General features: G+C 67.7%; 47 protein-coding genes. 35 read left to right on the forward strand and 12 right to left on the reverse strand.

The genetic code is table 11. The features are described from left to right. Positions 1 to 561 (forward strand): hydantoinase B/oxoprolinase family protein (locus AB7U46_RS09400; RefSeq protein ID WP_428336703.1); only part of this gene is annotated, 561 nt, incomplete at its 5' end. A 64-nt stretch (positions 562 to 625) separates the two neighbouring features. Then, positions 626 to 2,116 (forward strand): NCS1 family transporter, encoded by a 1,491-nt coding sequence (locus AB7U46_RS09405; protein WP_428336704.1) that lies wholly within the window; start codon positions 626 to 628, stop codon positions 2,114 to 2,116. Positions 2,117 to 2,286: 170 nt separating this feature from the next. Here the strand turns inward: AB7U46_RS09405 and AB7U46_RS09410 are convergent, their stop codons facing one another. From AB7U46_RS09410 to AB7U46_RS09430, 5 genes are all read right to left on the reverse strand, one after another. After that, positions 2,287 to 3,489, reverse strand: coding sequence for an ABC transporter permease (locus AB7U46_RS09410; RefSeq protein ID WP_428336705.1), 1,203 nt, complete (start codon positions 3,487 to 3,489; stop codon positions 2,287 to 2,289). Between the two features lie 5 nt (positions 3,490 to 3,494). After that, complete coding sequence (locus tag AB7U46_RS09415) at positions 3,495 to 4,637, reverse strand: ABC transporter permease (protein WP_428336706.1); 1,143 nt, start codon at positions 4,635 to 4,637, stop codon at positions 3,495 to 3,497. After that, positions 4,634 to 5,344, reverse strand: a complete 711-nt coding sequence (locus AB7U46_RS09420; RefSeq protein WP_428336707.1) for an ABC transporter ATP-binding protein — start codon at positions 5,342 to 5,344, stop codon at positions 4,634 to 4,636. The genes AB7U46_RS09415 and AB7U46_RS09420 overlap by 4 nt, the downstream gene beginning before the upstream one ends. Continuing rightward, positions 5,341 to 6,561, reverse strand: coding sequence for an efflux RND transporter periplasmic adaptor subunit (locus tag AB7U46_RS09425; RefSeq protein WP_428336708.1), 1,221 nt, complete (start codon positions 6,559 to 6,561; stop codon positions 5,341 to 5,343). The genes AB7U46_RS09420 and AB7U46_RS09425 overlap by 4 nt, the downstream gene beginning before the upstream one ends. Before the next feature lie 68 nt (positions 6,562 to 6,629). Next, entirely contained in the window at positions 6,630 to 7,931 is a 1,302-nt protein-coding gene (locus AB7U46_RS09430; RefSeq protein WP_428336709.1) for a helix-turn-helix domain-containing protein, read from the reverse strand. Between the two features lie 407 nt (positions 7,932 to 8,338). Between AB7U46_RS09430 and AB7U46_RS09435 the strand changes: the two genes are divergently transcribed. The 25 genes from AB7U46_RS09435 to AB7U46_RS09555 all read left to right on the forward strand — a co-directional run bounded on the left by AB7U46_RS09435 (position 8,339) and on the right by AB7U46_RS09555 (position 34,343). After that, positions 8,339 to 9,292, forward strand: coding sequence for a 3-oxoacyl-[acyl-carrier-protein] synthase III C-terminal domain-containing protein (locus AB7U46_RS09435; protein WP_428336710.1), 954 nt, complete (start codon positions 8,339 to 8,341; stop codon positions 9,290 to 9,292). A 1-nt stretch (position 9,293) separates the two neighbouring features. Then, complete coding sequence (locus tag AB7U46_RS09440; protein ID WP_428336711.1) at positions 9,294 to 9,557, forward strand: acyl carrier protein; 264 nt, start codon at positions 9,294 to 9,296, stop codon at positions 9,555 to 9,557. Further along, positions 9,550 to 10,215, forward strand: a complete 666-nt coding sequence (locus tag AB7U46_RS09445; protein WP_428336712.1) for a hypothetical protein — start codon at positions 9,550 to 9,552, stop codon at positions 10,213 to 10,215. The genes AB7U46_RS09440 and AB7U46_RS09445 overlap by 8 nt, the downstream gene beginning before the upstream one ends. Next, a complete protein-coding gene (locus tag AB7U46_RS09450; protein WP_428336713.1) occupies positions 10,212 to 10,667 on the forward strand; it encodes a hypothetical protein in 456 nt (151 codons plus the stop codon). Before AB7U46_RS09445 ends, AB7U46_RS09450 begins: the two co-directional genes overlap by 4 nt. 4 nt (positions 10,668 to 10,671) lie before the next feature. Beyond that, complete coding sequence (locus AB7U46_RS09455; protein WP_428336714.1) at positions 10,672 to 12,051, forward strand: hypothetical protein; 1,380 nt, start codon at positions 10,672 to 10,674, stop codon at positions 12,049 to 12,051. Further along, positions 12,041 to 12,940 (forward strand): alpha/beta fold hydrolase, encoded by a 900-nt coding sequence (locus tag AB7U46_RS09460; RefSeq protein WP_428336715.1) that lies wholly within the window; start codon positions 12,041 to 12,043, stop codon positions 12,938 to 12,940. The genes AB7U46_RS09455 and AB7U46_RS09460 overlap by 11 nt, the downstream gene beginning before the upstream one ends. Further along, a complete protein-coding gene (locus AB7U46_RS09465) occupies positions 12,934 to 13,872 on the forward strand; it encodes a 3-oxoacyl-[acyl-carrier-protein] synthase III C-terminal domain-containing protein (RefSeq protein ID WP_428336716.1) in 939 nt (312 codons plus the stop codon). Before AB7U46_RS09460 ends, AB7U46_RS09465 begins: the two co-directional genes overlap by 7 nt. Positions 13,873 to 13,907: 35 nt before the next feature. Further along, positions 13,908 to 14,189: a hypothetical protein gene (locus AB7U46_RS09470; protein ID WP_428336717.1), complete on the forward strand. Its 282-nt coding sequence runs from the start codon at positions 13,908 to 13,910 to the stop codon at positions 14,187 to 14,189. A 9-nt stretch (positions 14,190 to 14,198) separates the two neighbouring features. Next, positions 14,199 to 16,670, forward strand: coding sequence for an acyl-CoA dehydrogenase family protein (locus AB7U46_RS09475; RefSeq protein ID WP_428336748.1), 2,472 nt, complete (start codon positions 14,199 to 14,201; stop codon positions 16,668 to 16,670). Beyond that, positions 16,667 to 17,536 carry a hypothetical protein gene (locus AB7U46_RS09480; protein WP_428336718.1) on the forward strand — a complete coding sequence of 290 codons (870 nt, stop codon included), beginning with the start codon at positions 16,667 to 16,669 and terminating at the stop codon, positions 17,534 to 17,536. Before AB7U46_RS09475 ends, AB7U46_RS09480 begins: the two co-directional genes overlap by 4 nt. Next, entirely contained in the window at positions 17,533 to 18,504 is a 972-nt protein-coding gene (locus tag AB7U46_RS09485; RefSeq protein ID WP_428336719.1) for a hypothetical protein, read from the forward strand. Before AB7U46_RS09480 ends, AB7U46_RS09485 begins: the two co-directional genes overlap by 4 nt. After that, a complete protein-coding gene (locus tag AB7U46_RS09490; protein WP_428336720.1) occupies positions 18,501 to 20,129 on the forward strand; it encodes a class I adenylate-forming enzyme family protein in 1,629 nt (542 codons plus the stop codon). The genes AB7U46_RS09485 and AB7U46_RS09490 overlap by 4 nt, the downstream gene beginning before the upstream one ends. A gap of 17 nt (positions 20,130 to 20,146) precedes the next feature. Beyond that, positions 20,147 to 20,410 (forward strand): acyl carrier protein, encoded by a 264-nt coding sequence (locus AB7U46_RS09495; RefSeq protein WP_428336721.1) that lies wholly within the window; start codon positions 20,147 to 20,149, stop codon positions 20,408 to 20,410. Continuing rightward, the gene (locus AB7U46_RS09500) at positions 20,407 to 22,053 is read left to right on the forward strand and encodes an AMP-binding protein (RefSeq protein ID WP_428336722.1); all 1,647 of its coding nucleotides are present in this window, start codon (positions 20,407 to 20,409) and stop codon (positions 22,051 to 22,053) included. Before AB7U46_RS09495 ends, AB7U46_RS09500 begins: the two co-directional genes overlap by 4 nt. Then, a complete protein-coding gene (locus AB7U46_RS09505) occupies positions 22,050 to 23,378 on the forward strand; it encodes a cytochrome P450 (RefSeq protein WP_428336723.1) in 1,329 nt (442 codons plus the stop codon). Before AB7U46_RS09500 ends, AB7U46_RS09505 begins: the two co-directional genes overlap by 4 nt. A 22-nt stretch (positions 23,379 to 23,400) precedes the next feature. Beyond that, a complete protein-coding gene (locus AB7U46_RS09510; protein ID WP_428336724.1) occupies positions 23,401 to 24,900 on the forward strand; it encodes an AMP-binding protein in 1,500 nt (499 codons plus the stop codon). A 38-nt stretch (positions 24,901 to 24,938) separates the two neighbouring features. Continuing rightward, positions 24,939 to 26,399, forward strand: coding sequence for an NAD(P)/FAD-dependent oxidoreductase (locus tag AB7U46_RS09515; protein WP_428336725.1), 1,461 nt, complete (start codon positions 24,939 to 24,941; stop codon positions 26,397 to 26,399). Further along, entirely contained in the window at positions 26,396 to 27,391 is a 996-nt protein-coding gene (locus AB7U46_RS09520) for an LLM class flavin-dependent oxidoreductase (RefSeq protein WP_428336726.1), read from the forward strand. The genes AB7U46_RS09515 and AB7U46_RS09520 overlap by 4 nt, the downstream gene beginning before the upstream one ends. A gap of 6 nt (positions 27,392 to 27,397) precedes the next feature. Beyond that, entirely contained in the window at positions 27,398 to 28,594 is a 1,197-nt protein-coding gene (locus AB7U46_RS09525; protein WP_428336727.1) for an acyl-CoA dehydrogenase family protein, read from the forward strand. Further along, a complete protein-coding gene (locus AB7U46_RS09530; RefSeq protein ID WP_428336728.1) occupies positions 28,591 to 29,391 on the forward strand; it encodes a 4'-phosphopantetheinyl transferase family protein in 801 nt (266 codons plus the stop codon). The genes AB7U46_RS09525 and AB7U46_RS09530 overlap by 4 nt, the downstream gene beginning before the upstream one ends. 31 nt (positions 29,392 to 29,422) lie before the next feature. Then, positions 29,423 to 30,082, forward strand: a complete 660-nt coding sequence (locus AB7U46_RS09535) for a TetR/AcrR family transcriptional regulator (protein ID WP_428336729.1) — start codon at positions 29,423 to 29,425, stop codon at positions 30,080 to 30,082. A gap of 15 nt (positions 30,083 to 30,097) precedes the next feature. Then, positions 30,098 to 31,078 (forward strand): MDR family oxidoreductase, encoded by a 981-nt coding sequence (locus AB7U46_RS09540; RefSeq protein WP_428336730.1) that lies wholly within the window; start codon positions 30,098 to 30,100, stop codon positions 31,076 to 31,078. Positions 31,079 to 31,097: 19 nt separating this feature from the next. Further along, positions 31,098 to 31,796: a dimethylsulfonioproprionate lyase family protein gene (locus tag AB7U46_RS09545; RefSeq protein ID WP_428336731.1), complete on the forward strand. Its 699-nt coding sequence runs from the start codon at positions 31,098 to 31,100 to the stop codon at positions 31,794 to 31,796. A gap of 228 nt (positions 31,797 to 32,024) precedes the next feature. Continuing rightward, positions 32,025 to 33,038 (forward strand): AraC family transcriptional regulator, encoded by a 1,014-nt coding sequence (locus tag AB7U46_RS09550; RefSeq protein ID WP_428336732.1) that lies wholly within the window; start codon positions 32,025 to 32,027, stop codon positions 33,036 to 33,038. A 105-nt stretch (positions 33,039 to 33,143) separates the two neighbouring features. Continuing rightward, the gene (locus tag AB7U46_RS09555) at positions 33,144 to 34,343 is read left to right on the forward strand and encodes a serine hydrolase domain-containing protein (protein ID WP_428336733.1); all 1,200 of its coding nucleotides are present in this window, start codon (positions 33,144 to 33,146) and stop codon (positions 34,341 to 34,343) included. A gap of 156 nt (positions 34,344 to 34,499) precedes the next feature. Here the strand turns inward: AB7U46_RS09555 and AB7U46_RS09560 are convergent, their stop codons facing one another. Beyond that, a complete protein-coding gene (locus AB7U46_RS09560) occupies positions 34,500 to 35,387 on the reverse strand; it encodes a LysR family transcriptional regulator (protein ID WP_428336734.1) in 888 nt (295 codons plus the stop codon). A 111-nt stretch (positions 35,388 to 35,498) separates the two neighbouring features. Here AB7U46_RS09560 and AB7U46_RS09565 point away from each other — a divergent pair, with 111 nt between their 5' ends. From AB7U46_RS09565 to AB7U46_RS09575, 3 genes are all read left to right on the forward strand, one after another. Next, positions 35,499 to 35,894: a (R)-mandelonitrile lyase gene (locus AB7U46_RS09565; RefSeq protein ID WP_428336735.1), complete on the forward strand. Its 396-nt coding sequence runs from the start codon at positions 35,499 to 35,501 to the stop codon at positions 35,892 to 35,894. A gap of 91 nt (positions 35,895 to 35,985) precedes the next feature. Beyond that, positions 35,986 to 36,336 carry a cyclophilin-like fold protein gene (locus AB7U46_RS09570; RefSeq protein WP_428336736.1) on the forward strand — a complete coding sequence of 117 codons (351 nt, stop codon included), beginning with the start codon at positions 35,986 to 35,988 and terminating at the stop codon, positions 36,334 to 36,336. Positions 36,337 to 36,363: 27 nt separating this feature from the next. Next, on the forward strand, positions 36,364 to 37,104 hold the full coding sequence (locus AB7U46_RS09575) for an SDR family oxidoreductase (protein WP_428336737.1): 741 nt from the start codon (positions 36,364 to 36,366) through the stop codon (positions 37,102 to 37,104). A 175-nt stretch (positions 37,105 to 37,279) separates the two neighbouring features. Here AB7U46_RS09575 and AB7U46_RS09580 read toward each other — a convergent pair whose 3' ends face one another. Beyond that, on the reverse strand, positions 37,280 to 37,768 hold the full coding sequence (locus AB7U46_RS09580) for a hypothetical protein (RefSeq protein WP_428336738.1): 489 nt from the start codon (positions 37,766 to 37,768) through the stop codon (positions 37,280 to 37,282). Next, positions 37,765 to 38,634, reverse strand: coding sequence for an alpha/beta hydrolase family protein (locus tag AB7U46_RS09585; RefSeq protein WP_428336739.1), 870 nt, complete (start codon positions 38,632 to 38,634; stop codon positions 37,765 to 37,767). The genes AB7U46_RS09580 and AB7U46_RS09585 overlap by 4 nt, the downstream gene beginning before the upstream one ends. Before the next feature lie 82 nt (positions 38,635 to 38,716). Here AB7U46_RS09585 and AB7U46_RS09590 point away from each other — a divergent pair, with 82 nt between their 5' ends. Continuing rightward, complete coding sequence (locus AB7U46_RS09590; protein WP_428336740.1) at positions 38,717 to 39,280, forward strand: TetR/AcrR family transcriptional regulator; 564 nt, start codon at positions 38,717 to 38,719, stop codon at positions 39,278 to 39,280. 699 nt (positions 39,281 to 39,979) lie between these two features. On the opposite strand, the gene AB7U46_RS09595 is transcribed toward AB7U46_RS09590, so the two are convergent. The 3 genes from AB7U46_RS09595 to AB7U46_RS09605 all read right to left on the reverse strand — a co-directional run bounded on the left by AB7U46_RS09595 (position 39,980) and on the right by AB7U46_RS09605 (position 44,976). Next, positions 39,980 to 41,284: an McrC family protein gene (locus AB7U46_RS09595; RefSeq protein WP_428336741.1), complete on the reverse strand. Its 1,305-nt coding sequence runs from the start codon at positions 41,282 to 41,284 to the stop codon at positions 39,980 to 39,982. Continuing rightward, positions 41,281 to 44,142 carry an AAA family ATPase gene (locus AB7U46_RS09600; protein WP_428336742.1) on the reverse strand — a complete coding sequence of 954 codons (2,862 nt, stop codon included), beginning with the start codon at positions 44,140 to 44,142 and terminating at the stop codon, positions 41,281 to 41,283. Before AB7U46_RS09600 ends, AB7U46_RS09595 begins: the two co-directional genes overlap by 4 nt. Positions 44,143 to 44,259: 117 nt before the next feature. Next, complete coding sequence (locus AB7U46_RS09605; protein ID WP_428336743.1) at positions 44,260 to 44,976, reverse strand: site-specific integrase; 717 nt, start codon at positions 44,974 to 44,976, stop codon at positions 44,260 to 44,262. On the opposite strand from AB7U46_RS09605, the gene AB7U46_RS09610 reads away from it, so the two are divergent. The 3 genes from AB7U46_RS09610 to AB7U46_RS09620 all read left to right on the forward strand — a co-directional run bounded on the left by AB7U46_RS09610 (position 44,963) and on the right by AB7U46_RS09620 (position 47,270). Then, complete coding sequence (locus AB7U46_RS09610) at positions 44,963 to 45,325, forward strand: hypothetical protein (protein WP_428336744.1); 363 nt, start codon at positions 44,963 to 44,965, stop codon at positions 45,323 to 45,325. The two genes, AB7U46_RS09605 and AB7U46_RS09610, sit on opposite strands and share 14 nt — an antisense overlap. Before the next feature lie 123 nt (positions 45,326 to 45,448). After that, positions 45,449 to 46,432: a tRNA dihydrouridine(20/20a) synthase DusA gene (dusA, locus tag AB7U46_RS09615; RefSeq protein WP_428336745.1), complete on the forward strand. Its 984-nt coding sequence runs from the start codon at positions 45,449 to 45,451 to the stop codon at positions 46,430 to 46,432. Positions 46,433 to 46,454: 22 nt separating this feature from the next. Then, positions 46,455 to 47,270, forward strand: coding sequence for a sulfite exporter TauE/SafE family protein (locus AB7U46_RS09620; RefSeq protein WP_428336746.1), 816 nt, complete (start codon positions 46,455 to 46,457; stop codon positions 47,268 to 47,270). Between the two features lie 48 nt (positions 47,271 to 47,318). Here AB7U46_RS09620 and mazG read toward each other — a convergent pair whose 3' ends face one another. Then, the gene (gene mazG, locus AB7U46_RS09625) at positions 47,319 to 48,131 is read right to left on the reverse strand and encodes a nucleoside triphosphate pyrophosphohydrolase (protein ID WP_428336749.1); all 813 of its coding nucleotides are present in this window, start codon (positions 48,129 to 48,131) and stop codon (positions 47,319 to 47,321) included. An 82-nt stretch (positions 48,132 to 48,213) separates the two neighbouring features. Between mazG and AB7U46_RS09630 the strand changes: the two genes are divergently transcribed. Next, positions 48,214 to 49,377, forward strand: coding sequence for a M20 aminoacylase family protein (locus AB7U46_RS09630; protein ID WP_428336747.1), 1,164 nt, complete (start codon positions 48,214 to 48,216; stop codon positions 49,375 to 49,377). Positions 49,378 to 49,693: the final 316 nt, after the last annotated feature.

Genomic DNA, 49,693 nt, shown 5'->3' on the forward strand with positions numbered 1-49,693 from the left:
CGGCCGCGCTCGGACGGGCCCGACAGCATCGACAACCTGATGGCGAACCCCCGCAACAACCCGCTCGAAGACCTCGCGATGCATATTCCGATGATCTGCGACCGCTACGAGCTGCGCGACGACATGCCCCCCGGCGCGGGAGAGTTCCGCGGCGGCATCGGCGTGGTGAAGGCGCAGCGGCTGCTCACGCCGGGCTTCATCACCCATGAATCGGAGCGCCACACCGACGCGCCCTGGGGCATCTTCGGCGGCACCGAGGGCGCGGTGGGGCGCTGCACGATCCACAACACGGCGGGCGGTGCCGCGCGCGACATGCCCTCGAAATTCTCCGGCCTCGCGGTCGCGGCGGGGGATGTGATGACCTATTACAGCCCGAATGGCGGCGGCTATGGCGATCCGCTCAAACGCCCCGCCCGCAAGGTGCTCGACGATGTGCTCGACGGGTTCTGCACGGTCGAGCGGGCGCGCGCGGTCTATGGCGTGATCGTCGATCTCGAGGCCGAGACCGTCGACATGGCCGCGACCGAGGCCGCCCGAGAAAAGATCCGGGCCGCACGCTAGCGGCCCGCCTCCCCAAACGGCCCGCAAGAGGCCGACACCCCAACATCGCAACAAGGAGACAGCCATGACCATGGCCGACAAGGCGGGAGATTTCTCGCCCGGAAGAACTGCGCTCATCGAAGAGTCGCTCCTGCCCACCACCCTCGAACAACGCTCCATCGGAATGTGGGGCTATGCCTGGATCTTCGTCGGCATCGCGGTGATCATCGCGACCTATTCGCTCGGCGCGACCGGCATTCAGGGCGGGATGGACCTCGCCACCGTGGCGCTGACGATCCTCGCCGCGAATATCGTGATCGGCGCGGTGATGACGCTCACCGCCGATATCGGCACCGAACACGGGCTGTCCTTCGCGGTCTATCTGCGCGCCCCTTTCGGCGTGCGCGGCACCCATCTGCCCTCGATCTCGCGCGGGCTCGTCGCCTCGATGTGGTTCGGGATCCAGACCTATCTCGGCGCGCTCGCGCTCAACGGCATCGGCGAATATTTCCTCGGCTTCGAGAATTGGGTGCTGTGGTATGCGCTCTTTTGCGTGGTGCAGGTGGTCAATACCGCCTACGGCATCCGCGCGGTCGAGAAGCTCGCCGAATTCGCCGCCCCGGCGATCATCGCAATCTCGGTGTGGATGTATTTCACCCTCGACGGGGTGGCGCAGACCAAGGGGCTGAACATCTGGACCTTCACCGGAACCGGGCAGATCTCGCTTGCGGTGCTGTTCATCACCAATATGGGGTTCTGGTCGACGCTGGCGATCGACATTCCGAACCTGACGCGCTTCGTCAAGCCGATCCCGGGCACCCCGCGGTTTTTCAAGCGCAACCGCAACATCTTCCTCGCGCAGCTCGTGGCGCTGCCGGTGACGCAGGCGCTGATCGCGGGGATCGGGGCGATCTCCTTCATCGCGGCCGATAACTGGAACCCGGTCGAGGTGATCCAGGCGCAGGGGCAGGGGGTTTCGCTGCTCGTCCTGCTGGCACTCGTGGTGCTCGCGCAATGGTCGACGAACAACTCGGCCAACCTAATCCCCGCCGCGCTGACCTTCGTCAACCTCGCGCCGCGGGTGGTGAACTACCGTGTCGGCGTGGTGCTGGCGGGGATTGCGGGGACGCTGTGCTTCCCCTGGCTGATCCTGAACAACCTCTTCGTGTTCCTGGGCTATTACGGTGCGTTCCTCTCGGCGATCGGCGGCATCGTGATCGCGGATTACTACGTGTTGCGGCGCCGCCGGCTGAACGTGCCCGCGCTTTACGACATGACGGGGCCGTTCCGCTATACCGCCGGTTTCAACGTTCCGGCGCTGCTCGCCTGGCTGGTGGCGGGGGGGATCGCGGCCTGGTTCGTGCAATATGCCTTCGTCATCGGCCTGCCGCTCGGCTTCGTCTTCTACCTCGTCTTGATGAAGACCGTGGTGCTGCCGCGCGCGCCGCAGCCCGAGATGGCGCCGGGGGCCACGGGCTTCCTGGCCACCACGGTCGGGCGCAGCTGGGTGCACGAGGGCGATGGCCGCTTTGCGCTGCATGACCACGGCGACGGGGTGGAGCGCGAAGACCTCTGAGCTGCCGCGGCTCCGCGCGGCGGGATGTCGCGCGGGGCCCTCCTGTTTTTCGGGACCGGTCATGCGCCCCCCGGTTCGGAAAATTTCCGCCCCCGGGCGCGGCGCTGGGGGCGGGAACCGCTTTTGCGGAACGGGGCGTGCGGGAAGGGGGCGTCGCCCCCGCCCGGTGATCAGAGACTGGCGCGCAAGGCCTGGGCCAGCGAAATCCGGGTCGCGGAGAAGGCGGCGATCCCGCCTCCGATGATCCCGACCGCAAGGCCCAGCGCGCCGCCCGCCAGAAGCACGCTGCCGTTCACGCGCAGATCGAACCCGGTCTGCGTCTGTCCGCCGCCGAGGGTGCTGGCGTGGAACCCGTTGAAGATCAGCCATGACGCGAGCATGCCGACGATCGCCCCGATCGCGCTGAGCACGATCGCCTCGCCGCAGGTGCCGAAAAAGGCGGCCAGACGCGAGAAGCCGAGCGTGCGCACGGTGGCGAGTTCGGTGCTGCGATCGGCGACCGAGGTCATCATCGTGTTGAGCGCGCCGGCGATGGCCCCGGTCGCCATCAGGATCGCCAGCGGCCAGCCGAACATCCGGATCAGGGCGCCGGTGCGCTCGGATTGCGCGGCAAAGAGCGCGATCTCCGAACGCGCGACCAGAGGCATCTGCGAAAAGCGCGGCAAGGCGTCCTGGAGCGCCTGCAGCCCCGCGGGCGAGGTCAGCGCGACGCGCAGGCTCTGGATCCGGCCCTGTGCGTCGAAGGCGGATTGCACCGCGTCCAGATCGCCCCAGATCTCGGATTCGAAGGCGCTGCCATTGGCCGTGAACTGGCCGACCACCGTCCAGTCGACGCCGCCGATACTCACCTTGTCGCCCAGTGAAAGCCCCTTGTAATCATGCGACAGACGGGCACCGACGACCAGTTCGCGCGCGCCCGGGCTGAACAGGCGGCCCGCCGTGATATGCGCGTTCCGGCGCAGGGCGGGGCCGGTCTGATCCATCCCGCGCAGCGCCAGCGTCTGCGGCGCGCCATTGGCGGCGCGGGGCAGGTCGACCGGCACCACCAGTTCGCGCGAAAGCATGAGCTGCCCCTGCGCGTCGCGTTCGACGCCGAAATCTTCCTGGCTGGCCCGCATCGCGCGCACCACGTCACCCGGAATGGTCGAGTTGCTTTCCTGATTGGTGCCATTGCCCAGGATCACCGCCACCGAGGCCGAGCCGGCCCCGACGGTCGCGGTCTCGAACCCTTTCGCCATCGAGAGGAACCCGATCAGGACGCAGACCACCAGCGCGATCGACAGCACCATCGCCGCCGAGATCCAGAGCCGGCGCGGCAGGCTCGCCAGCCCGATCGCGATCATGGCGATGCTTTGTTTCAACAGGGAAAACACGTCGGTTACCTCGCTCTTAGGGTCGCGTTGACCGTCATTCGGGTTGCCATCATCGCCGGCATCAGACCGGTCAGGGCGCCGCAGATCAGCATGATGGCCAGCGCTTCGATCAGGATGCGCGGATCGAGGACAAGCCCCAGCGCCGGGCCGATCCCGAGGGTCGCGATTTTCGAGAGCGCGAGGCCGATCAGGCCGCCGGTGACGAAAATCATCAGCGATTCCGCCAGAACCAGCAGGAGGATGGTCGCATTGCGAAAGCCCAGCGTCTTGAGCAGGCCGATCTCGAAGCGCCGCTCGCGCATCGCATAGAGCAGGGCATTGGCGACGATCATCAGGATCGTGACGAAGGCGGCGGCATTGACCAGCCCCACGATCAGCCCGATATCGGCGAACTGGCGCAGGAAGGCCTCGAGGAACTGCTTTTCCGACTGGGTGCGGGTCGGGAAGGCGGTATTGGCGAATTGGGCGTCGACGCGCGCGGCGAGCGTCGAGGCCGGGGTGCCCGCCGCGGGGCGCAGGATGAAGCCGCTCACGGTGTCCTGCCCCTCGGCCCGGGCCGCGTTCACATAGTCATACTGGGCGAGCATGAAATAGGTGTCGGTATTGGAATTCGCCCCGTCGAAGATGCCCGCGACGCGAAACCGCCAGTTGCGGCTGCCATCTTTTTGCAGCGTGCGGAAGGCGGTGACCTCGACGCTTTGTCCGACGCTCCAGCCCTGCGCCTCCGCCAGCGCGCGGCCGACAAGGACCAGATCGCGCGCCGGGGCGAGGCTGTCGATCATCTGCGCGCTCACCCCCAGCTCGGGGCCGTTGGTCTGGGCCAGGCCGGCGATGTCGATGGCGCTGACCGGGACGACGTTCTTCTCGATCTGCGAGAACCCCTTGAGACGGGTCATGTAGGCAAGCGCGCCGACCCCTTCGATCTGACCGATCCTGTTGCGATCCGAAAGCGGCAGCGGCTGATCGCGCCCGGTCTTGTTGGTCACCGTCAGCAGGTCGTCGCTTGCGCCGGTGGCGCCCTGGGTGCCGTTCTGGAAGCTCTCGGTCAGCCCGAAGATCACGAAGGCGACGGCAACGCAGAGCACCAGCATCAGGGTGCGCAGGGGGCGCCGCCAGGCCGAGCGCCAGGCAAGTCCTGAATAGGTCATGCCAGCACCTTTTCGCGTTCGACGAACTGGCCCTTGTTCAGATGCAGGGTGCGGGTGGCATGCCCGGCGGCCTCGGCGTCGTGGGTCACCATGACGATGGTCTTGCCCAGTTCGCTGTTGAGGAAGCGCAGGATGCGCAGAACCTCGTCGGCGGAGGCCCGGTCGAGGTCGCCCGTCGGCTCGTCGCAGAGCAGCAGCTTCGGGTCCGACACGAGCGCGCGGGCAATCCCGACACGCTGCTGCTGCCCGCCCGACATCGTGTTGGGGAATTGCCTTTCGCGCCCTTCCAGCCCGACGAGCGAGAGGATCCGCGCGACCCGCTCGCGTCGGGCCCGGCGGCTGATCGGCTTGAGCATCAGCGGCAGCTCCACATTCTCGGCGATCGTCAGCATCGGCATGAGATTGTAGAACTGGAACACGATCCCGACGTTATGGGCGCGCCAGCGCGTCTTCGTGGCCTCGTTCATCGTCTCCAGATGCGCCTGGCCGACGTGAACCTGCCCCGCATCGGGCGTGTCGATGCCCGCAAGCAGATTGAGCAGGGTTGACTTGCCCGAGCCGGAGGGGCCCATCAGCGCAAGGAACTCGCCCTGCGGGATCGAGAGATTCAGATCGGTGAAGATCGGGATCGTTTCCGATCCCACGCGAAAGCTCTTGCTGAGGCCCCTGATCTCGATGAAGGGCGGGGTGGTGTCGGTGTTCGTCACGGGGTTGATCCTTGCTGCGGGACGGGCGAGGGGGATGGCGTGACCAGGCGAATGCTGGCGGCCATGTTCGGGCGGATGCCGTCGGGGGGATCGCTGAAAGACAATCGGAGTCCGACGGTGCCCTTGTCGGCGGAGATGGTCGGTTCGACGCGGGTGATCCGGACCGGGAACGGGTGGTCGGGGTAGCCGTCGAGCACGGCCTGACCTTCCTGGCCGGGGCTGAGCGCCGCGATCCGGGTCTCCGAGACATCGGCGTCTATCTCCAGATCGTCGGTGTCGGTGATCGTCATCAACGCGCTGTCGGTGCGACCGGCGTCTTCCTGGGCAAGGACACTGTCGCCCAGATGGACCTCGAGGGCGGTGATCACCCCCGCGAACGGGGCGCGCAGGGTCAGCCGGTCGGCGCGGTTTTGCGCCTGTTTCAGGGTCAGCTCGGCCGAGGCGAGGCTTTCCCGGGCCAGCGACACGCTGTTGCGGGCGCTGTCGCGATCGGTCTGGGCGGTGTCGAGATCCTGCTGCGCCAGGTTGCCCCGGTCGTGCAGCTGCTGCGCGCGGGCGAGCGCCTTTTCCGCCTGCCGCAGGCTGATCTCGTCGCCTGCGAGCGCCGTCTGCGCGCTGCTGAGGGCGATCCGGGCGGCTTGCAGCGAAAACTCCGCCTCGGCGTCGGTCAGCTGAAGCAGGATCTGGCCCTTGGTGACCCGGTCGCCAAGCTGAACCGGCAGGGCGGTGACCTCTCCGGCATATTTGGCGTGGATCACCGTTTGGGTCGGCGCCACGACATAGCCCGACCCCGTGATCTCTCCTCCGGGGAGCGCCTGCGGCACCGGGGATGGCGCCGCCTGGGCGCCGGCCGTGGCTGCCGCGCGCGGATGATCCGCCGCCACCGCGCTCGCCGGCGATGTGGAGGACGCGGAAGCCCCCGCGACGGGGGCGCTGTCCTGGGCCAGGAACCGGGTGTTCCCGGATCCCGTTCTTGCCTGGTTCCAGAAAACCAGCCCTGCCGTCGCACAAAGCACGAAAGTGCCGAGAGCGAGCGTCAGGCTTCGCGACGCGCGGGGCGACTTCCAATCATCGTCACCGGCGAGCGGATCGAGGGGGAGCGCACGAAGCGCCTCGGCAAGTTTCCGATCGGAGTTGGTTTGCGTGTTCATGCCGCAAACCTGGGCGCCCGAGGACGAGATCGCGACCTGAATCCCGCCGCGCAGGTTCTGAATCACGCTTTGATACCACGGGACGTTTCCGGCGCGGTCTTCCTGCGCCCCCGACGCACCCCGGAAGGTTTCGTCTAGCTCATTGAACTCATGGCGATTTCGCTTTTGTTGCCGCGGCTGGTACGCCAGTCCTTCGGCGCCAGATCGGTGATCCGGCGAAATTCGCGATTGAAGTTGGATTTGGTCTGGAAACCGACGTCGAACATGATTTCCGTGATCGGTTTCGAGGTGGTCTCGAGCAATTCGCAGGCTTCGGCGATTCTGAAACCGTTGACATATTGCGAGACGTTCTGCCCGGTGCTCATGTTCACGGCCTGCGAGATCTGGCGCGTGGGGATCATCGCCTTGCGGGCGATGCGGTCCAGATTGAGATTGGCGTCGCGGTAGAGTTTGCGCTCCTGCATCAGCACCGAAAGCCGGGCCATCGTCTCTTCGACCGTGTCCTCGGAGGTGGCGCCGGCGATCTCGGCGGTCTTGTCCTGGCTGGGTTCTTGCGGCGTGGTCAGGGGGGCGGCGGGCGGGCTCCAGGGGGTGGCGGTGGTATCGGGGTAATCAATGCGGCCCCGGCTCGCTTCGCTGACCGCGACGCCGAGAACCCCGAGCATGATCATGTCGCCGATCGCCAGAACCGTGCTCACGTCGAGCGCGTTGTTCCAGAGAAAATCGAGGTAGATCACGGTATCGAACGCGGCGGTGAACAGCAGCACCATCGCGGCGAAGAAGATCGCGCGATAGACCCAGACGGTATCCTCGAGCGAGGTATAGCCCAGCGAATCCGCGCCCGACCAGAGCAGCCGCAACGCGGCGACGGCATAGCAGAAGAAGACGAACACAACCGTCAGGTCGATCGCATTGCGCCAGAACAGGCTCATCGTGATCACGGTGACCGCGGGGGCCAGAAAGATCGGGATTTCCCGCACATGGTGTTGCGTGTCGGCCCCGACCAGATGGCGCACGCCCGAATAGACCAGCGGCGGCACGATCGTCGCGACGATCGGGGAAACATAGGCGAGTTCCTGGATGTGGTAGCCCCATCTGAGCCCCAGAAGCACCGATTGCAGGGCGCTGACGATCAGCAGCAGCAGGAGCGGAATGTTGCGGCGCTTGCCGCGTTGATGGCGGATCACGCTGACAAACAGGATCACGAGGAGGATGGCGACAAAGAAAGGGAGAGGCACAAGTGGCATTACGTTAAAATCTTCTCCGATCCGGCGGCCGCATTGTCCCGCAACCCAGACGGGAATGCAACCGCTGCGCGTCGCATCGCCCCGCGCGGCTCCGGGCGCGCCCCGGTCCCGCTTTCGCGCCCCGGCCCGAGGCGAATCGAGGGCGCTTGCGGGGCAGGGGGGCGACCTGATTTCGGCACGACGTTTCATAAGGCAATCCGGGTCTTCGGGAAAACGCTACCTGATCCCGAAAAGGCGCGAAATCCGGGCGGGGTTTCGCCGCGCCGTCCTTGGATCCGCTTTGTCGCGCAGAGATCGGAAAGCGGAGCCCTCCGAGCGCCCGAGGCGGTCGCGTGCCGGGTAGCATATCCTGCAAAGCGTTAATTGTATTTTGTTATTTCGAGTTTTCAGGGTGAGTCGCGTAGCCGGCTACTCTCGGAGATCACGGGGCCGAGCGGGCCGATTTCGGACCTGCGACCGAATTTCGGACGACCAAAATCGTGATCAAGGTCGAGTGCCTGCGATCCGAAGACCTATCCCCTTGAGCATGAAACCGCCGACGACTTCGAGCCCATGCGATGAGGACGTCTCCGGGCTGGAAAGGACCCCGATACCTCATGCTCGTGCTCGATCAGATCCATCTGTCAACGACCGGCCAGACCTGCGTCGCGCTGAGCGATCTCGGCGGCAGCCATGGGTTGAGTGGCGGCCAGGCACGGATGTATGAACGCTTCTTCGGGCTTTCAAGCGTCGCCTGTCATCGCGACGATCTGGGCGCGATGCTGGCGCCGGTTCTGCGGGCCGCTTTTGCCGGGGTTCCCGTCGACAGGCGGGCCTCGGGGCAGCTCTTCTATTGCAAGACCCAGACGCACAACACCCTGAGCGATGGCGACTGGTTGCGCAGGCTGGCCGATGCCGAAGGGCTGGCCGGCTGGGACGTCTCGGCGGTCACGATGACGAGCTGCGCCTCGGCGCTGGCGCTGATGCATTTCGCGCAGCTCGCCGATACGGAAACGCCGCTGATCGTTCTGACCGGCGAAAAGGCCTTCCATCCCAGCATCTCGCGTCTGCCCGTGGGGCTGCTGGCGGAAGTTCCCGCCGCCGCGCTGTTCAACGCGGGGGCGGCGGGGAGCTGGCGCGTGCGGGGCACGACGGTGCGCCATCTGCCGCGCTTCTACAAGAATGCCGATGCGATGAGCGCCGAGGAGCGCGCGGCGCTGCAAGCCTGCTATGCCGATCAGCTCGGCGGTTTCGTCGCGGACAGTCTGGAGCAATACGGCCCGGCGCTGCACGAGGATTTCGTCTTTCTGCCGCACAACCTCAACCTGCCGGTGACGCAGGTTCTGTTGCGGCGCTTCGAGTGGCACAGCCGCTGTTTCCAGGGCGATATCGGCACTCTGGGTCACGCATTTTGCGCCGATATCTTCGTCAATCTGCGCGCCTTCGAGGCCAGCGACGATCCCCGGGATCGTGCGGCCAGGCAGATCCTCGTTCTGGCGGCCGGCACCGGGGTGACCTTCGCGACCTGCCTGCTGGAGCGGACCCCCAACCCCCCTTCCAAGGAGAAATGACATGAGCGCAACCACCCTGAAAGCGATCGAGGCCGCCCTGAGCGAAGTCACCGAGCGGCCGGTCACCGGGCTGACGCCCGAGACCCGTTTCGACCGCGATCTCGATCTCGATTCCTACATGTTCGTGCAATTCCTGCTGACGCTGGAGGACAAGATCCCGGGGCTGCGCTTCGATCCCGAGGCGATCGGCCAGCAGGAGTTCAATCTCGCGTCGAGCCTGTGCGACTATATCGAGGGCCAGACGACGGTCGCGGAAAATGCCTGAGCCGATCGCCCCCGAAACGCTCGACGCGCTGTTTCGATGTGCGCGCAAGCAGACCCCGGATGTCGCGTTGCGGATGCTGGGGCAGGTCGCGACCGGCATGCCGGCGGATCTGGTGATCAACGGATTTGCCCTGCACGATCTGGCCGACCCCCGGCTGGTCGACCCCTCCCGCCCCGGCGTCGCGCCGCGGATCCTCGCCCCGCTCGACGAGATCAGCCTCTCGGAATGGGGGCTGTGCCTGTCGCGCTGTGACGCGGGGCAGGGCGACGGGCGCCTCGACTGGCTTCAGCCGGGGCTGGTGGCGCTGCGCGCGGGGATGCTGATGCGCTGCCTCGACACGGCCTTTCTCCACCTCGAGGGACGCGAGAGCCTGGGGCAGAAACTGCTGCATCACCAGCTGATGAAGGCGCGGTTCTCGACGCTGAACGCCGATGTGATGCGGCTGCAAGACGAGCTGGGCACGCCGGCCCTGCAGCGCGATGCGGCCGGTCTTGCGGCGATGCAGCGGCTTCTGACGGGGCATTTCCGCGAAGCGGCAAAGCTGATGGGCGGTCATGGGCTGCTGGCGGGCCGTCTGCACGCGCTGGAATTTCTGGCCAATATCGTGATGGCCATTCACGCGCCGCGGGCGCCGGACAGGATCGGAAGCCTCGCATGAACGCGCTCGATCCGGTTCTGCCCGAGCCCGCTTTGCGCGCTCAGATCGCCTGTCCGGCAGATCCGGCCGCGATGCGGGAGATGACGCTGCTCTATCTTCACAGCCGGTCCCATGCGGATCCGCGGATGCCCCTGCTGCAGCACGTTCTCAGCGAGCGGGGCCATCGCGGCGCGGTGCATTCGCTGCGGGTCGAGACGGCGCGCGAGCTGGCGGATGCGCTGCTCTTCGCGCAGGCGCTGGCCCGTGGGGTCGGCACGCTGCAGATCCTGTTCGACGGCCTTCCGCCCGAGCTGATCCGGAACGGCTGTCCACCCGCCGCGCGCGGCCCGATGTCGGCGCCGCCCCTGCGCGTCGCGCTGCTCGATCGGTCCGGGACAGTCACCTGGCTCGTCGATCCGGCGGTTCCGGTCCTGTCCGATGCCGCCGCGCAACACCCCCTCATTCCGGAGTAAACCCATGCCGCCCGCCAATGCTTCCCTCGCCGATACGGCTTTTGCCGCGCCGCGCAAGCGCTTCGAGGCGCTCGCCACGGTGCGACAGATCCTGCTGATGGCGCTGCCCTTCATGCTGGGGGCGATCGTCACCTCCGCGCTCAATCTGGGCAAGATCGCGATCCTGGCCCATGCGGGCAACGAACAGGGGCTGAACACGCTGTCGCTGCTGCAACCCGCCTTCATCTTCGTGCTCGCCGTGATGGAGGGATTGGCGATCACCAATCAGGTGTTCAGCGCCCGCTCCAAGAACAACTGGCCGCGCCGGGGCATCGCCGCGGCGTCGTGGCGGCTTTCGCTGATCGGGATCGCGCTGCTGTCGGCGATCGCGCTGGCCGCCTATGGGCTTGGCCAGGGGCGCTGGCTGGCACAGGGGACGATCGGCGAGACGCTGCAGGCGATGCCGCTTTTCGTGCTGTCGATGGCGGCCTTCGTGGTGTTCGACATCTGTTACGCGGCATTGCGCGGACAGGGGAAACTGGCGCGTTCGCTGCTGCCCTTCATCGGGCTCGCGGTGATCGACCTCTCCGTGACCTATACGCTGAGCGCGCACTATGGCTGGGGGTTCGAGGCGGTGCTGGTGGGCAATCTGGCCGGGCCGCTGGCGATGCTGCCGATCACCATCTGGCTCCTGCGGCGTGAGGCGGGGCAGGGCCCGGCGGTCCCGGCGCCCGCGCTGCGCGCCCGTCTGGGACAGCTGCTGCTGGTCGTCGGCCTGCCGCTCGCGGCGTCGATCCTGGCCGGCGCGATCAGCGCGGCGGTGATCTTCCCCGCCCTTGCCGATCTGGGCCGGGACTATGCGTCGGGCTTCATGGTGGTGCTGCGGTTCCGCATCGCCTTCATGATCCCCGCCATCGCCTTCGGTTCGGTGATCGCCATCCTGATCAATCAGGCCGAGGAAGAGGGAACGCCCGAGGCGCGGCTGCGCTATATCCTGTTCGGCGTTCCGCTGCTGCTGATCGGCTACGGCATTCTTGCGGCGACGCTGCCCTATTATAGCCGCCCGGTGCTGGATCTGCTGCTGTCGCAGCGCGGCGATGGCGAGGCCCTGCGCGGCGTCACCGAGGAGGTGCTGACGCAGCTGCAGATCACCTTCTTCCTGGTGGCGGCGGCGGCGATGCTGCAGGTGATCCTCGAACAGCTCGGCCGGGCGCCGCATGTGTTCGTGATCACCATCGTGACCGAGGCCCTGACCTGTGGCGCGACGCTCTACGCGATCCGGCAGGGGGGCGATCTGAACCTCGTCCTGCTGATCCTCAAGGCGGTCGCGGGGCTGAGTTTCGCGGCGCTGCTGGTGCAGATGCTTCTGCTCGTCATCAAGATGCGGCGCGCAAATGCTGTATGAGATCGCCCTGCCTGCCCTGTTGCTGCGCGGCGCGGTGCAGCGTCTGCGCCCCGCCACGGTCATGCGCCCGGCGCCGGTTCCCGGCATGCGGTTGCGCGCCCAGAAATGCCGGCTGCGCCGTCAGGAGCTGGACTGGCTGTGCCGGGTTTCCCCGCGGCTCGGGGCGCGGCTGGTCCTGGCGCGGATCGAGCGGGTGCCGCGCGACCTGCGGTGCCGCAAAGCGCCCGCGATCCGGGTCTTCGGCGAGGCGGGGCAGCCGAAGCTGCTGCTGCTGCATGGCTGGAACGCGACCGGGGCGATGATGCATCCGCTGGCGCAACGCCTCGCGCGGCTCGGCTTCTCGGTCACGGTGCCCGAGCTGACGGCCCCCGGCCTTGCGCCGCATGGCCGGTTCGAGCCGCTGCACGTCGCCCGCATGCTGGCCCGTCAATTCGGCGCTGCCGGCCCCTATGCCGCGGTGATCGGGCATTCCGCGGGGGGGCTGGTCGGAGCGCTGGCGGCCTCCGAGGGGCTTGGCGCGGCGCGGATCGTCACGATCAGCAGTTCGGCCTCGCTCGGCAGCCTCTATGCCGGGTATCTGAAGTTCACCGACGCCCCGGCGGCATTGCAAAGCGCGGTGCCGGCCTGCTATCGCGCCCGATATGGCCGCGATCCCGCGCAGGTCGGGCCGGCGGAATATCGGCGCTTCGGCGCGGCGCAGCTGGTCCTGCATGCGCGCAACGACTGGCAGGTCGCGCCGGCGGCGGCCTATCGGATCTGCGCCGAGCGCCCGGATCTGCAGCCGCGATTTCTGGACGCCTGCAATCACCGCACCGTGCTGGAACATCCCGATCTGGCCGACATCGTCGCCCGCTTCGCCCTTTGCGGGCCGGAGGTGGCGGCATGCTGAGCATCCTCGATGTCGAGCTCGCCTTTCCCGCGCGCACCGAACGGCTGGGCGAGATCAGCGCCGAGCTTGGCCTGAGCCGCAATCAGACCCGCATGTTCGACCGTTTCTTCGGCTTCGACAGGTTCCACCATGATCCCGACGAGTCCCAGCAGGCGCTGATCGGGGCGGCCGTCGCGCCGCTGCTGAAGCGCAATGCCGCGGCGGCCGAACGGCTTGGTCACGTCGGGCATTGCCATACCCTGCCGGCCACGACCCTGTTCGAGGGCGTGCATTCCGACATTCTGGCGCCCTTCGCGGGAAGCGGGGCCGAGGTCTTCTCGGCGACGATGAACCATTGCGCGACCGGCATCACGCTTCTGGGCGCGATGGAGCGGCTGCTCGCGCCCGGGCAGACCGGGCTGATCGTGATCGCGGAAAAGGCCTTTCATCCCGATATCCGGCTGATCGAGAACACCACGATCATGGGCGAGGGCTGCGCGGCGGTTCTGGTCGGTCCCGGGCAGGGGCGTTTCGATCTGATCGGCGTGCGCAGCTGCCACCTGCCGCAGTTCTGGCAAAACAGCGGTCACCGGAACGAGGGGTTCCTGGACGGTTTCGACGAGGCCTATCTGCCCTTCGCGATCGAGAGCCTGCGATCCGCCTGCGCGCAATACGGTGTCGCGGCCGAGACCCTGCGCTTCGTGCTGCCGCACAATGTCAACTTCGCCTCGTGGCTGCAGATCGCCAACGCGCTGGGATTGCGGCGCGACCAGCTCTGGCTCGAGACGATCGGGCGGGTCGGTCACTGCTTCGGCGCCGACCCGTTCATCAATCTGATCGAGGCGGAGCGCGCGGGCAGGCTGCGCGCCGGGGACAGGGTGGCCCTGTTCAGCATCGGTCTTGGGGCGACGGCGGCCTGTGCGCTGCTCGAGGTCGCGCCGAGGCCGCAGTGAACTCAGACACATATTCGCAAGCAGGAGATCTCCAGATGAGCGATGTATACATGATGATCCGCCAATGTCTTGAAAAGACCGGCCTCGGTCCGATGCGGGTGGGCGAGGTGCTTGGCGGGACGCCGATCTTCGGGGAGGCGGGGCTGCTCAATTCCCTCGAACTGGTCCATTTCATCACCTCGCTGAGCGAAGCCGCCGAGATCGACCCCTATGATCTGATGAAGGACGGCGACGAGGCGCTGCGCCGGACGTTCCGCGACATCCACCATCTCAGCACCGCCCTCACCGGCCTGCTGGGGCAGGCGGTGGAGGCCTGAGCCGTGAACATGCCGCAACGCCTCAACGGCGCCGAAATCGAGCAACGGATCGCAAGCCGCGTCGGCACGCCTTTCTACATGTATGACGCGCAGGTTCTGCGCCAGGGCGTGCGCAATTTCCAGGCCGCCCTGCCCGGGGTGGATCTGTTCTATTCGCTCAAGTCGAACCCGAACCTTTCGGTGACGCGCGTCCTTTACGAGGCGGGGGCCGGGTGCGAGGTCAGCTCGCTGCTGGAGCTGGAAACGGCGCTGGCGGCGGGGGCCAGTGCCGACCGGATCCTGATGGTCGGGCCGGGCAAGTCGCGTCAGGAGCTGTCGCGCGCCGTCGGGCTGGGGATCAAGGCCATCGTCGCGGAATCGCTCGACGAGCTGGCCGAGATCGACGCGCTGGCGCGGGGCGGCGCGCGGGTGCAGCCGGTCGCGCTCCGGATCAATCCCGACTTCGCCTCCAGCGGCGCGAAAATGGCGATGAGCGGAAGGGCGACGCAGTTCGGGATCGACCAGTCCCAGATCGCGACGGCGCTGCGTGCCGTCCGGACAGGCCCGAACCTGCGCCTCGCGGGGATTCATGTCTACATGGGCACGCGGATTCTGGCGCATGACGCGGTGGCCGGGAACATCCGCCGGATCCTCGCCCTCGTCGAGGAGCTGGGAGCCGATCTGCCCGCGCCGCTCGATTTCGTCGATGTCGGGGGGGGCTTCGGCATCCCCTATTACGACGGCGAGGCCGAGCTCGATCTGGCCGCGCTGGGGCAATCGGCCGGTCCCGCGATCGCGGGTTTCACGGCGCGCCATCCGCAGACCCGCGTCACGATCGAGCTCGGGCGCTATCTGTCCGGTCCCTCGGGGCGTTTCGTCACCGCCGTGCGCCAGGTCAAGACCTGCAAGGGAGAGAATTTCGCGGTCTGCGACGGGGGGTCGAATGTGCATGCGGCCGCGGCGGGGAACGGTTCCTTCCTGCGCAAGAACTTTCCGATCCGCCTGATCGGAGCGGGCGCGGCCGAACCCGTGGCGGCGGAGGAATGGACGCTGACCGGCCCGCTTTGCACGCCGCAGGATGTCATCGGCAAGTCGGTGCTTCTGCCCCGGGCGCCGCAGCCCGGAGACCTGATCGCGATCGCGCAGTCCGGCGCCTATGGTCCGAGCGCCTCGCCGACCGGATTTCTGGGCTTCGGCGCTCCGGCCGAGGTGCTCGTCGATGGCGAGGCGCTGCTGCTCGTGCGGGCGCGCGACGACATCGAGGGCCGGCTGGCGCAGCAGCGGCCGCGACCGCTGGAGCCGCTGACACCTGTGAGCGCCCCCGTGAGCGCCCCCGCGGCGCTGCGCGGCGCCGGGGACGCGGAAACCGTGCTGGCGGGCACGCCCTTCGCGGATCCCGCTCTGGATCATCTCGCCACGCTCGAGACGCTGTTTTGCGAGACCGGCGCCGCGCTCGACCGCGATCCCGAGGCCTGGCAGCCGCTCTGGGCCGATCCGCTTTCGCGGGCGCTGACGACGATCGGGGTGCCCGACGCCTTCAACTGCGCCCCGCTGGGGGAGACCGCGCTCGGCGTCGAGACCTGCGGCTACGGTCTGCATGTCGCGATGGTCGAACGGCTGGCCCGGTTCGACGCCAATGCCATCCTGGCGATGCCCGGGCCCTCGCTCTCGGGCGGTGCGGTCCGCGCCGTCGGCAGCCCGCAGCAGATCGAGCGCTTTTTCCGGGGCTATCTGACCGGTCCTCAGGCGACATTCTTCGCGGTGACGGAGCCGCAGGCCGGATCGGACGCCTCCAGCGGTCAGGCGCGGCTGAGCCGGGGCCCGGAGGGCTGGCGTCTGAACGGGACGAAGATGTTCATCGGCGGGGCCGCGCGCGCCGGGATCGGGCTGGTGTTTTGCCGCAACGAGGAAACCGGCCGTCCGGTTCTGGTGATGCTCGACCCGCACGCGGCCCCCGAAACCGTCGCGATCGAGCGGCTGCCCACGACCGGGCTGCGCGGCGCGGATCTGTGCCGGCTGACCTTCACCGACACGCCGGTCGGCGAGGACATGGTGCTGGGCGCGGCGGAGCGGTCGCTGCGCGACGGCTTCATGGCGATCAACGGCGTCTTCGAGCGCAATCGCCCGATGGTCGCGGCGCTGGCGCTGGGAAGCGGGCGGGGGTTGCTCGATCGTCTCGAGCGCCTGCCCGGTCAGGCCGGGCGGTTCGAGGCGCTTCGGGCGAGCCATCTTGCCCTGCTGCGTCAGCTGGCGCGGGTGATCGACGCCTATGAGGCCGGGCGCCCGAAGCTGGCCGAGATCTCGCGCGTCAAGATGCAGGCGGTGGCCTTTGCCGACCGGGTGGCGGAAACCGCCTTCGTGCAGATGCCCGCGGAAGTGCTCGCCGACCCCGATCTGGCGCGGCGCTGCCGGGATCTGAAAGCGTTCGAATATATGGAGGGCACGACCCATATCCAGATGCTCAACGCCTTTCGCTCCTATACGGCGGGGGTGGCGCAATGAGCCTGCGGCTGTCCTGCGAGGACATCGTCTTCTCGGAATTCGGAAATCTGGAACCTGCGCAGGAGAGCTGGCGCGAGGAAGCGGACTATTGGGAGGACTTCAACCGCCGCTTCTTCGCGTCGAACGGGCGCAGCTATGGCCCGCAGGACAGCAATGTCGCGGCCTGGCTCGGGGCTCCGGACCGGGCGCCCTATGCCGAGATGGCGCGGCTGTTGCTGCCGCGCCTGCAAGAAAGGCTCGGCCCGCTGGACGACATTGATTTCGTCCTGTTCGCACATTGGCTGCCGGACCTGCATCTGGGGACTTCGGTCACCAACTTCGCGCTGCATCATCTGGGGCTGGAAGGGGCATTCGGTTTCGCGCTGTCGGACCGGGGGCGGTCGGCGCCGCTGTTCGCGCTGAACTGTATCGACCGCTATCTGCAGGGACCGCGCCGCAAGGCGCTGCTCATGGTGATGGACCAGAAGCATCTGCTCTATCGCTCCGAATTGCTGGAGCGTCTCGATCCCGTCAATTGCGGCGCGGCGATGGTGCTCGAACGCGACGGCGCGCGGGGCAAGGCGCTGCGCGATTACCGCCGCACAGCCGGTGTCGGGATCGCCGGGGCCGGGGAGGTTCTGGCGGGGCTGATGCGGAGCTGGGGGTGCAGCGCGCAAGGCACGACGCTGATCGCCGATCCGGAGCTGCTCGAACAGCTGCGCTACACCGGCCCGTGCCTTCCCAACGCCGCGCGCCAGCTCTGCGCCGCGCCCTTCGCGCAGCTGGCCAGCGGCGCGGCGCGCGGCGATGTCGTCATCGCGATCCACGAACAGGATTGCCTCAGCACGATCTGGCTGAGCGCGGAAGAGACGAGGGCCGCGGCATGAGGCTTGCGGCGCTCTCCACCTATATCCCGCCCGAGCGGATCGCCGCCGAGGCGATCGTGCGCGCCGCGGGGGGCAGCCTCGCCGAGGCGCGGGTCTTCGAGCGCATGTTCGGGCTGCAGGCGGTGGCGCGGTTTCCGCAGGGCCGCGCGCTGAGCGATTTGTTCGCGCCGATGATCCCGGAGCTGGAGGCCGCGCATGACGGCGCGCCGCCCGATACGCTGATCACCGTCAGCGGCCTGCCCGGCAGCGGCGCCGAAACGCGGCTGAACCCCGGGGATCTGACGGCGCGGTTCGGTTTCCTGCGGCAGATCTCGCATCTTTACCGCATCGACCAGAACAATTGCGGCGGCGTCTTCTGGGCGCTCGACATGGCGCGCAACCTGCTGACGGCGGGCGGGGCGCGTTCGGTTCTGGTGCTGGCGGGGGACACCCATGCGCCGCTTGCGCTCGCCGATCGTTACCTGCCCGGATGCACGCTGATGGGCGATGCGCTTTGTGGCTTCGTTCTGGATCGCAAGCCGGGCGGGCTCCAGGTCGGGCCGATCGCGCTGCACAGCCATCCGGAATTCTGCTTCGGTCATGCCGGAAACAGCGCGCAGATGGGGCGTTTCTTCCGCGCGCATGGTGATCTGGTGCGCTCTGCGCTGGATGCGGTCGGCTTCGACTGGTTCGGGCAGGGGGCGCTGTTGCCCCATAACGTCAATCGCTTCGCCTGGCAGAGCTTCGCGCGCGAGACCGGGCTGCCGGCCAGCCGGATCCGGCTCGGGCTCCTGCCCGATGTCGGGCATTGCTACACCACCGACCCGTTCCTGCTGCTGGCGCAGGAGCTGTCGGCCACGCCGCGACCGCCGGCGCCGCTGACCCTGGTCTCGGCCGGGATCGGCGGTTTCGTCGGCGCCTGCCGGCTCACGCCCGAGGCCTCCCTCTCTCTGCTGTCCTCATTCCAGATCAAGGAAACCGTATCATGACCGCGCCTCCCACCCTTCTGACCCGCTTTCTGGACGATGCCGCCGCGCGCTACGGGGACAGGCTGGCCGTCGAGGATCAGACCCGCAGCCTCAGCTATGCCGCGATCCATGCGGCGAGCCTGCGCATCGCCGGGCATCTGACGGCGCGGGGTGTGAAGCCCGGGGATCGCGTCGTGCTCAGCATGACCAATTCCGCCGCGTTCTGCGCCGCCTTCTGGGGGGCGCTGCGGGCGGGGGCCTGCGTGGTGCCGCTCAACCCCGAGACCCGGATCCAGAAGCTGCGCTTCATCTTCGCCGATTGCACCCCGGTCGCGGTGATCGCGGACGACACGCTGACCGAGACGCTCTGCGCCGCGGCGGAGGCGGCGGGGCTCTCGCCGCTTTTGCTGATCAACGGCGAGGGCAGCGCGCTTGCGCAGTTGATCGACGCCGCGCCGGCGGAGGCGCGCCCGCAGGCGTCGGAACCGGCGATGATCGACCAGGATCTCGCGGCGATCATCTACACCTCCGGCTCGACCGGCGATCCGAAGGGGGTGATGCTGTCGCATCTCAACATGACGACGGCGGCCCGGTCGGTCGCGCAATATCTCGGGTATCGGGCGGAGGACCGGATCTTCTGCTGCATCCCGATGACCTTCGACTACGGGCTGCATCAGCTGACCATGGCGACGCTGACCGGTGCGACGCTGCTGGTCGAGCCCTCTTTCGCGCAGCCTCTCTTCGCGCTCAAGCGTCTGGCGCAGTCCGGCGCCAGCGTGTTTCCGATCGTGCCGACGATGGTGCCGCTGATCGCGCCGCTCGCGGATCGCTTCGATCTTGCGCGCGTGCGGCTGGTGTCCTCGACCTCGGCGGCGCTGCACGGGCGGTTCATCGACGGGCTCTCGGCGATGTTTCCCGCCGCGCGGATCTTCTCGATGTACGGGCTGACGGAGTGCCATCGCTGCACCTATCTCGATCCGGCCGAGTTGGAGCAGCGCAAGAGCAGCGTGGGCAAGGCGATTCCGAACACCCGGATGTGGGTCGTCGATGCGGCCGGGGTTGCCCATGACCGCGACGCGGTCGGAGAGCTGGTCATCCGCGGCGCGACGGTCATGCGCGGCTATTGGAACAACCCCGAGAAGACCGCGCAAAAGCTGCGCCCCGGTCCGCTGCCCGGGGAGATGGTGCTTTACACCGGCGATACCTGCCGGATCGACGCCGAGGGGTTTTTGTATTTCATCGCCCGCTCCGACGATATCCTCAAGGTGCGCGGCGAGAAGGTCGCGCCCAGCGAGGTCGATGCCGTTCTGGTGCGTCATCCGCAGGTGGCCGAGACCTGCGCCTTCGGCGTCGAGCACCCGGTCTATGGTCAGCAATGCGTCGCGGCCGTGGTCGTCGCGCCGGGAGCCGATGCGCCCGATGCCGAGGCCCTGCGGCGCTGGTGCCTGCAGCATCTCGAGCCCCATGCGGTTCCGGCCGATCTCTGGCTGACGCCGCAGATCCCGCGCAACGGCAACAACAAGGTCGACCGTCAGGCGCTTCTGGCGCTCTACCAGAAGGCCCGTGCGGAGCGCCGGGACGCCGCGCGCCAGGCCCCTTCCGCCGCCGGGCGCGTCTCGCGCGCCGCCCCCACTCTGCAATCCTGAAGCCAAGGACAGACCCCATGCAAACCATCCAAACCATCATCGTCGAGGCGCTCGTCGAGCTGCTGGACATGCCCGATGCGAGCCAGATCTCGCCCGAAACGCGGCTGCAGGAAGACCTCGGAATCGACAGCGGGCTGTTGCTCGAACTGTTCATGCTGGTCGAGGAGCGTCTTCCCGACGCCGCGGTCGATCCCGCTGTCCTGCGCCCCGAGGAATTCGCCTCGGTCGCGAGCTTTGCCGCTCTGATCGCGCGCAGCCTGTCGGAAACGGCCGCCTCATGAGTGCCGCGGCGCAACGCGATCTCCGGTCCGCGCAGGCGCCCGATCTCGGGTCGGGGGACTGCCACGCGCGGCTGCGCGCGATTTTCGATCGTTTCGCCGGCTTCGCGGGCCCGGCCTATCGTCACCGCAGGCAGGAGGTCTCGTTTCGGGAGCTGCACGCGGCGGTTCTGGGGCTTGCCGCCGCGCTCGCCCGGCATCCGCGCATGGCCGAAAGGCGGCCGGTTCTGATCTGGGGCCACAAGGATCCGCGCTACATGGTCGCCTATTGGGCCTGCCTTCTGGCGGGGCAGGCGCTGGTCCCGGTCGAGCCGGAAACGCCGCCCGAACGTCTGCGCCAGATCATCGCGAGCTGCGATCCGGCGCTCTTGCTCTTCGCGCAGGAGGACGCGGCCATGCAGGAGCGGATCCGCCCGGTTCTGCAGGCCTGCGGCTGCGATCTGATGCCGGTCGCGCCGCCGGGCATGCCCCGGGCGGGCGGCGCCCTGCCGGCTGCCGGTCCGGCGCTGGCCCCGCATCGGGGCACCGACCGGGACGTCGCCTATATCATGTTCTCCTCCGGCACGCTGGGCGCGCCGAAGGGCATTCAGGTGACCTATGCCAATCTGCTCGACTTCATCGACTGGCTCGATCCGTTGCTGGGCCGGCATCCCGATGCGGGCGCGGTTTCGGGGAACATCCGGCATTGCTTCGATGTGTCGCTGTTCGAACTCTGGACCAGCTGGACGCGAGGGCTGCCGATCTGCACGCTCGATCATGGCGACGTCGCGGATTCGACCGGCTATATCGAAAGGCTGGCCGCCTCGGGCGCCGCGCTTTGGGTCTCGACCCCGTCGCTGACCCGGATGATCCTGCGCAATCGACGGTTCTGCGCCCGCACGCTGCCCGGACTGAAGACGTTTCTGTTCTGTGGCGAGCCGCTGACCAAGCAGATCTGCGCGGCGCTGTTCGAGCGTTTCGACGGCTGCCGGATCCTCAATACCTACGGCCCGACCGAATGCACCGTCGCCGTCTCGGCCACGGAGATCACGCCCGAGATGCTTGGCAAGGCGGGCGATTTGCCGATCGGTCGCGCGCGGCCGGGCACCGAGATGCGCCTCGCGCCGCAGACCGCCCCCGGCGCGGCGGGGGAAATCTGGATTTCCGGGCGCAGCGTGGGGGCCGGTTACCTCGGCTTGCCCGAGAAGCAGGCCGCCGCCTTCCCCGAGCCCGGGCTTTACCGCAGCGGCGATCGCGGCCTCGAGACCGCCGACGGCCAATGGCATTTCCTTGGCCGGATCGACCGCGAGGTCAAGATCCAGGGGCTGCGCGTCGATCTCAACGATATCGAGGCGCATCTGCGGGCCTGCCCCGGCGTCGAGGATGCCGCCGTCGAGCCGCATTTCCTTCATGGCGAAGCGCGCGCGCTGCAGGCTTTCGTTCTGGGGCCCGAGGGCGAGGCGGCGCTCGTGGCGCTGGCCGGGAAACTGGCCTCGGAACTGCCCCCGCATCTGGTCCCGCGTTTCTGGTTCGCGGGGTTCCCCTCGCGGCTCAATCTCAATTCCAAACTCGATCGCAAAGAGCTCGTGGCAGCCGCGCAGGCCGCGCAATGGCGTCACCTGCACATGTCGGAGCCGCATCCGGCACAGAGGGAGATTTCGCAATGAACGACAACCTGACCCTTCCCCTTTTCAACGCAAATTCCGAGATGTTCCAGAATATCGGGTTGCTCAAGGTCGCCGAGACGGCGGTGCGGCGGTGCGGCGACAAGGTGGTGATCCGAACCTCGGACACGCGCGATCTCTATTTGCTGTCGGGGGCCGACAGCGTCGACTACTGGCGCCGCAATCAGGCGCATTTCCAGACCGATCTGGGCGAGATTCACAGCAATGCGGAGATCACCCGCCTGCTGCTCGGGCAGGAGCTGAGCACCAGCCGCTGGCAGGAGATCTGGCTGCTGACGACCAGCCGGCTGACGGCGCTGAACCGCCGGTTCGAGGACTGGCTCGAACGCGCGCTGGTCGAGGCCTGCGCGGCGCTGCTGCGCGATCTGCCGGCCTGTGGCGAGACCGCGGACCTGCGGGATCTGTGCCGCGACTGGTCGATCCGCGCGGTCTGCCCGGCGGTCTTCGGTCGCTCGCTGCCTGATGCGGAGATCGCGCAGGGCATCGCCGATGTCGAAAGCTTCTATTTCGCGATGAGCACCCGCGATCTGGCCGAAACCGCCGATTATCGGCGGCTGCCCGAATTCGTGGCTGCGCGCGGTTTTCTGGATCGGGTGATGACGGTCGCGCTGGAGCAGGCCCGGCCGCAGGACGAGACCCTGATCGCGCAGATCGACGCCGTCATCCCGGAAGATGTCGCGCTGGCCGACCGGCTTGACCTGCTGCGGCCGACCGTCGGGCGCATGATCACCGAGAAGCTCAACATCGGGGGGCTGAGCCTGCTGTGGACCCTGTCCCATCTGGCGCGCGCGCCGGATCTGTCCGATGCGATCGCGGCGGAGCTCGATGGCAAGGAGATCTTCGCCCTTGCCGATGGCGACAGCCCCCTTGCCTTGTCGGTGGTGCAGGAAGGGCTGCGTCTTTATCCCGAACTGCCCTTCATCTACCGGATCGCGAGCGCGCCGGTGGAGATCGGGCCGCTGCGGGTTCCCGCGGGCGCCACGGTGGTCTTCGCGCCCTGGCTCAATCAGCGCGACGGCCGGCTTTGGGACGATCCCGCGCGGTTCGTCGGCGACCGGTTCGTCGGCCGGGACTATGCGCGCGATGCCTATTTGCCCTTCGGCGTCGGGCCCCGGACCCGCACCCGCGGCCGGTTCATCCAGCATCAGATCCTGCAGGCGGTGCGGGCGGTTTGCGCCGAGACCCGGCCCTGGCTCGCGCCGGAGTGCCCGCGCGGCAATCTGCAGCCGCTTTTGCGCTCTGCGCTGATCCCGCGCGGGGCCGTTCCGGTCGGATTCACGCCGCGCCGCTCCCTGCTGGCCGCCTGAGAACCTGAGAAGGAGTTTGCCGATGTTTTCGGACCTTTTGTCCCGGATCCGCGCGCGGATGCAAAGCCAGCCCGATGCGCCGGCGCTGATCACCCGCGACGGCGTCGTGAGCTTTGGCGCGCTGGAACGCCGCTGCGCCGGGATCCGCGCGCATCTGGCCTCCCGGCCCGCCGGGGCGGTGCTGATCACCGGGCACAAGGAGCCGGCCTGCGTCGCCGCGATGCTGGCCTGTGCCTTCGCGGGGCGCGGCTTCGTCTTTGCCGACCGGTCCTATCCGGCCGGGCGCATCGAACGGATGGCGCGCACCGGCGCCACGACGTCCGCGCTGCTCGGGCCGGATACGAGCGCGCCCGAAGGGGTGCCCGCGACGGCGCTCGACGCGATCGCCGAGGGCGGGGCGCTCGGCCCCGCCGATGCGGTCGACGATGCCGCGCTGTTCTATGTCATCTTCACCTCGGGCAGCACCGGGACGCCCAAGGGCATCCCGATCAGCCGCGCCAATTTCGCCGCGCTCGACGACTGGTATGGCCCGCAACTGGCCAGCGCACCGCAGGGCGCGCATGTCAATCACTCGAGCCTTTCCTTCGACATGGGGATGTTCGACCTCTGGTCGCCGCTTGCGCAGGGGCGTCCGGTGATCCTGCTGGACCATCGCAACAACATCCTGCCCTGCAACAATGTGCGGCATCTGCAATCCGTGCCCGGTCTCGCCGTCGCCTCCTGGGCCTCGACCCCCTCGCTGTTGCAGCTCATGTGCGCCGAGCCGAGGTTCTGCGCCGACCACTTTGCGGAGCTGCGTTTCTTCGTGATCGGCGGCGAGATGCTGCCGCGCCCGCTGATCCGCGAGCTGATGCGCCGCTTCCCGGAGGCGGTTTTGCTGAACGGGTATGGCCCCTCCGAGGCGACCTGCTGCACGCATCTGCGCGCGCTTTCCTGCGACGATCTGGAGGCGGAGCGACCGCTTCCGCTTGGCGCGCCCTGCGGCCGGACCGGGATGCGCATCGTCGACGAGGCGGGGGAGCCCGTGGGCGACGACGTCCCGGGCGAGCTCGAACTTTTCGGGCCGCAGGTGGTCTCGGGATATCTGCCCGCCGATCATCCCGCCAATCGCGCTTTCGGGCAGGTGGGCGGGCAGCGCAGCTATCGCACCGGCGATCTCGGCCGGATCGACGCGCAGGGCCATCTTGTCCTGATGGGGCGGACGGACCGGCAGGTGAAATGGCTGGGCAATCGCATCGAGCTGAACGAGATCGAGCGGGTCGCGGACGAGTTTCCGGGGCTGAGCCGCTCGGCCTGTGTGCCGCAGCGCGAGGAGGCGCGGGTCGTCGGGCTGATCCTGTTCGTGCAGCCCGAGCCGGAGCGCACCGTGGTGCGGGAGCCGCTGCTGGCGCATCTGGCGCGCCACCTGCCGCCGGGGATGATCCCGCGCGACATTCGCGTCGTGTCGCAGATGCCGGTGACGGTGAACGGCAAGACCGACACCGGCAAGCTGCTGGCGGATATCGCCTTGGCGGCCGTCTGAATCGAGGGCCGGGCGCCGTATCGGAAAGGAGTTGCCAGATGACCGAGTTTCATCCCCGAGGGCAGGATCACCAGAGCGTGGCGCCCGGAGCGCGCGGCGCGCCGGCCGCGGATTGCGCGCGCGCGCATGTGGTCGTGATCGGCTCCGGGGTGGCGGGGCTGGCCGCGGCAGCCGCGCTGCGCCCGCATGTCGCGCGCCTGACGCTGATCGACCAGGACAGTTTCGCGACCGGGGCGCGCCTGCGCCCCGCGCAGCCGCAGGCGGCCCATGCGCATGCGCTGCTGGCCGGGGGTGCCGCGGCGCTGGAGCGCCTCTTTCCGGGGTTTTCCGCGCAGGCGCGCGCGGCCGGAAGCATCCGGCTTCGCGTGCGCTCGCAGTGGCGCTCCTGTCTGCGCGGGCGCTGGAATGCCCCCGAGGACAGCGGGCTTGTGGTGCTTTCGCAAAGCCGCGCGCTCGTCGACGGGCTGTTGCGGGGGCGCGTCGCGGCGATGCCGGGGGTCGAGACGCTCAAGGCGCGGGTGCTGGATCTGGTTCAGGACGCCCGGGGCGATATTTCGGGGGTGGTCCTCGATCAGGACGGATCGCGCCGTTTTCTGGCGGCGGATCTGGTCGTCGATGCCTCGGGGCGCTCGGGGCAGGCCGACCGCTGGCTTTCGGCGCTGGGCCGCGTGCTTCCGCCGGCCGAGGTGGCGAAACCCGACCTGCGGTATCTGAGCGCGGAATTCACCCGCGCGGCGCGACCGGAGGCAGAGGTCTCGGGCTGGCTCAACCCGGCAGGGGCGCCTGCGCTGTGCGGGGCGGTGCTTGCGCCGATCGAGGACGGGCGCTGGCTCGTGACCGCCTCGACGCGGTTCGAGGCCGATCCGGCCCCGATGGAGGATGCGGGGTTCCTCGCGTTTCTGCACCGGCTCGGGGATGGCAGGATCGCGCCGCTGCTGCAGGGGGAACGCCGGCTGACCGAATTCTCGCGCTATCGCGTCGCGCGGACCCGGCTGAAGCGTTTCGACCGGATCGCCGCGGAGCTGCCGCGCGGCTATCTGCCCGTGGGGGATACGATCGCGACCTTCAACCCGGTGTTCGGTCAGGGGATGTCGGTGGCGGCGCTGCAGGCCGAGCGGCTGGGGCGCGCCATCGCGACGCTGCACGGCGCGGCCGACTGGCGCGCGGCGCTGCGCGACACCTATCTGCCCGGCGCGCTGGAGCCCGCGCTCTGGGCCTGGCAGTCGAGCCTGGCCAGCGACCGCGGCTACGCGCAGTTCGAGGCCTCCGCCTCGGACGAGGTCGACGGGCTCGCCCGGGTTTTCGCGCGCGCCTTCATGATTTCGACGCGGGATGCGCAGATGCGTGAGGCCGTCGATCGGGTGCTGCATCTGCTCGCGCCGCCGTCGAGCCTGTTGGACCATCCGGCCATGACCCCCGCAAAGACCGGACCGGCCGCCGTTCCGTCCCATCCCCACAGCCTTGCCCCGCTTGCAGAACAGGAAGGATCCGCCAGATGAAGATCTTCACCACCGCACCGCCCTCGGTCCGCTTTCAGCCGCGGGCCTATCTGGACAAGATCGCCCAGATCGCCCGCTGGCACGAGGATGCCGGGATCGAGGGCATGTTGATCTATACCGACAACAGCCTGATCGACCCCTGGACCGTGGCGCAAGCCGCGATCGAGCGGACCAGCCGTTTCGTGCCGCTGATCGCGACCCAGCCCGTTTACATGCACCCGCTCGCGGCGGCGCGAAAGATCTCGTCGCTGGGGTTTCTGTACGGGCGCCGGGTGGCGCTGAACATGGTCGCGGGCGGGTTTTCGCGGGATCTGGCGCAGCTTGGGGACAAGACCGAGCACGACCGGCGTTATGACCGCCTGATCGAGTACAGCACGATCCTGCTGTCCCTGCTGCGCGGCGAGACGATCACGCTCGAGGGGCTTTATTATCAGGTCGAGCGGCTGCAGCTGCAGCCGGCGGGGGATCCGGTGCTCATGCCCGATCTCTATCTCTCGGGCGCCTCCGAGGCCTGCAAGACCGCTGCGGCGAGCTTGGGCGCGACCCGGTTGAGCTATACCAAGCCGCTTGACCAGCTCGCGCCGGTGCAGGGGCAGTCCGGCCCGGTCGGGCTTCGTCTCGGGGTGATCGCGCGGCCGGATCGGGACAGCGCCTGGGAGGTGGCGCGGGCGCGGTTTCCCGCGGATCGCCGGGGGCAGCTCGCGCATCGCATGGCGCGGGGCAGCTCGGATTCGATCTGGCATCGCGACATCTCGGAGGTGGCCGAGACCCTCGACGAGGGGGGCGCGGGGCCTTACTGGCTGTTCCCGCTCAAGAATTACAAGACCTTCTGCCCCTATCTGGTCGGCAGCTATGGCGAGGTGGCCGAGTATATCCGCGGCTATGCCCGGCTCGGTTTCGAGACGCTCATTCTGGACGAACCCACCGATCACGCAGATCTGGCCCATACGATGCAGGCGCTGGATCTGAGCGGTGAACTGGTGCGGAGGTAAGCGGCGATGGATGGCATTATCGCACCCGTCCCGGGCAATCAGATCTTCGCGCGCCCGCTTTTCGACGCCTCGCATCAGGCGCTGCGCTCCGAGATCGGCGCCTTCCTCGACGCCGAGATCGTGGGGGCGCATGAGGGGTGGATCGAGGCCGGAACGACCTGCCCGCCCGAGATCTGGGCCCGGGCCGGGGCGGCGGGCTTGCTGCGCCGCAATCTGGCGGTGCGCTACGGCGGGGCCGGGGGCGATTTTCGCGACGCCGTCGTGGTGATCGAGGAGCTTGCCGCGCGGCGTCTGTCGGGGCTGCCGAGCTTCCTGCAAAGCGACATCCTGATGCCCTTCCTGACGCGGCTGGGGCGTGCGGATCAGAAGGCGGCCTATCTGCCGCGTCTCGCCAGCGGTGAGCTGCTGGGGGCGGTCGCGCTGACCGAGCCGCATTCGGGCAGCGATCTGCATGCGATCCGCACCACGGCAAAACGCGTGCCGGGCGGGTTCGAGCTGAACGGGGTCAAGACCCATGTCTCGAACGGGCGGGGCGCGGGGCTGATCATCGTCGCGGCCCGGACCTCGGAGGCCGCCGGACAGGCGACGCCGGGCTTGTCGCTGTTCGTCGTCGAGGCCCCCTGTCCGGGGTTGCAGCGAAGCCCGATCGACAAGGTCGGGATGGCCGCGCTCGAGACGGCCGAACTGCGCTTCGATCGTTGCCTTCTGCCCGGGACGGCATTGCTTGGCCCTGAGGGGATGGGGTTCATCTATCTGATGACCTCGCTCGTGATCGAGCGGCTCGTGCTGGCGATCTATGCGCAAGCGGCGGCCGAGGCGCAGTTGCGCGCGTTGATCGCCCATTGCGACGCCCGCAAGACCGCGGCGGGAACCTTGCTCGGCTTTCAGCACATCCGGTTCCAGCTGGCGGATCTGTTCGGCGATTGCGCCGCCAACCGGACCTTCGTCGATCATTGCATCGGTGACCATCTGGCGGGACGTCTGGACCCGCGCCTCGCCTGCACCGCGAAGCTGCGCGCGAGCGAGACACAAAAGCAGGTCGCGGCGCTGGGCGTTCAGCTGCGCGGTGCCGACGGGGTCGGAGGCCCGGTCGGAAAGCGCGCCATGCGGGATCTGGCGGATGCCTCCGCCCAGACGATCTGGGGGGGCTCGAGCGAGATCATGCGCGATCTCATCGGCGGCAGCCTGGCCAATCTGCTGTGAGGCAGATCGGCAAATGGCCGGCCCTGCGCGAGGGGGAGGTGCATGTCTGGCACGCCGAACTCGACCGGGCGGGCGCGCCTGCGGGGGCGCTCGATCCGGTCGAACGTGCGCGGGCCGCCAGATTTCGCCGCGCCGAGGATGCGCGGCTGTTCCGCTTCGCTCATGCCACCTTGCGCCGGGTTCTCGGCGGGTATCTGTCCTGCGACCCCGCGGTGCCGAGGTTTGCGCGCCGGCGCGACGGAAAGCCCGTCCTGCATCCGCGGACGGGTCTGGCGGGCATCGAGTTCAACCTGTCGCATTCCGGGCGGCGCGTGGCGATCGCGCTGAGCCGGCGCATTGCCGTCGGGGTGGATATCGAGCGGGTCCGCCCCCATGCGCATATGATGCAGCTTGCGCAGCGCTTTTTCGCGCCGGATGAGGTGGCGGCGCTGGAGGCGCTCTCGGGGGAGGGGCGGATCCAGGCGTTTTTCCGCCTCTGGGCCTTGAAGGAAGCGGTGATCAAGATGACGGGGCAGGGGTTGGCGCAACGGCTCGACAGCTTTTCCGTTCTGCCGCTCGAGGGGGCGGAGCCCGGGATCCGGGGCGCTCTCGACACGATATCGGCGGGCCGGATCCGGCTGGAAACCTCCGATCTGGCGGGGCGGTATCACTGGGCGGTCAGCGCGGCGGCCGGGCAGGTGAGGCTGCGTCATTTCGTGCTCGCGGGGCCCGGCGCGGGGGGCGCGCCTCTGCGTCCGGTCCTTTGCCAGGTTCGGGCGGGTCGCGTCATGGGGCGCTCGCCTCATGGCTGCGCTTGATTTAATAGACCAAACCGTCTATTAAATATCCATGTTGCCGAAAGACGCGCCTTCGCAGCCTTCCGAGAAGCCCCGCCGCGGCCGCCCGCGGGGGGCTCCGGATGCCTCTCTCGCCCGTCAGAACCTGATCCGCGCCGGGCTCGAACACCTGACCGAGAAAGGATATTCCTCGGTCGGCGTCGACGAGATCCTCGAGGTCGCGAAGGTTCCCAAGGGGAGCTTCTACCACCACTTTCGCAACAAGGCCGATTTCGGCCTGGCGCTCATTGCCGCCTATGACATCTATTTCGCCGGGCTTCTGGACCGGGCTTTCCTCGACGGAAGTCTTTCGCCCCTGGCGCGGCTGCGCCTCTTCGCCACGATCGCCGAGGAGGGCATGGCGCGCCACGGCTTCCGGCGCGGATGCCTCGTCGGCAACCTCGGCCAGGAGATGGGGGCCTTGCCGGACGGCTTCCGCGCGGCGCTCGTCGGGGTTCTGGAGAGCTGGCAAAACCGTACGGCGCGGCTTTTCCGGGAGGCGCAGGCCTGCGGGGAGCTGTCCGCCGGGCAGGATCCCGACGCGCTGGCCGAGGCCTTCTGGATCGGATGGGAGGGCGCGATCCTGCGCGCGAAGCTCGAGCTGCGCCCCGATCCGCTGCGCAATTTCATCAAGATGTTCGTTCGCCTCTTCGAGGCCGGGACAGCAGGATAACCGAGGGAGAAGACCATGAAAGCCGTGCTGATCGAGAAGCCCGACACCACGCAGACCGTTTCGCTGGCGGATATCGCCGAAGCGCAGCTGCCCGAGGGCGATGTGCTGGTCGACGTCGCCTATTCGACGCTGAACTACAAGGACGCGCTGGCGATCACCGGCAAGGCGCCGGTCGTGCGGCGCTTCCCGATGGTGCCGGGCATCGACTTCACGGGCACGGTCGCCCAGAGCAGCCATGCCGATTTCAAGCCCGGCGACCGGGTCATCCTGAACGGCTGGGGCGTGGGGGAAAAGCACTGGGGCGGTCTGGCCGAGCGGGCGCGGGTCCGCGGCGACTGGCTGGTGCCGCTGCCGGCGCCCCTCGATCTGCGGCAGGCCGCGGCGATCGGCACCGCGGGCTATACCGCCATGCTCTGTGTCCTCGCGCTCGAGCGGCAGGGCGTGCTGCCCGGCGATGGCGAGATCGTCGTGAGCGGTGCGGCTGGCGGTGTCGGCAGCGTGGCGACGGCGCTTCTGGCCGCGAAGGGCTATGAGGTCGCAGCGGTCACCGGCCGCGCCTCCGAGGCGGAATACCTGCGCCGGCTGGGCGCCGCATCGGTGCTCGATCGCAGCGAACTGACCGGCAAGGTCCGGCCGCTCGGGCCGGAGCGCTGGGCCGGGGGCGTCGACGTCGCGGGCAGCACGGTGCTGGCCAACATGCTCTCGATGATGAAATATCGGGGCGTCGTCGCCGCCTGCGGCCTGGCCGCGGGGATGGATCTGCCCGCGTCGGTGGCGCCCTTCATCCTGCGCGGCGTCACCCTCGCCGGGGTCGACAGCGTCATGTGTCCGAAACCCGACCGCCTGGCGGCCTGGGGCCGGCTGGCGCGCGATCTCGATCTTGCAAAGCTCGAGGAGATGACGACCGAGCTGCCCCTGGCCGAGGTCGTCGACACCGCGGCGAAGTTCCTCGACGGGGCGATCCGCGGGCGCATCGTCATCCCGGTCAACCCCTGATCCGCCGGGAGAACGCGCCATGACCTCCGCACCCGAATGCGCCGGACCGCCCCGCCTGAACGACGGCCCGGACTGGCTTTACCTGCTGCAGGAGTTCGATGCGCTCTACCGTCAGGGGTCGGACGGGGGCAGCCGCCTGATCCGGGCGCATCGCAAGCGGGTGCGCGACGCGCTCGCCTCGATCGTCGACGCCAACCCGGAGATCAGGGGCCGCGCCCCCGAGGCGAAACCGGTCACCGCCCACCTCGGCCGGGCGCTCGATCTTGGGGAGAGGGGCGCGGTGCAGGGCATGTCCAGGGCGCTCGCGCGGGTGGCCGACAGGCTCACCTGGGAATACGGCTACGAGAAGGTGCCGAGGGCGCTCGCGCGCAAATACGCCTATTGCGAGATTCTGGGCCCGCGGGGGCCGATCTGCGCGGAGAAGCTGATCCTGGGGTTCGTGCTCTTCGCGCCCGGCACGACCTATCCGCAGCACAGCCACAAGGAGATCGAGGAGAGCTACATCTCGGTCGCGGGGGCCTGGTCCGAGAATGACGCGGCGGTCCATGCGCCCGGATCCCTGATCCTGAACCGCCCCGGCATGGAGCACAGGATCACGACGGGTGAGCTGGCGCCCTGCCTTCTGGCCTATGCCTGGACGGGGTCGGAAGACCGGCTGAACCAGCCCGGAATGAAACTCAGCTCGCCCCGAAAGGCCCGGATGGCGCAGGGGATCTGACGGCTCACGCCGCCCAGGGGGCGGGCGGGGGTCGGCGGGGGTCGGAGCGGCGAGAGCGGCTGTCATCGCCGACGACCTTGCGGCGGGGGGAGCTTGGCCGCGCCGCAGGCCGTCCTCGGCGCGGATCGGAGGGGGCGGCCTGACCCGGCGGCTCGGCGCGCATGGAATTGACCGGGTTGCGGATTGTTCTAGACTTCCGGGCGGAGGACATCGAGGGAGGGCGACAGGATGCTGGAGGAGGCACTTGTCTTGGGCGCGGATGGCGCGCCGATCCGTCATCGGGGAACGACGCATTCCCATGACTGGGACGAGGTGCAGGAATTCTGCCGCAACGTCTACATGCCCTATCGCGTGCGCCCGCTCGAACGCTTCGCCAAGCCCGATGCGACGATGCTTTCGGCCCGGTCGGGGCGGGTGACCTTCACCCGTTTTTCCTATGGCACCGGCATCCATCTTTCCGATTTCGACCCCGAGGCCGGCAATATCCTCGTGCTCAACACCCTGCGCGGTGCGCTGCGTCATCACTGCGACGGGCAGCCCGCCACGACGAGGCCGGGCGAAAGCTTCGTCGTCGATTGCTCGCGCACCGATTACTGGCTCGATGGCGACGCGCAGCACATGCAGTTCAATCTGACGATCCCGCACCCGGCGATGGCCGAGATCGCCGAACGATGGTTCGGCTTCGTGCCGGACGACAGGCTCTGGACCTGCCGACTGAAGTTCGGCGGGCCGGGGTCGCGCTGGCTGAGCTTGCTGGACTATGCCGCGCGCACGCTGGGCGCCGATCTGCCCTTGCCGCCCGAGGGGCCGCTCGGCCGGCATATCGAGGAGATGGTCTGCCTCGAGTTGCTGATGGAGTGGGCCCGGGGGGCGGGGATCGCGCTCGATCGCGGCGCGCGTTCCGCCGCGCCGCGCTATGTCCGGCAGGCGGAGGAAATCCTCGCGGCCGAGGCGCGCGAGGCCCCATCCATCGGCGAGGTGGCGCGCCGGGTCGGCGTTTCGGCGCGGACGCTCTCGGGTGGGTTCACGCGGTTCAGGGGCGTCACCCCGCGCGCCTTTCTCGCCGCGCAACGGCTGGAGGGGCTGCGGGCGGAGCTGGAATGGGCGCCGCCTGCGCGCACGATCTCCGAGATCGCGGCGGATTGGGGCTATGTCAACCTCGGTGCGCTGGCCGGGGCCTATAGCGCGCGGTTCGGGGAGCTGCCCTCGCACACCCGCCTGCGCGCGCGGCGCCTGGCCTGAGGCTGCCGTTTCGCTTCCGAAACCGGATAGCGCCTGCCGCTTGCAGACAGACGGCCCGCCGGCCCCGCGCTACCCTTGCCGCGGACATTGGCAAGGGAGGAGACCATGACCAATCTCAAGGCAAGTTGCGACGCGGTGTTGTCGCAGGTCAGCGGCGGCGATGCGGCCGGACGTGTCCCCGGCGTCGTCGCCATGGTGACGGACCGGGACGGCGACATCTATTCCGGCGCGGCGGGGGAGCGCCGTCTGGGCGGTGCGCCGATGACCGAGGACACCGTCTTCGCGATCTTCTCGACCACCAAGGCGATCGCCGGCACCTGCGCGCTGCAATGCGTCGAAGAGGGGCTTCTGGACCTCGACGCGCCGGCGAAGGACTACGTCCCGGCGATCGGCAAGCTGCAGGTGATCGAGGGGTTCGAGGCCGATGGCACGCCGAAGCTGCGACCGCCGAAATCCGACATCACCACGCGCCAGCTGATGCTGCACACCGCGGGCTTCGGCTATGATTTCTTCGACGAGACCTACAGGCGCCTCGCCGAGGAACGGGGGCAGCCCAGCGTCGTCGCCGCCAACCGGGCCTGCCTCGAAACGCCGCTGCTGTTCGACCCGGGGGAGCGCTGGACCTACGGCACCAATATCGACTGGCTGGGGCAGGTGCTCGAGGGCATTCGCGGAAAGCGGCTGGGAGAGGTGATGGCCTCGCGCGTCTTCGCCCCGCTCGGCATGACCGACATCGCGTTCACGCGGAGCGACGACATGAAGGCGCGCAGCGCGGTGATCCACGCCCGCGCCGGTGACGGAGGCCTGACGCCGATGGACGACTTCGCCCTTCCGGACGATCCCGAGATTCACATGGGCGGCCACGGTCTTTACGCGAGCGTGCCGGAATACATGAAGTTCATCCGCATGTGGCTCAACGACGGCGCCGGCCCGCATGGCCGGGTGCTGAAGCCCGAGACGGTGGACTGGGCCACCCGGGGCGCGCTCGTGCCGCCGCAGAAGGTGACGATGCTGCGCGGGGTGATCCCGTCGCTCTCGAACGATGCCGAGTTCTTCCCGGGCCTTGCCAAGGACTGGTCCTACACGTTCATGGTCAATACCGAAGAGGCCCCGACCGGCCGCCCGGCGGGGGCGATCGGCTGGGCCGGGCTCGCCAACAGCTACTATTGGATTGATCGCAAGAACGGGGTGGGCGGCTATTGGGCGACGCAGATCCTGCCCTTCGCCGACGCGGTTTCCTTCACCGGCTACATGGCGTTCGAAACTGCGGTCTACCGGGCGATCACCGCTGCGGCGGCCGCCTAGGACCGGCGCAGGACGACCCGGGGCGCGATCGGATTGCCGCTCCGGGGCGCCTTCGCGGCGGCCCCCACCCGCCGGCTCGGGCGGGGTGGGGCCGTCTTTGCCGGGAACGGAAGGGGCCGGGGCCGGGGCAGGGCGGAGACCTCCGCTCCGCCCGGTTCACTGGCGCAGCGCGTTCACCACGACCTTGAAGGCGGGCAGGTTCTGATGCCGGCTCGGGTAGTAGATGTGATAGCCGGCGAAGCGTGGCGACCAGTCGTCGAGCAGCAGCTCGAGCGCGCCGCTGGCGAGATGCGCCGCCACCATATCCTCGGGCACATAGGCGATGCCCACCCCGTCGAGCGCCGCCGCGACCATCGTCGCCTCGTCGTTCAGCGTCAGCCGCCCCTCGACGCGGACCCGCAGCTCCTTGCCGTCCTTCTCGAACTCCCAGGCATAAAGCCCGCCCGCCGTCACCAGACGCCGGTTGATGCAGTCATGCGCCAGCAGATCCTGCGGATGCCCGGGCCGCCCGCGGGCCGCCAGATAGCCGGGCGCGGCCACCGCGACCAGCCGCCAGTCGGGCCCGACACGCTGCGCGATCATGTCATGCTCGACGCTTTCGCCGAGCCGGATCCCGGCGTCGAACCCGTCCTCGACGATATTGCGAAAGCCGCCGTCGACGCTCAGCTCCAGCCGGATGTCGGGATAGTCGCGCAGCACCGGGCGCAGCTTGCGCCAGATCAGCTGCGTCAGCGCATGATGCGAGAGCGTGATCCGTACCGAGCCCGCGGGCCGGTCGCGCAGCTCCATCAGCGCGGCGATCTCCTCCTCGATCTCGCTCACCCGGGGGGCAAGCGCCCGCCGCAGCCGCTCGCCCGCCTCGGTCGTGGCGACCGAGCGCGTGGTGCGCGCCAGCAGCCGCATGCCCATCCGGGTTTCCAGCTTCTTGATCCGGTGGCTCAGCGTCGATTGCACGACGCCAAGCTTCGCCGCGGCCCGGGTGAAGCTGCCCTCCTCGGTGACCGCCAGAAACCACATCAGATCGTTGAAATCGGTCTGCGCCATTGCGCCTCCATTCATGGTCCTGGTCGATAAGTTCAAGCGATGCTTCGCCTCTAATCAATAAGTCGCGGGCGGCCATATAACAACGGCAACCCACGAAAGCAGGAGGTTCCGATGAAAATCACCCGCGCAGGCAGCACGCCCTCGATGAAAGGGCCGGCCGACTGGTTCACCGGCACGGTGCGGATCGACCCGCTGTTTCAGGCCGAACCGCCAGGCCAGGCGGCCGGCGCCGCTGTGACCTTCGAGCCCGGCGCGCGCACCACCTGGCACACCCACCCGGCGGGGCAGACCCTGATCGTCACCGCCGGGCTTGGCCGCGTGCAGCGTGCCGGCGGCCCGGTCGAGGAGATCCGCCCCGGCGATGTGGTCTGGTTCCCGGCAGGCGAGAAGCACTGGCACGGTGCCGCGCCCGAGGTGGGCATGACCCATATCGCCATTCAGGAGGCGGTCGACGGCGAGGTCGTCACCTGGCTCGAACCGGTCAGCGATGCAGACTACCGCGGCTGACCCCACCCCGATGACGCGGCGCGCCTTCACCGCGGGCGCAGCCTGTGCCGCGGTGAGCCGCCCTGCGCATGCCACGCCGAAGGGGCTTCCGATGCGCCTCCTCTGCCGCTTCGCCGATCAGGCTTTCACCGTCGCGCTGAACGACAGCCCCTCGGCGCAGGATCTCCTGAGCTTGCTGCCGCTCGCGCTGACGATCGAGGATTATGCGCAGAACGAAAAGATCGCCTCTCTGCCGCGCAAGCTGACCGAGGAGGGGGCCGCCCCCTTCGGCGACGAAGCGGTGGGCGATGTCTGCACCTATGCGCCCTGGGGCAATCTCGTGTTTTTCCACGCGCCCTATCGCTTCTCCCGCGGGCTGATCCGGCTGGGCCGGATCGAGGGCGACATCGCGCCCCTCCGGCTGCGCGGCACCTATCCCCTCAGCGTGGCTCTCCACGGCTGAGGCCTGTCTCAACGAAAGGAAACGAACATGAAAGACAAGGTCATCATCATCACCGGCGCCTCGTCGGGCATCGGCGAGGCCAGTGCGAAACTGCTCGCCGCGAAGGGCGCGAAGGTTGTTCTGGGCGCGCGGCGCGCGGACCGTCTGAAGGCCCTTGCGGACGAGATCACCGCCGCGGGCGGCGAGGCGATCTGGCAGGTGCTCGACGTCACGAAACAGACCGACAACGACGCCATCGTGAAACTGGCGAAGGACAGGTTCGGCCGTGTCGACGTGATCTTCCTCAATGCCGGGATCATGCCGAGCTCGCCGCTTTCCGCGCTGAAGACCGACGACTGGCATGCGATGGTCGACATCAACATCAAGGGCGTGCTGAACGGTGTCGCCGCCGTGCTGCCCGAGTTCATCGCGCAGAAATCGGGCCATGTGATCGCGACCTCCTCGGTTGCCGGGCTCAAGGCCTATCCGGCGGCGGCGGTCTATGGCGGCACCAAGTTCTTCGTGCGCGACTTCATGGAGATCCTGCGCATGGAATCGGCGATGGAGGGCACCAATATCCGCACCGCGACGATCTTCCCGGCCGCGATCAACACCGAGCTTCTGCACACGATCAGCGACACCGGCACCGCGGCCGGCATGGCCGCGCTTTATGAGCAGGTCGGCATCACCCCGGACCGGATCGCCGCCGTCGTGGCCTTCGCCATCGAGCAGCCCGCGGACACCAACGTCAGCGAGCTGACCGTCGGGCCGACCGTTCAGGCCTGGTGAGGCTGCGGGCGGCGGAGTACGGCTCCGCCGCCCTGGCGCCCCGGCCTGAAGAGGAGGGCGCTGCGCCTGCCCGGCGAGATCCCGCGCAAGGCGCGCATATTTGCGAGGGGCGCAGGCCGCGGCGGCAGCGCCGCGCACGCTGCCCGAGCGGCCCGAGCACCGGTCGAAGCCCCGATCAGGACGCGTGGGGCAGTCCTGCGTCGGACCTCCGCGCGGCCCATTGAAGACCCAGCGCATAGGCCCCCGCAGCGGTCACCAGGGCGCCGACGAGCACGGTCAGCGCGAGGATCGTCCAGCTGATCCTGTCGGCCCCGAGAATGAAGAAATTGTCGTTCCAGATCCCCCAGACCGGGATCGAGGGCCGCCACAGATGGACCTCGGAGAACGCCGCCGCGACGAGCAGGCCGTTGACCATCGTCGCAACTCCCGCCCCGCGCCCACGCCACAGAAGCGCCAGCGCGATCAGGCTTGGCACATAGACCGCGATATTCACCAGCCAGAGTTGCAGGCCGATCGTGTAGCACCAGTTGCTCGCCTGCCGGACGTGATCGGTATCGTGGATCACGATCATGGCGATCATCGCGAGATTGGCGCGCAGGATCACCTTCTGCGCGCGCCCGGCCATCGACGCCCCGGCGGCCTCCATTCTATCGGTCAGGGTCATCGGTCGTCCTCTTGAGGTTCGGAGAGGTCCAGCAACCCGGCCCAGGCGGGCTCCCTGTCGCGGGCGAGAAATTCGATATGGCCAAGGGCCGCGAGGCCGTGGTCGGAGGGCGCGACGCAATGATAGGTCGCGCCCCCCGGGGCGAGGGCATCGGCATATCGCCGGACGGCGACCGGGGGCACGACCACATCGTCGCCGGCCACGCAGATGCGGATCCGTGGAACGGATGGCGCGTAATTGGGGGCGGGCAACGAGCGGCCGATATCGCTGTCGTAGAAATCCCGCCGGGTGCACCAGCGGCGCCACTGCCAATAGACCCCCGCGGGCAGATCCGCGCCCAGCAGCAGGCGCTTGCCGGGCATGTAGCCGGCGAGCGCCGTGGCGACCGGGCCAAGCAGGAACCAGAACGCGAGCACCTTGGGGCGATAGCTCCAGGGGTGATCGGTGAAATGGCCGATCCCCGCGCCGACGGAGACGATCTTCTCGGTGCGCGCGGGGTAGTCGTGAAACGGAATGCCAAGCCCGCCGAGACTGTGGCCGAGCACCCAGAGCGGCCCCTCGGGCGCGATCTCGGCCAGTGCCCGCTGGGCCGCCGCCTGATCGCGCACCGCCCAGTCGGCAAAGATCGTGTCGCTGTCGCGCATCGGGCGCTGCTGGGACTCGCCGAAATCGCGGTAGTCATAGGTCAGCACCCCGATCCCGCGCGCCGCGGCCCAGGCGGCGAAGTGCCGGTAGAACCGCTGCGGAACGCCGGTGGCGCCGTGCAGCACGAGGTTCGCCCGCGCAGGGCCTTCGGGCGGATAATAGGTGCCGACGAGCCGCGCGCCCTCGGCTGGGATCTCGATTTTCCGCGGGGCAGGTTGCATGCGAGGCTCCGTCTGAAGGTCTAGACCAGTCGGTCTATTCAGGTCAGTAGACCAATTGGTCTAATGACGCTATCCTTTTCTGATGGACGCGCTCGATTCCCGTGAGAAACTGTTGCGTGCCGCCTCCGCGCTCTTTCGTCAGAAGGGCTATTCGGGGGTTGGGCTGTCGGAAATTCTGGCCCTGGCCAAGCTTCCCAAGGGGTCGCTTTATTACCATTTCCCGGGGGGCAAGCCGGAGCTCGCCGATGCTGCGACCCGCTGGGCGGGATGCTGGCTCGAAACCCTTCTGGACAGGATCTTCAACGCGGCCGACAGCTACGAGGCCGGGGCGCTCGCGGTTTGCGAGGCGATCGCGGCCGCGGTGACCTCCGAGGCGCATGTGCCCGCCTGTCCGGTGCTCAGCATCCTGCAGGCCGCGCCGGCCGAACCGCGCCTGCAGGTGGCCGCGCAGGAGGTTTACGCGCGCTGGACCGATTGCATCGCGGGCCATGCGGCCCGTCTGGGGCACGCCGCCCCGCGCGACGAGGCCTTTTCGCTGCATATCCGCCTGCAGGGGGCCTGGGTCATGGCTTTCGCCCAGCAGTCGAATGCTCCCTTCATCCAATTGGCGTCGCAATTGAGGTCTGCGCGTGGGGCGCAGGTCTGACAGAAAGGCTTTCCGGGGGCGCGTGCGCGCGATCCGACCATTTGCTTGCAGGAAACCTCCAAACGGGAGAAAACGGGCTCCTTCCAGACAGGAACATGGCTCTCGGGCTGCAGGCGCATCAGAGATTTTCAGAGATATGTCGTGACACCGGACACCGCATCGCACCCTGGCGCCGGTCCGTGGCTCCGATGATAGATTTTACATATTGTTACATTAAAACAATATCTTGATCATCTATGTGTGCAGCGGGTGCACACGAAAATCGGAGCTTTGCTTCCTATTATTCTCACGATGTCGCGCGAAACGACCGCCGATGATGCGATGTATCTAGAAGGCGAGTGCCGGGCGGTTTCGCAGCGGCCCAAGATACCATCGCGCATACACATTACCGCGAAATGCATCATTCCGAGCAGTTGCATGCGATGGCGTGGACAAGCGTGCCGCAGCGTAAATCCGGCGGAATGGCGGGCTGTAAGGACGGACCAGGAAAAGGGCAAGATAAGAGCGCCTGCCACGAATGCCATAAGTCTCTGACACGACTTGGCTGTTCCTGTGCCTGCGGATCGGTCGCGAGCAAGGTGCCCAAAATTCATCAAGGATTTCAATACTTCGGCATCCACAGTGGCTGTCGAGTGGAAAACTTTTTGAGAATATCCCGCGATATGGCGCGTGCTCGCTTGTTGAGGCGGGGGAGTGGCGTCAGGTGATCGCCTCGAAGGGAAGAGACTGGGCGACCAGCTGTTTCAGGGCCGCGACATGGCCCCGGCTCGGTCCGGTGACGTCGAGCGTCGCAATCCGCAGGGTTTCGGCGGCCCCTTGGGCTGCGATGGCGTACCCTGCGTGGACTGGCTCGGCGGGGAGTTCCCCGTGGTGCGGATAGAGCAGCATGACGTTCGGGCAGTGATAGAGCTGGCTGTAGGCCATCAGCTGGTAGACGTCGGCCTGGCTGACGCCTTGCTTCGGATCGTCGATACGTGGGGTCATGCGCTTCCATTTCGTGTCGATGACCATCACGATCCGGTCGCCTTGCCGGATGATCAGATCCGGCTTGGTGCGGAAGCGGCCGGTTTCGCCTTCGAACAGGCAATCCCTGTGCCCGCCCTGCGCAGTGACGCGCAAGCCGCTGCCGGCTAGGGCGCGCGCCAGGAGGCGGGCGACATATTGCTCGAAGAGGGTGTTCATTTCGAAGAGCAGCGCGTGGCCGTCACTCGACCCGGCGCTGGTTTGCTGGTGGCGATCGGAGAGGAAGAGACGCGCGAAGGTGAGGAGGTCGCGCCACCTCTGGTTCGTACGGTCCAGCGTGATCCGGTCCCAGCGCAGTGCGGGCACCGCGACCTCGGAGACATCGGCATAGGCGAAGCCGAGTTCGCGCAGCATGCGCTGGTTGTCCGGTGCCTGAGCCAGCCGTCTCAGGCGCGTCACGGTGGCGCGCATCACATGGTTGAGCGCGATATCGGGCGACAGCTCGTCATACCTGCAGGCCAGCCGCTGCGGCGCCACGGCGTGGCGGGAGAATTGCCGGGTCACATCGAGTCGACCGCGCAGGGCAGGCAGATCGTCGGCCTGCTCCAGGTAGCGGCGGGGCAGCCCCATGCGCACCGCATCCGTCAGCTTCGCGGCAAACAGGCGGATCAGCAGCTCGAGCACGGTGTCTTTCTGCCACCCGAGCTGCGTCATCGCGCCGGCGTCGATGCGCAGATCATGGATGACCGCCAGCATATGCACGAGCCGTTGGCGCAGGAAGGCTTCGCTTGCGCCCCGTTCGCCGGCGGCTTCGATCTTCGGCAGGATTTCGAGCTGACAGCCCTCGGTCGCGATCACGCCCACCACGCCACGCGCGCGCAGCCCCTTGCGCCCATGTTCCAGAACCCCGTCGCCCCCCCGGCCGGCGAAAGCGGAGCGCGCGGCGATGGCGGCGATCCGATCGGCCTGCGCCTGCGGGATCGAGGCCTCGTCCTCGCCGTAACCGATGCGCTGCCATTCGTGGAGGGTGCGGCGGATCATGCGCCGAGCAGCCGTGAATAATCGAAACTGCCGGCCCGCACATCCCAGCGGAAACGCACCATCGCCTCGCCATCGTCCAGGCCCGGCGGCGCTTTCAGAACGGAGCGGGTGAGGAAGCCACCCTCGATCTTGCCCTCATGCGCCTCCAGATCGCCCAGAACCGCGGCGATCTTCGCCCAGTCCTCGAAGAAATATTCCGCCAGAAGCGGGATCACCTTGTCGCGCATCACCGCATCGACATCTGCGCGCGTGGCGCAGGTGATGAAATAGGCATGTCCGATCTGGTGCTCGCGATCGTAGAGATATTCGATCCGTTCGTTTATCACCGTCAGCAGGCGGGGCAGGTCCATCCCGGTTTTCGCCGCGGCTTCGGCCAGAACCGTGGGCTCAGGCATCATCTCGCGAAAGCTGAAGCGGCGGCGCAGCGCGGTGTCGAGCAGCGCGATGGAGCGGTCGGCGGTGTTCATCGTGCCGATGATGTGAAGGTTCGCCGGTACGCCGAATTCGTCGCGCGAATAGGGCAGGCGCAGCTTGATCTGATTGGGCTGGCCGAGCCTCTTGTCGGGCTCGAGCAGCGTGATGAGCTCGCCGAACACCTTTGATATATTGGCGCGGTTGATCTCGTCGATGATCAGCACGAAGGGCTCGGGCGCGGCGGGGCCTTCGGCCTGCAGGCTATTCATGTAGCGTTCGAGGGCGGGGAGGTTGAGCGAGGTCTTGTCGAGCTGGTAGATCGTGCGCTGCGAAAGCTGCATCGCATAGATGTCGCTCGCGGCGATCCCTTCCCTGTCGACCCAGAGCCAGTCGACGGCACGGCGTTGGGCATAGTCGTGGCGCCCTTCGATTGGCGTGAACTGGTAGCCTCCCGTAACGATGCCAATCGCTCGCACCAACAGATTGCCCTTGGTGACGAGCAGCACGTCGCCCTCTTTCAGCTTGTTGCGAAAGAGGTCGATCATCATCGTGGCGGGCTCGGAGAAATATGCGGCAGGGTTTTCCTGCTTTCGCGCCTTGGCTGCGTCGTGGATCGCCTCGCGCGACGAAAAGCGGGCATCGGTGAGATCGAAATCGGGAAATCCGAAGATCGCGCATCCCTTTTCGATCGCTTCGTCGAAAAGCGGCGTATCTTCGGGCAGGGCGATGGCCCCGATCGACATCTTGAAGACCTGTCGCCCGTCGAGCGACAGCCTCGTTTCGGCCCCGATACTCCCGCGGCTCGCTTCTGCCCGTCGGGCGATGCGCCGGAAGATGCCGTGCACGGTTTCCAGCCGGAAGCCCGCCGTCGCGCCGTCCTCTCCCTCTTCCGAGCCGGTCATCGGCTGGCGCCCCTCGACGAATTCCTCATAGGCCATGGATTGATGGAAGGTGACGAATTCGATCCGCCCCGTAGCCACGAGGCTCTGATAGGCCGTCATGAGTTCGTTGCGATCTGCCGGGACCGGCACGCCGCACAGGCGCAGCGCCTCGGCCGCGGAGTGATAGGTCTTCCCGGTGCCGGGAGGGCCGTAGAGGATGAGGTTGGTGGTCGCCATCGGTTGGGGGTTCTCCGTTTCCTGCGGCTTGACGCCCTCGACGGGGGAGAGGGAGGCCTCAGGAAGTGATTTGTCCAGTGCGATCCAGAGAAAGCCCTGTATGTCGAGCCAGTCCTGCGGGCGCCAATGCCATTCGTCGCGCATGATCTCAAAGAGGTTGGAAAAAACCTCTGCAAAGCGCCGGTAGTCACGCAACATGTCTGCCTTGGATTCAACGAAAAGCTTCTCGGTCGTGAGAACCTCCCAAGCTTCGTTTATCCGGGTGATTTTCAAGGGAACGGCTTCGGATGGGCGTGTCATGGCAAGAGCCGAAAAGACGATGTTCAATCTCTCCCCGTAGGTCAGAGACGTCGCCCCCCGGGACCGCAAATCGCCCAATGCGTCGAATGCCTCGGAGAGAGCTGTCTGCGCTGGGTGATCGCTACGCAGCAACGTGCCGATCGCCGCGTAAAACTCCCCGAGTAACTCCGGCGTTTCCTTGGCGATCCTGTCTTCCGTTTGCCATCGGATGAAAGGTCCGTCCTTCGCGGCGGTTTTCAGGATCTCGACCACCGCTTTTCCGAGCGAATCGTCTTGAACCTGTTCGTTCAAGACGGCGCGGACCCGTTCGCTTGCCGCGAGCTTGTAAGCCTTTTCGCCCCAGGCCCATCCTTCACCGGGTTCGACGAAGTCCCTGAAATCCGGGCAGAGGGCGAGAAATCTCCGGCGGAGATTTTCAAGTGCGCTCCTGTTCACACCTGCGGGGTTCAGGTCAAAACGAAAGACGGTGGCCGGGCTTTGATCGGCCCCGATCTGCTCTGGAGAGGCAATCTCGGCAAGCTCTTGAAACTTCTTTCCCGCCAACGCCTGACAGATATTCGGCCAAGCCTGGTTCAAATCGAGCGCGGCGTTTACATCGCGCACCGATACGTCGACGTGCGTATTTCCTTCTTCACGGCCGGGTTCGATGTAGTGCTCCAGCACATACTGCCGAATACGATCGGCGTCTTTGGTGTTCCCGGGGGGCTCACCTGCAAGGAAGCGCCCATATTGTCCAAGCCAGCTGCCCCAGCTTGACAGGCGGTTGTGCGGTTTGTCCGAGTTCGGCATCAGGATGCGGTAGTCTTCGCCACCTGAGCGGGCATCGTCTCGCATCGCCCTGAGCCGATCTCTCAGACCCGAGAATTGATCGTCGTTCCAGGCCTCATGCAGATCGTGATAGGGCGAGCCGAGCGCGGAAAGCTTGGTCTCGATCGTCCGCACGGCATAGAGACGCGCATTCCGCCCCTTTTCAGTTTGCGCGCCGCCCTGTTCCAGCCATGCCTTGAATGCAGTTTCGTCCTTCAAAGGAAACGCCTCCCAATACGTCCTGCCGGCACCTGCGGTTGGCCCGATCGCGGAAATCGGACGACTGCCGAGCCCCACTCATTTGCTTGTACAACCTGAGGGGCACTTCCATCATCCTCAAGTTTCGATGGCTCGCCCGAGGCTATCCGGGTTCGCTTTCCAATCGCAATGTTGGAGTTTTGGTCTGTGCTCGGTTCTCGAGCTGGCAGCGCCCTTTACGCCACCCGTGTCCGGGGCAACCTGTTCGATGGTGAAGCCGGCTTCGAACAGGGGGCTGGTGGCTTCGTGGCGCAGGTCGTGGAAATGCAGGTCCTCGATCTGCAACGCGTTGCAAACCCGCCGGAAAGCGGCGCCGACGGAGCGGACGTTATAAGGAAAGATCCTGCCGCGACTGCCGACGATCTTGCGCTGTTCCTCGATCAACGCGCAGGGATCGTAGTCCGAGACCGAGAGCAGGGGGATGCGTTGGTGGTTGCCGGTCTTGCGGCGCGGGTCCTTGCGGGCGCAGATGAAGAGCATCGGGGCGCGGGGGGCGTAATCTTCCCAGCGGGGGCGGCAGATCTCGTCCTGCCGCATGGCAGTCGCAAGGACGAACCGCACGATGAGGGCCGCGGGGATGAACTGCCTCGGGTTGCTTTCCAAAGCGGCAAGGATCGCCTCGATCTCGTCGGAGCTCGGGCGGCGGTCGCGCTCCGAACCCTTGTCGACGAGGCCGAGGCGCGTGAGCGCGATCCGGGCGTGCGCGACGCCATCGGTGGGGGCGATGAGGCCGTGCACGGCGGAAGCATGGGAGAGGATCGTCTTGATAGAACCAAGGTCGATGCCGACGGTCACGGGGCCGGCCCCTTCCCTGGCGCGGCTTGCGGCCGAAGGCGATCAGCCGCTCGCGGCCCAGCTCGGAGGGTTTCAGGGGGCCGAGCCGCAAAGTGAGGAAACCGAGGCTGGCGGCTTTCGAGCGCCCGAGCGGTTTGCCGACCTCGGCCAGATCCGCTTTGTGCAGTGTGATCAGCTCGCCGAATGTCTTGGCCGCCCGCGCTCCGGCGTGTATAGCTTCGCCGCGATCGATCCTGCTCTCGACACTCCGCGCCCAAAGCTCCGCATCGCCGCGCCTCAGGAAGGTTTCGCTGACGTAATTGCCCTTGCGTCTGACCTGAGCGCGCCAGGAGCTAGAGGGAAGCTTTGAAATCGTCGCCATTCGTGTGCTCTCTATGTGCACTGCGCGGTCGAAACGTGGCGGAAAGGGGCGTATCCGGTCGCAAGATGGAGTGCAGACGCTGCCGCGCAATATGTTGAAGATAAAGAAAAAATGACGAAAAATAAAGCATATGCGCTCGCCGTAGCGCCGATGATGGATTGGACCGACCGCCATTGCCGGGTCTTCCATCGGCATATCTCGCGCCACGCGCTGCTTTACACCGAGATGGTCACCGCGCCCGCGATCGTGCACGGCCGGCGCGCGCAGCTGCTCGACTATTCCGCGGCGGAACATCCCGTCGCGTTGCAGCTGGGCGGTTCCGAGCCGGCCGAACTGGCCGAGGCGGTGCGGATCGCCGCCGACTGGGGTTATGACGAGATCAACCTCAATTGCGGCTGCCCCTCCGACCGGGTGCAGTCGGGGGCTTTCGGTGCGGTCCTGATGAAGACGCCCGATCTCGTCGCGCGCTGTGTCGAGGCGATGATCGCCGCGAGCCCGGTCGAGGTCACGGTGAAATGCCGCATCGGCGTCGACGACCAGATCCCGGAAGAGGTGCTGCCCGATTTCCTGCGCCGCGTCTCGGGCGCCGGCGTCAGCCGCTTCACAATCCACGCGCGCAAGGCCTGGCTGCAGGGCCTCTCGCCGAAGGACAACCGCGAGATCCCGCCGCTCGACTACCGCCTCGTGCATGCGATGAAGGCGGAGTTCCCGGCGCTGCACCTCTCGATCAACGGCGGGCTCACCAGCCTCGCCGAGGTGCGGGCGGAGCTCGCCTCCGGCCTCGACGGGGCGATGGTCGGGCGCACCGCCTATCACGAGCCGATGAACATCCTCGGCCGCGCCGATCTGGAGATCTGGGGGCAGGGGGGCGAGGCCGATCCTTTCGCGGTGGCCGAAGCGATGAAGCCCTATATCGCGGATCACCTCGCCGCGGGCGGGCGGCTGCACCAGATCACGCGCCACATGCTTGGCCTCTTCCACGGTCGGCCCGGGGCGCGCGGCTGGCGCCGGGTGCTTTCCGAAGGGGCCACGCGCGAGGGCGCCGGGCTCGCGCTTTACGATTTGGCGCTGGCGGAAGTGCTCCGCGCTCTCTAAGCCTTGGCGCGGGAGGATCACCATGACGCATCTGCAAACGCTCTTGCCGCTCGTCGCGACGCTCATCGCCGTCGGCGCCTTCGCCGGGGTTCTGGCCGGGCTGCTCGGGGTGGGGGGCGGCATCGTGCTGGTGCCGGCCTTCTTCTACCTCTTCTCCGGCCTCGGCTACGGTTCGGACAATCTGATGCAGGTCTGCGTCGCCACCTCGCTCGCGACGATCATCGTGACCTCGGTGCGCTCGGTGCTGGCGCATAACCGGCGCGGCGCGGTGGACTGGACGATCCTGAAGCAGTGGGCGCCGCCGATCGCGGTGGGTGCCGTCGTCGGCGTGATGGTGGTGGCGCAGCTGCGGACCCAGACGCTGCAGCTGATCTTCGGCGTGATGGTGTTCTGCATCGCCTGCTACATGGCCTTCGGCAAGGCGAGCTGGCGGCTCTCCGACAGCCTGCCGGGCGGGATTTTCCGCGCCTGGTTCGGGCCGCTGATGGGCTTCGTCTCGGTGCTGCTCGGCATCGGCGGCGGTTCGATCGGTACGCCGATGCTGACGCTGCACGGGGTGCCGATCCATCGCGCGGTGGCCACTTCGGCGGGCTTCGGCGTCACCATCGCGCTGCCCTCGGCGGTGGCCTTCCTGCTCACGAAAGTGCCCGATGCGCCGCCCTATACGGTGGGCGCGATCAACATCCCGGCCTTCCTCGTGGTGATCGCGACGACGACGATCACGGCGCCCTGGGGCGCGGCGCTCGCGCATCGGCTCGACCCGAAGCCGCTCAAGCGGATCTTCGCGGGCTTCCTCATGCTGGTCGCGCTGAACATGCTGCGCAAGGCGCTGTTCTGATTTTTTCTTGGCTGAAATACTCCGGGGTGCGGGGCAGAGCCCCGCTCCTCACTTCACCCCCTGCGCCTTCGCGGCATTCCAAAGCGCATCCATCTCCGCCAGATCGCGTTGCGCCGGGGTCTTTCCGCGCGCGTTAAGTTCGTCCTCGATGTAATTGAAACGGCGGGTGAAGTTGCCATTCGTCGCGCGCAGGCAGGCCTCCGGGTCAAGCCCCAGATGCCGGCCCAGATTGACGATGACGAAAAGCAGATCGCCATATTCCTCGGCGATCTCCGCGGGGCCGAGGCTCTCGCGCGCCTCGTTCAGCTCCTGCGCCTCCTCGACGATCTTCTCCACCACCTCGGCGGTCGAGGGCCAGTCGAACCCCACCCGCGCGGCGCGGTTTTGCAGCTTCAGCGCGCGGCTGAGCGCCGGCAGACCCAGCGCCACGCCGTCGAGCACGCCCTTTTCGGCGCGCCCGGCGCGCTCGGCCGCCTTGATCTTCTCCCAGTCCTCGGTCTGCTGCGCGGCCGACTTGTCGCGGCTCTCGGTGCCGAAGACATGCGGGTGGCGCGAGATCATCTTCGCGTTGATCGCGCGCAGCACGCCCGCGGCGTCGAAATGCCCGGCCTCCTCGGCGAGGCGTGCATGGAACACCACCTGCAACGCGAGATCGCCCAGCTCGCCCTCGAGCTCATCCCAGGCGCCGCGTTCGATCGCATCGGCGACCTCATGCGCCTCCTCGATCGTATAGGGCGCGATCGAGGCGAAATCCTGCTCCAGATCCCAGGGGCAGCCGGTCTCGGGGTCGCGCAGGCAGGCCATGATCGCGACGAGACGGCGGAACTGCTCCGCCACGTCTCCGCCGGCGTCGAACAGCATCGGATCGGTCGGTTTCGGCATTGCCCTTCCTCCGTTTCGGGGTCATTCAATCAGCTATCCTTGCGCAACCCCCGAGTCCACCATGCCCGTGATCAATCGCATCGCCGCCCTCGCCCCCGAGATGAAGGAATGGCGGCAGTGGCTGCATCGCCACCCCGAGCTGCAGTTCGACCTGCCGCAGACCTCGGGCTTCGTCGCGGCGCGGCTGAGGGAGATCGGCGTCGACGAGATCCACGAGGGCATCGCGAAAAGCGGCATCGTCGCGCTGATCCGCGGCTGCAAGCCCGGCCCGGTGATCGGGCTGCGCGCGGACATGGACGCGCTGCCGATCACCGAGCTCACCGGCAAGGGCTACGCCTCGGAGCATCCGGGCCGGATGCACGCCTGCGGCCATGACGGCCATACCACGATGCTGCTCGGCACCGCGAAATACCTCGCCGAGACGCGGAATTTCGCGGGCACGGTGGCGCTCCTGTTCCAGCCCGCCGAAGAGGATGGCGGCGGCGGCGGCGTGATGGTGCAGGAGGGGGTGATGGACCGCTTCGGCATCACCCAGGTCTACGGCATCCACAACGCGCCGAACCTGCCGCTTGGCCATTTCCAGACGACGCAGGGCGCGCTGATGGCGGCGGTCGACACCGCCTGGGTCACGGTGACGGGCAAGGGCGGCCATGCCGCGACGCCGCAGGTCTGCTCCGATCCGATCCCCGCGATCGTGAGCATGGTGAGCGCGCTGCAGACGATCGTGAGCCGCAACCTCGACCCGCTCGACGAGCTCGTCGTTTCGATCACCCAGATCCATGTCGGCTCGGCCGACAATATCACCCCCGAAACCGGCTGGTTCTGCGCGACGATCCGCTCCTTCACCCCGGAGGTGCGCGAGATGGTCGAGCGCCGCTTCCACGAGATCGTCGCGGGCATCGCCGCGGCGCATGGGGTGCGTGCCGAGATCCGCTATGACAAGGGCTATCCGCCGACGGTGAACCACGCCGAGGAGGCGCGGTTTGCGGTCGATGTCGCGCGCGAGGTCTCGGGCCGCGACGCGGTCAACGACGATGCCGGGCGCGAGATGGGCTCGGAGGATTTCGCCTATATGCTCGAGGCGCGCCCCGGCGCCTTCCTCTTCATGGGCATCGGCCCGGGGGCGGGGCTGCATCATCCGGCCTATGATTTCAACGACGAGGCGGCGCCGATCGGCGCGAGCTTCTTTGCGCGGCTCGTCGAGCGCGCGCTGCCGGTGGTCTGATCCGGGGGGCGGCCGGGCAGGGGGCGCTGCCCCCTCGGGCTTCGCCCTCACCCCCGAGGTATTTTCGGCAAGATGAAAACCCGCTCCTTCATCTTGCCTGAAATACCTCGGGGGAATTGGCCGCAGGCCAAGGGGGCGGAGCCCCGCCTGCGCAGGGGGGCAAAAGCCGCGATTCTGACGGGAGCGTGAGCGGGGCATTTCCCGCCCCGTCGCGCCTTGCCATTGCGGGGGGGCGCGGCTAGGGTGCGCGCCGAAAACCGGGACCAGATCCCCAAGGCCCTAACGAAAGGTCCAGCCATGTTCGTTACCCCCGCAT

It is taken from the genome of Paenirhodobacter sp., from assembly GCF_050177655.1.
GTDB lineage: Bacteria > Pseudomonadota > Alphaproteobacteria > Rhodobacterales > Rhodobacteraceae > Rhodobacter.

What these genes read in the sequence shown, in the direction of transcription:
- AB7U46_RS09575 (WP_428336737.1), top strand. Translation starts at nt 36,364, where the DNA reads ATGAAAGACAAGGTCATCATCATCACCGGCGCCTCGTCGGGCATCGGC.
- AB7U46_RS09555 (WP_428336733.1), top strand. Translation starts at nt 33,144, where the DNA reads ATGACCAATCTCAAGGCAAGTTGCGACGCGGTGTTGTCGCAGGTCAGC.
- AB7U46_RS09580 (WP_428336738.1), bottom strand. Translation starts at nt 37,768, where the DNA reads ATGACCCTGACCGATAGAATGGAGGCCGCCGGGGCGTCGATGGCCGGG.
- AB7U46_RS09540 (WP_428336730.1), top strand. Translation starts at nt 30,098, where the DNA reads ATGAAAGCCGTGCTGATCGAGAAGCCCGACACCACGCAGACCGTTTCG.
- AB7U46_RS09450 (WP_428336713.1), top strand. Translation starts at nt 10,212, where the DNA reads ATGAACGCGCTCGATCCGGTTCTGCCCGAGCCCGCTTTGCGCGCTCAG.
- AB7U46_RS09500 (WP_428336722.1), top strand. Translation starts at nt 20,407, where the DNA reads ATGAGTGCCGCGGCGCAACGCGATCTCCGGTCCGCGCAGGCGCCCGAT.
- AB7U46_RS09430 (WP_428336709.1), bottom strand. Translation starts at nt 7,931, where the DNA reads ATGAAACGTCGTGCCGAAATCAGGTCGCCCCCCTGCCCCGCAAGCGCC.
- AB7U46_RS09560 (WP_428336734.1), bottom strand. Translation starts at nt 35,387, where the DNA reads ATGGCGCAGACCGATTTCAACGATCTGATGTGGTTTCTGGCGGTCACC.
- AB7U46_RS09415 (WP_428336706.1), bottom strand. Translation starts at nt 4,637, where the DNA reads ATGACCTATTCAGGACTTGCCTGGCGCTCGGCCTGGCGGCGCCCCCTG.
- AB7U46_RS09550 (WP_428336732.1), top strand. Translation starts at nt 32,025, where the DNA reads ATGCTGGAGGAGGCACTTGTCTTGGGCGCGGATGGCGCGCCGATCCGT.
- AB7U46_RS09590 (WP_428336740.1), top strand. Translation starts at nt 38,717, where the DNA reads ATGGACGCGCTCGATTCCCGTGAGAAACTGTTGCGTGCCGCCTCCGCG.
- AB7U46_RS09435 (WP_428336710.1), top strand. Translation starts at nt 8,339, where the DNA reads ATGCTCGTGCTCGATCAGATCCATCTGTCAACGACCGGCCAGACCTGC.
- AB7U46_RS09595 (WP_428336741.1), bottom strand. Translation starts at nt 41,284, where the DNA reads ATGATCCGCCGCACCCTCCACGAATGGCAGCGCATCGGTTACGGCGAG.
- AB7U46_RS09490 (WP_428336720.1), top strand. Translation starts at nt 18,501, where the DNA reads ATGACCGCGCCTCCCACCCTTCTGACCCGCTTTCTGGACGATGCCGCC.
- AB7U46_RS09585 (WP_428336739.1), bottom strand. Translation starts at nt 38,634, where the DNA reads ATGCAACCTGCCCCGCGGAAAATCGAGATCCCAGCCGAGGGCGCGCGG.
- AB7U46_RS09545 (WP_428336731.1), top strand. Translation starts at nt 31,098, where the DNA reads ATGACCTCCGCACCCGAATGCGCCGGACCGCCCCGCCTGAACGACGGC.
- AB7U46_RS09445 (WP_428336712.1), top strand. Translation starts at nt 9,550, where the DNA reads ATGCCTGAGCCGATCGCCCCCGAAACGCTCGACGCGCTGTTTCGATGT.
- AB7U46_RS09610 (WP_428336744.1), top strand. Translation starts at nt 44,963, where the DNA reads ATGCCGACGGTCACGGGGCCGGCCCCTTCCCTGGCGCGGCTTGCGGCC.
- AB7U46_RS09535 (WP_428336729.1), top strand. Translation starts at nt 29,423, where the DNA reads ATGTTGCCGAAAGACGCGCCTTCGCAGCCTTCCGAGAAGCCCCGCCGC.
- dusA (WP_428336745.1), top strand. Translation starts at nt 45,449, where the DNA reads ATGACGAAAAATAAAGCATATGCGCTCGCCGTAGCGCCGATGATGGAT.
- AB7U46_RS09470 (WP_428336717.1), top strand. Translation starts at nt 13,908, where the DNA reads ATGAGCGATGTATACATGATGATCCGCCAATGTCTTGAAAAGACCGGC.
- AB7U46_RS09510 (WP_428336724.1), top strand. Translation starts at nt 23,401, where the DNA reads ATGTTTTCGGACCTTTTGTCCCGGATCCGCGCGCGGATGCAAAGCCAG.
- AB7U46_RS09480 (WP_428336718.1), top strand. Translation starts at nt 16,667, where the DNA reads ATGAGCCTGCGGCTGTCCTGCGAGGACATCGTCTTCTCGGAATTCGGA.
- AB7U46_RS09630 (WP_428336747.1), top strand. Translation starts at nt 48,214, where the DNA reads ATGCCCGTGATCAATCGCATCGCCGCCCTCGCCCCCGAGATGAAGGAA.
- AB7U46_RS09495 (WP_428336721.1), top strand. Translation starts at nt 20,147, where the DNA reads ATGCAAACCATCCAAACCATCATCGTCGAGGCGCTCGTCGAGCTGCTG.
- mazG (WP_428336749.1), bottom strand. Translation starts at nt 48,131, where the DNA reads ATGCTGTTCGACGCCGGCGGAGACGTGGCGGAGCAGTTCCGCCGTCTC.
- AB7U46_RS09505 (WP_428336723.1), top strand. Translation starts at nt 22,050, where the DNA reads ATGAACGACAACCTGACCCTTCCCCTTTTCAACGCAAATTCCGAGATG.
- AB7U46_RS09520 (WP_428336726.1), top strand. Translation starts at nt 26,396, where the DNA reads ATGAAGATCTTCACCACCGCACCGCCCTCGGTCCGCTTTCAGCCGCGG.
- AB7U46_RS09465 (WP_428336716.1), top strand. Translation starts at nt 12,934, where the DNA reads ATGCTGAGCATCCTCGATGTCGAGCTCGCCTTTCCCGCGCGCACCGAA.
- AB7U46_RS09405 (WP_428336704.1), top strand. Translation starts at nt 626, where the DNA reads ATGACCATGGCCGACAAGGCGGGAGATTTCTCGCCCGGAAGAACTGCG.
- AB7U46_RS09570 (WP_428336736.1), top strand. Translation starts at nt 35,986, where the DNA reads ATGCGCCTCCTCTGCCGCTTCGCCGATCAGGCTTTCACCGTCGCGCTG.
- AB7U46_RS09485 (WP_428336719.1), top strand. Translation starts at nt 17,533, where the DNA reads ATGAGGCTTGCGGCGCTCTCCACCTATATCCCGCCCGAGCGGATCGCC.
- AB7U46_RS09440 (WP_428336711.1), top strand. Translation starts at nt 9,294, where the DNA reads ATGAGCGCAACCACCCTGAAAGCGATCGAGGCCGCCCTGAGCGAAGTC.
- AB7U46_RS09525 (WP_428336727.1), top strand. Translation starts at nt 27,398, where the DNA reads ATGGATGGCATTATCGCACCCGTCCCGGGCAATCAGATCTTCGCGCGC.
- AB7U46_RS09565 (WP_428336735.1), top strand. Translation starts at nt 35,499, where the DNA reads ATGAAAATCACCCGCGCAGGCAGCACGCCCTCGATGAAAGGGCCGGCC.
- AB7U46_RS09460 (WP_428336715.1), top strand. Translation starts at nt 12,041, where the DNA reads ATGCTGTATGAGATCGCCCTGCCTGCCCTGTTGCTGCGCGGCGCGGTG.
- AB7U46_RS09515 (WP_428336725.1), top strand. Translation starts at nt 24,939, where the DNA reads ATGACCGAGTTTCATCCCCGAGGGCAGGATCACCAGAGCGTGGCGCCC.
- AB7U46_RS09475 (WP_428336748.1), top strand. Translation starts at nt 14,199, where the DNA reads ATGCCGCAACGCCTCAACGGCGCCGAAATCGAGCAACGGATCGCAAGC.
- AB7U46_RS09620 (WP_428336746.1), top strand. Translation starts at nt 46,455, where the DNA reads ATGACGCATCTGCAAACGCTCTTGCCGCTCGTCGCGACGCTCATCGCC.
- AB7U46_RS09455 (WP_428336714.1), top strand. Translation starts at nt 10,672, where the DNA reads ATGCCGCCCGCCAATGCTTCCCTCGCCGATACGGCTTTTGCCGCGCCG.